Here is a 57,671-nt window from a genome sequence, read left to right as displayed (position 1 = left end):
AGGTTCCAAATCCAAGTGGTGGTTTTGGGACCTCTGGCAAGGGAGCGGTCAAAGTGTCCTGGTTCCGACCACTTCTTAAATGAAGTTGGCACCGGATCGTTATCAACCTCAACCCTTACCTTTTGCTCTCGCTCAGGAGTAATTGTCATTAGAAATTCTCCCTTTTCTGTGAAAGAAATGAGAACCTTACTCTGCTCAAAGCTTCTGTATAAGTAGTTAGTTATTAGTTGGTAGTCGCTAACCAAAAATAATTAACTGCTTGAGCAATTTACAACTTTGAGTTTTGTCTATTGGTAAGCTGTTCCACATTTAAATTGCATAATTTCAAAAATAAAACCCTCTAAAAGCTCAGATACATAAGAACTTGAGATTGTCTTTCTGATAAGCTATGCAATTTAGGTGACTTTCAGTTTCATGATTTAACAGCAGAGAAAAAAGCCAGCGATTGACTAACCAGTGACGCTAGATTAGCGAAACAAAGGTAACTCAAGAGAAATAATTAGCTGAAAAACTCTTTCTTTGGAAAGAATAGGAAATAAAAATGAAGAACCCATGAAGAAAAATACTTTCTTAACGAAAGGTTACATTTGTGTAGTTAGGCTAATCGCCATTCATTTTTCCAGACTTATTAGCTTGTAGTCAGAGCTTCAGCCCTGGTTTTATGCAACTTAAATGCTCATTCGCTTATCTGTTGTTGATTATTGGTTCCAGCCCAGCACTGCTGAAACTTGGCTAGCTAGAGTTATTAAATCGAAAGGTTTAGCGATCGCAGTTCTTACCCCCAATTTGGTAAATTGTTTCTTAGACAATACTGTAGTCGTTAACAAAATTACAGGTATATCCTGGGTGACGGGGTTGTTCTGTAGTTGGTGCAAAATTGTCGATAAGTCTCTATCGGAGGCAAAAGTATCGAGATCCACAAGGATAACATCAACTTTTTGCGTCTTTGTTTTAGCGATCGCTTCTTGGCTCGATACCGCCGTCAGTACTTCCCAGCCTTCTACTGTCTCCAAGCAAAGCTGAGTCACTTCCCGAATAGCATTTTTATTCTCAATCAGTAAGATGCGTCGGGTTTTCACTATTAATATTTACCTTCTGGCTTGCGATTGCCAGCTTCTTCTCATAGGGTAGGCAAAAAATATGAAAAACTAATGAAGAATGATAAAGAAAAAGAAAAATAGTTACACATTCATGAGACAAAAGATCCCCGACAACTTTTACGAAGTCGGGGATCTTGGGGTTGCAATTCTCACAAATCAAATAGGATGGCTATATTAACGCCTGCGCCACTTGTTCAGACAGAGTAAAGGGGTCGTAAGGCTTAGTAATTACTGCCACCACTTTTAGTTGAGTAAACTGACGCTGTTCAGCAGCCTGTGCTTTTGCTGTTAATAAAATCACGGGAATATTCTGGGTTTGGGGATTTGCTTGCAGATTCTCCAACGTCGTCAAGCCATCCATATCTGGCATCATGACATCTAAGAGAATCACATCTGGATGTTCACAAGCAGCTTTGAGCAAACCTTCTCTACCAGAACCAGCTGTCAGTACTTCCCATTCATTAGTTATCTCTAAACATATCTGAGTGGTTTCTCGGATATCTTCTTCATCATCAATAATCAAGATGCGCTTGTTCATTTGTTATCCCATTTTGGATTTTAAATTTTAGATTTTGGTGAAGCAGCGCGGTTTTCTCCCTTGACGCTAGCCTCTTGCTTTGGGAGAAGGGGAGACCATACCGTGCAACGAGCGTCTGGGGGTTTCCCTATGAGGCGTAACGCACTGTGGCCTTCAATCATGGTGCGTTACGGCTGATGCCTAACACACTCTACATAAGCTTTATATTTGTTTATATGCCTATCTACTTAATGACTAATAGGTAATGTGAAATAAAATGTACTACCTTCCCCTAAAGTACTTTCTGCCCAAATCTGGCCTCCGTGCTGTTGTATAATACTGCGGCAGATTGCTAATCCCAAGCCAGTTCCCCCTTGATGACGCGAGTTAGAGGCATCGACTTGCTGAAAACGGTCAAAAATCGTTTCTAATTTATCCTCAGGAATTCCTCGCCCCTGGTCTTTTACCTGGAATAGGATGTTGGAGTGGCAAGGGTCAGAGGAAGAACTAATCCCTTTTGTGTCTGTATTGATTTCTTTCCTAGTCTCTACTTGGGCGCTCAACGAAACTGTAAAACCTGGAGACGAAAATTTAATCGCGTTGCTGAGTAAGTTAGTGAGTGTCTGGATGATGCGGTCTGAATCTGCCCATAGCTGCACTGAAAGGGTCGTTAATTCTAGCTTAATCTCTGCTTTTTCAGCCATTGCCCGCATTTCGTCCACTGCTTGACTCATCAAGTCAGCTGTATTGCAAGTCTGTTTATACATCGTTGCTTTGCCGGAATTGATGCGTTCAATATCAAGGATGTCGTTAATCAGACGCACCAAACGGTTAGTGTTATCAAAGGCAATTTCCAGCATCCGCTGACTTTTTTCTGGTTGTTCGTTCAAAGAACCACGCGCTAGTAAACCTAAGGCGCTGCGAATTGAGGTCAGAGGTGTCCGTAGTTCGTGACTTACCACTGAGACAAACTCATCCTTCATTTGCTCGACTATCTGTCGCTCGGTAATATCCTTAAATATGACTACTGCTCCGACAATATCGCCTTGTTCTCTAATTGGTGTACTTACATACTCAATTGGAAATTTCGACCCATCATAACAATAAAATATGTCATCAGAAATATGTTGTACTGCCCCAGTTTCCAGAGTGGTGCGAATGGGATTTTCTTCCCAGCAATAGGGAGTGCCGTCGGGTTTGGAATGGTTTACAATCTCATGCATAAACTGATTTTTTAGTTCTTTCACCCCAGATAAAAGCATTCTGGCTGCTGCTGGATTGACGAAGGTGATTTTACCTTGAGAATTTAAACCGTAAATTCCCTCACCTGCGGAGTTCAAAATTAACTCGCTCTGTCGGCTGAGGCGTTCTAGAGAGGCTTGTGTTTGCTGGCGAGCGCGTAGTGCCCGTTCGCGTTTGCTCATTTCTCGCAGCAATCTTTGATTAGCACGCTGTAGCTCCGCTGTTCGCTCCTGTACTCGCTCCTCTAATTCGGCATTCAAAGCCGAGATTTTTTTCTCTGCCTGCTTGCGTTCTTCAATATCCTGCTGCAAGTTAGCATTGAGCGCGTGAACTTGCTGATATAGTTCATATTGATGAATTGCCATCGCAAAGTGACTGCCCAAAGCTTGGGCGAGTTCAATTTCTGCGGTTTTCCATTCTTGGGCTTGACTTCGCTTGAACTCTCGCCATACTTCAAAGGATTGAACTGGACGCTGATTTCGCGAATCATTACGGTTAACTCGTCGCGCCCAGAGAGTTTCTGTGTCTACTTCACGGCGAAAAATACTTAAGTAACCTAATATCTGCTGCCGATATTGCAAGCAAATAACCAATAAGCTGCGAATCCCAGCATCAAAAAACGCCTGGGTCAAATCTGACTGTAGTGCGGCTTCATATAAATCAGTAATTGCCCACACTAGTTTTCCCTTTTCGACAGTCACCTCCTTATTTAACCACTCTTGCCATCCAGGATGCTCCTCGAAAAGGATGGGAGGATTGGGCATTGGGTGTTTGTCATTGGTTATTTCTTCCCTGTCCCCCTCATCTACCTCATCCCCCCCACTCCCTGCGCCCCAATCCCCACAGCTAAACACCTGAGCCGCCTCACCTGGGTTTTGGGGAGCGATATAAATTCTGCCACCAGCGGACTGTAAAGCAGATACAGTCAACTCTAGCGCCTGTTGTAACTGCATTTCGGTCATGGAATGCAGTAGTTTGGCCACACGGTTAATTGTGGCTTCTTGGTCAGCTTGGGCGCGGGTTTGTTCGAGGAGGGTATTTTGAGCGATCGCAATTGATAATTGATCTGCAACCAGTTGCACTACCTGTAATTCCCGTTCGCTCACCTCTCGCGGTGAACTGTGATGAGATACCAACAACCCCCATAATTGGTCACGATGCAAAATTGGCACCACTAGAGAAGACTGCACTCCCATTGAGGTGAGGTATTCTACGTGACATGGGTCTACGACTCGAAACCGGATATCATTTTCATCAAGTGGCTCGGTCGTTTCCGAAGAATCTAAGGGACTCAGCCCAATTTGCTGGCCTGCAACATCCACAATTGAGCGCTGACGAGCTTTCAAAAACAACTCACGAGCTGCAAATGGAATATCCTCAGCGGGAAAGTGTTGCCCTAGTAGAGATGGTAAGCGATCGCGGTTAACCGACTCAGCCACAACCTCACCGCTAGCATCTACATCAAAACGATACACTTTTACACGATCAGTCTCCAAAAATATACGTACTTCAGCAACGGTTCCTGAGAGGATTGCTGGCAACTCTAGGGATTGACGAATGCGGTTCATCATCCGATGTAGCAGCGCTTCCAAAGAATCGATAGGCTTTTGTTTTTTGTCTTTTGTCATTTGTCCAAAGTCCAATTGTGAATAACCAATGACCAATGACTAATTACCAATGACCAATGACCAATGACTAATGACTAATAAATTTATTCACCCACATCGTCTAGAACATAATGGCAAAGGACTTTATCTAATTCTCTAAATGCAGGCTGCTGTAGTTCCCCAGAAAGAAGTTCTACTAAATGGCGAAGATGCAATGCCTCACTTTGGTCAAGAGTAATTTGGGATAGCAATATCTGCTCTATGTGTTTAGCCAAGCGTGAACCTTCCGCAAAGCCAAAAATGCCTAAAGCTCCCCCTAGCTTATGTGCTGCATGATATGCTTTTTTCCGTAATTCTTCAGAGAGATTGTTGGCTTGTAATTCGAGTGAGGCTTGTTGGAGAATTTCTAAGCGATCGCTACTGTGTACTTTCAGCCTCTCCCACAAAACTGCTAATGCTTCCTTAATCTGTGGCTTCCTTTTGCTTTGGCTTTGTTTTGTCTGTCTTGAGGCTACAGAAGGTTTTTCTTCAGATGCAAATACTTTCAGACGATAACCCAAACCATAGACTGTTTCAATAAAATCAGTTGGTGCGCCAGCTTGCGTTAGTTTCTGCCGCAAACCTTTGATGTGAGCTGTCACCGTATCCTCTTTAGGTGCTTCTTCTACAGACCAGAGGTGGTCTAAAATTTCACTGCGGCTGAAGACAATATGCTCATTACGCAGAAAAAGCTCCAGTAAGCGATACTCCTTAGGCGTTAAATTCAAACCATGACAACCATAAGTCACTTCACAGCTACCAGGGTCAATACGCAGTTTTTCCCATTTCATCACTGACAATATGGGTGAATTTCGTCGCCGCAATAAAACACGAATTCGAGCTAATAATTCCGAGAGTTCAAAAGGTTTAACAACATAGTCATCTGCTCCTGCATCTAATCCCATCACTTTGTGAGTGCTAGAATTTTGGGCTGTCAGTAGCAGTACAGGTGTTTGATAGTTATGGGAACGTAACCTCTGACAAAGTTTTATGCCGTCCAATTTGGGCAGGATGATATCTAGCAAAATTAAGTCATAGCTAAAAGCTTCTACTAACTCCCAACCAAGCAGACCATCAGCAGCAATATCAACTACATAGTGTTGATTACCAAGAACATTTTCAAGTGTTTTGGCAATACACTCGTCATCTTCAACTAGTAAAATTCTCATTCCATATCACCCTACTGTACCTAAACGCTAGGACTTCATCAGAGGGAAAACAAATAATTAGGGAACTCCCAGAAATAAATCATTACATAGGATAGGCAAGATGCCTAGACTAGCAAAAAAAAATTGGCGAATTTTTTCTTTAGCAGTCCCTTAGCAACAATCAAAGTAGAAAAGTTTTACCTCAGAAAAAATCTGTCAATTGTTCACCACATATACTACTAGCACAGCACAGTGCAAACAGAGCAAGCATTGAAAATCAATGAAATTCTTGCAATATAGGAATTACGAATTACGAATTCTGCCTTGGAGTACTAGCATCTGTGGTGAACAGAAAGCTTTGTATCGAACAAGTCTAATTCAAAATCATTATTGACTGTTCTTTGACGCAAAAGTTATACAGCTTCAACCAAATTTACATTTATTGACTTATTTTGATAATTAAAATGTGACTTAAATATTTATTTTTGTATACCTGTATGTAGTCCTAGTAAAACATGGCGTAAATAAACAGACCATCTGGAATTGGTAAAAGGCTTATGGTATGGATATTCTTTCTTTTGACTTTTGATTTTTGACTTTTGCCTTGTTGTACTAGGGGTAGGTCTTTTCCTTCTGACCCTTCTGATGAATATTGTGAACTTTTATGAAAATATGAACCTCCTTCATTGGTTCTTCATGTTTTTATTTTATGTTCTTTTTCATCGACCTTGAAGTAGTTTTTGTCTCAACGGCTTTGGTTTGAGTGCAAAAGATTATTCTGTCGTCTCCGGTTTTAGAAACTGTGGCGATAGAGAATTCCTATTTAATTATGCAAGGATCTATGTAACATGACGCCAAAGTCAGACAGCATAATTGCAACTTCGACTGTTAGCGTAGACGAGGCAGTTAGAGCAGCGGCTCCCACAGATGCTAACTGTCATGGGGTGCGGGTTACGCCTGCAAATCACAATCTTCAAACAATACCAACAAACATCTTAGAAAGACGCGAAAAGACTAGTTTATGGGAAAAGTTTTGTTCATGGGTAACCAGTACTGAAAATCGGCTGTATATTGGCTGGTTTGGCATACTGTTGATTCCTTGTGCCCTAACAACCACCATTGTTTTCATCATTGCTTTTATTGCTGCTCCGCCAGTAAACATGAACGGAATGGGTTCACCAATTTCCGGTGCTTTATTCGACGGCAATAATATCATCTCAGCCGCTGTAGTACCGACATCGGCTGCGATTGGTTTGCACTTTTACCCAATTTGGGAAGCTGCTTCTTTAGATGAGTGGCTTTACAACGGCGGTCCTTATCAAATGATTGTGCTGCACTTTGTGATTAGTATCATTTGTTACCAAGATCGGGAATGGGAATTGAGCTATCGCTTAGGAATGCGTCCCTGGATTTCTCTGGCGTTCACTGCTCCCGTTGCTGCTTCCGTCTCTGTATTCTTAATTTACCCAATTGGGCAAGGCAGTTTTTCTGCGGGAATGCCTTTAGGGATTTCTGGTACTTTTAACTTCATGTTGCAGTTTCAAGCAGATCACAATATTCTGATGAGTCCCTTACATCAGTTAGGGGTGATTGGGGTATTAGGTGGTGCAATGCTGAGTGCGATGCATGGTTCTTTGGTGACATCGACCTTGATTCGTACCAACGAAAGCGACTCAGAATCGATTAATGCCGGATACAAACTCGGTCAAAAACATCCAACCTACAACTTTAGGTCTGCTCAATTCTATCTTGGGCGGTTGGGATGGCGGGGGGCAAATTTTCCTAATTCTCGCAAATTGCATTTCTTCCTAGCGGCTTTTCCAGTAGCAGGAATTTGGTCTGCCGCTTTAGGGGTTGATGTCGCTGCGTTTAACTTTGAAAAACTCACATTTGATCAGCCAGAAATCAAAAGCCAAGGACGAGTTATTCACACTTGGGCAGACACAATTGATTGGGCTGATTTGGGGATAAAAGTAGCAGGTGAAAGCGATCGCCGAGTTTATAACTTCTCTGAAGATTTAAGTACAGGGGAACCAGTACTGTTGAGTTTATCATTACCGAAGCCGTAGCCCGATATTCAACGCCAAATGAGCGCCAGACAGCTTCTTGTCAACTTCTATCTTGGCAGGGAGTGAGAAATCCTTCGAAGAAGTTGGCACAATTGGTATTAAGGGACTGACAAATAAAAAAATATCCCACTGTTCACAGTCAACAGTCAACAGTCAGCAACTTCAAGCGGGACAATTTATTTCTTGGAGTTCCCTAAGAAAATGTACAACAATTTAGAAATTCCTCTCAGAAATATCAAGGCTACGCGCTGCATTCAAGAAGAAGCCATATCCTTGATGAGTGAGGAAGATGCAGTCGAAACTATGACCTTGTTTTGACTACATCATGAGAGCGTTGTCATAGGAAAATGTCAGGATGAAGTATGAAGTTTAAAAAACAAGTTCTTACTTCATTTTTTCCTAAATGCGGACTCGGGAAGAAGCAGGGGAGCAGGGGGAAAATTGTAGTAGATTTTTCCCATTTGCCCCTGAAGCCTCTTCCAATGACGCCACTTGCTTAAAGTCGTCAGAGCCGACGCCAGTAGCTCATGGGGGAAACCCCCAAAACCGCGCTGACTTACCAACGCAGTGGCTACCCCATACCCCATGCCCAATGCCCCATGCCCAAATTAGATTTTCTGAAACAGACAATTATTGCTCCCATAGTTGGGAATATTGCGATCGCCTTTTTTTCTGTGCTTGTAATGTTGTTGAAAACCTTTTTTCCCAACTCAATATCGGGCACATACTTACAACTGTTTTTCTAAAAGTTAAGAGTCAGAATTCAGAATACTCTACCCATGTACCCTTACAGGAAAGCAAGCTATGCGCAGCGTCCCGCTCTTAAGGGATAGAGTTTTAATCAGGAAGAATGTTTGAATTTCTTTTCGCCCACGAACGCGAGTGCGTCTCGTAGAGAGGGGACGTTAGCGTAGCGGGACGTTCGCGGTAGCGTCTCGTAGAGAAGTACGGTTTTAACCTATACTCAGACGCGACGCTGACGCTCGAATACTCGCTAACGCTGCGCTATCAGCCACTCGTACAGAATACCCAACTGAATTCTGACTTCCTGAGTTCTTCTTGATAAATTTAAAACTCCTAACTCCTAAATTCAAATTGAAAGGTGGCCATTGTTCATCCTAACTAAGCAAAGGACAAAATTATGAAACGAATATTTGCTTTAATTTTGGTAATTTTTCTCTGGCTTAATGTTGTCCCCACAGCTTTAGCAGAGAACACTAGATTAGTACCTTGTGCCGAATCATCTGCATTTGTAGAACGAGTGCAAAATGCACCTGATAGTTATTACACGACAAAGCCATTAAAAGCTTATTCTCGGTTACTTTGTGGCGAGGATGGTTTACCTCATTTAGTTCTTGACCGCCTCAGCCTTGCCCTTGATGTGCTGATTCCCATAACCATATTTCTCTACATTGCTGGTTGGATTGGCTGGACTGGTCGTTCCTATTTGCGGACAATTCAAAAACTTGGTTCCCCAGAAGAAAAAGAACTATTTATCGATCTGCCACTATTCGTCAAATGTATGATATTGGCTTTTGCTTGGCCGGCATCAGCAGTTCAAGCATTTCTCAGTGGTGAATTAGTTGCTAAGGATGAAGAAATTCCGATTTCAATTCGCTAAAAGCTATTGACAGTTGATGGTTTGTGATTAACTATTAACTGTCAATCAACCCCGAGAAAAATGACCGAATAAGGCAAAAGTAATAGGAGAAAAACATGGAGTCACGCTATTTTTTGAAACTTTTCACAATGGTTCCTGTAGTTGCTACCTTAGCATTGATTATTTTAGCAGTGATTTTCATTGAATTGAATTACGTTTTTCCAGGATTACAATATGGGACTTTTTTCCATCCTCTACCGTGAAGTATGCCTGATATCTCAGTGTTCAAGATACTTACAAAACAAGGGTTGTTTTCTGTAACTTAATTACTGGACAAAGCTACCCGTAGCTTACTAATTGTCCACATCTTTGATTAACTCATCAACAAATTCTCTAAGCCGTTCTTGCCAGTTAGGGACGGCTTTAAGTTTTTCTTTTTGTCCTAAGCGACCTTTAAAACATATTGGTTTATCATCCAATTCATCCTTAAGATACCAATGGAAGCTTGAATATTGCTCGTAAAGTAATCCCAAACTTTATAAATGGGATAGTGGGATTGCCGTTTATCCCTGTAGTTTTAGGACTTTGGACTAAGATTACAAACGTAGTTATCTAGATTTGTCTACTCTTGGGTAGCTTTGTCCAGATTCCTTCGAGCGGTTATAAGATTGTAAAGAAAGATGTGACTAATGGATAGCTTTGGGAGAAGGGGAGACGATCTGGCGCATAGCGCAGCCTCTTCTCCTTTGGAGATGCTAACGCGAAGGAGTCCGCGTACCCCCCTACAATACAAGCAAGCTAGCAAGAGCGTCTGTCTGCGACACGCTGCGCGAACGTAGAGAGCGTCTGGGGTTTCCCCAAGTGGAGCATCTGGCGTCGTCTTTGCTTCAATCCCACGCTTTTAAACGTGGGTTACTCCTGTCTCCTGCCTCCTGAATATTAATGCGAGGAGAAAAGAGTTTCCCAGTCGATTACAGGTGGTCTTTCTCCCTGGTTGACGATTTCAAAAATTTTCCTAGAACTACTTAGGTGAAAAAGGCATTCCACACAAGCGCTTGCTACGTCAATCCGGCTGGCATCGCCTGAAAGTGTATCTCCTGTACCAAGTACCACACCGTATTTGCCTCCTGTTTTTGCCTTCAGGAGAGTGTTGAGGTCGTATGAAGTGTAAGGGCCGTCAATGAGGCGTCCTGGGCGGATAATAGTGTAGGGTAATCCTGAATTAATGATGGACTCCTCTCCCTTCTGTTTGGCATCCAACACGCCGAAAGCATTAAGAATACTAAAAGGAAACTGATTTTTACGAACAATTCCACAGGAAGAGACGAAAACGAACCGCTGCAAATTCCGGGGTGCTGCTGCTACCAGGTTACTGACACCTTGGGCGTCGATTTTTTCTGGACTATTCTTTGCTTTTGCTTGACTAGATTGGGGATTAAGGAAAGTGATTCCCCATTCAATCAAGTTCGGGGTTTGGTCAAATTCCCATCGCGCAGAGGGGAAGGCAGTGGTTCCGGTACAATTTATGATGTGGGTGACACCTGAGGTTACAGCTGGCAGTGTAGCTGGCTGGCGGATGTCACCAACGGCAATTTCGACTCTCTGGTTAAACATCTCTTCGGCTTTTGCGGCATTGCGTGTCAGGACACGAACTTTCCAGCCCTTCTCTAGCAGCTTACCTACCACTAGTTGCCCGACTCCACCAGTCGCACCAGCAACTAGTACCAAATTTTCAACTGACGTTTGAAAAGAAGTCATAAAGTGCCTTTGAGATAGTCTATTGCTAATTTACTCAAAAAAAGGCGATCGCCAAAATAGAACGAGATTAAAGATTTTGTTCGAGCATGTTGACTCTGTAGCTTTCAGACCAAGAAGTGGGAATTTTAGGAAAAGGCCAAACTCCCGAAAACTGAATTATAGTGCTAATCAACAATTGAAGATAGCTAAGTATCTTGCTGAACAAGAAGCTGAAAAAGTTGCTGGACTACTGGGATATTTCGTAAGTCATGAGCTTGAACACCACGAAATGCGATCGCATTTCTCAGATGCTAAGCCCATCTGCAAGAGCATGTTCAATTGCTACACAAGCAACGTCAACGCGATCTGGAGATTGTGAACCGTAATAAAATCATTCTGGCAGATGTAGTTACGGAAGATATCGGTACGCGATTAGATCACGATCGCAATAATGAAGTTGGTAAAACTATTCACGCAATTTGCGATCGCCACGTCTATCGGTAAAAGTCAGTGCCAATGTTTTTCAGCCCCTAAGTGCGTAGGCGTAGCCCGTCGTAGACATCGCAGTTAGAGGGGAATTGCCCCTGAATTGTTCGGTTCTACCACTGTCACCAGTATACAAATAGCTATAACCTCTTAGATAGTAGTGATAATGTCTAACCCAGACGCTGTTAGTCGCTCTTGAATTAAGGGGTGAAAGCCTGTGTACCAATGGATATTGCCAAGCCTGAGCGAAATCTTGGCTGAAAATCAATCAAGTGTGGCAGAATGTTCACCTGCTAAAGCAGAGCAGCAGTGGCGTATCAGCCTCGCAGCGACAGAACATTTGCTATTAAATACTTTAGCAGACCCTTCAGTTGACACAACCCAAGGATTAGTTTTAGCCGCACCAGCACCCTTGTTTAGTCAACCAAAATTGACTCAAAGTTTACAAACAGTAACTTTTACAGCAAAACCATTTAACCCCTTGGCGCTGATGCCATTTCAGATGCCAAGTACGATACCTGCGGCAGACTACGCCAACGCATCTATAAATGAAGACGTTGCTCCCCATGATTCGGTACTTCCTTTACTATCTGCCGATCCTCTAGGTGCAGAACAGTTTTGCTTAGTTTTTACAGATAAATTTAGATTAGTGCTGGTTTTAGCAACCCACAAAAACGGTAAAAAAACTTTTTCATTTTCTTTTGAGCCAGAGATAGTGCAGCAGGCTTGGCGATCGCTAGGGGCACGGGTAATGCTGGCTAATCCAGAATTTTTCGCCCGCTTGGACGCATTAGTAGAACAGTATTCTCCGGTAGCACCAGACTATCGGATGATGATTCACTTTAGTCAGTTATTGCTTCAGGAATTCACAGAACCAGAAGAGACTAGAGACTCTTTACTAGAGACTGGGGAAGAAGTAGGGGAGCAGGGAAGCAGAGGAGCAGGGGAGCAGGGGAGAAAAGTTTTCCCCAATCCTCAATGCCCAATGCCCAATGCCCAATGCCCAAATCCTGATTCCCCAAATCCTGATGTAGAATTGCTCCAAGCCTTCGCTCACGAAGTCCGCACACCTTTAACAACTATTCGCACCATGACTCGTCTGCTGTTAAAGCGGCGAGACTTAGATGCTAGCGCGATCAATCGCTTAAAAATTATCGATCATGAGTGCACCGAGCAAATTGACCGCATGGAATTGCTGTTTAAGGCCGCAGAACTGGAAACTACTGCCTCAGCAAAATCGTCAAAAACTCAACTCACGCCGATGTCTTTAGATCAAGTGTTGCAGCAGAGCATTCCCCGTTGGGAACAAGCAGCGCATCGGCGGAACTTAACTTTAAATGTTGTTTTACCCCAGCAACTACCAACAGTGGTAAGCAATCCCACCATGCTGGATCAAGTTCTTACTGGTTTGATGGAAAATTTTACTCGCAGCTTACCCGCTGGCAGCCATATTCAAGTACAAGTTATCCCAGCTGGAGATCAACTGAAGTTACAATTATCGCCGCAATTCCGGTGCAAAGATTCAAATAAAGCCGCCATACCTGCAACGCCACCAATTCGCAAGGCTCTAGGTCAACTGCTGATGTTTCAACCAGAAACAGGTACGATTAGTTTGAATATCGCTGCAACCAAGCATTTGTTTCAAGCGATCGGTGGCAAACTAATTGTGCGCCAACGTCCACACTATGGGGAAGTGATGACGATTTTCCTACCTTTAGAAGTTAGCAATAAACAGAAACCGACAGTCAAGAATTAGAGATATGAGTGAAAAAGTAATGTAGAGACGCGATTTATCGCGTCTTGAAAGACCAATCATCTAGATCAATAACCCTTAACCCAAGGTATTGATATCAATAATCTATTTCACCAGATGTCTATATTTAGATGCGCTTTCCCTGACTGGTTTTCACCTTAAGTTTACATCAATGCACAGATGTGATTACCCTATTCTTTAAGTTTAAACAAAGTACTTTTCCACGCATCTAACAAATATTTCCACACCCATCGCCAAAGCAGTTTCGTCAAAATCAAACCGGGGATGATGATGGGGATATGCTAAGTCTTTCGCAGGGTTAGCAGAACCCAGAAAGAAATAACAACCAGGAACCTCTTCTAAGAAGAATGACATATCTTCAGCGGCCATAGTTTGGCATTCTGGCACAATACCCAAAGGAGTTTCTACCACTTGTTCTGCGACAGATCGGACTAGTTCTGCTATTTTAATATCATTAATTACTGGTGGATAAAGTGACCAATATTCTAAGTCATAATTTGCACCATGACTCTGACAAATTCCAGCAATAATCTGCTCGACACGCTGGTTAAAAAAGCTTTTCAAACTAGGATTAAAATATCTGACAGTAGCACTCATTCTCGCTGTATCAGCAATTACATTACGCTTGGTTCCAGCGTGAAGTTCTCCCACTGTCACTACTGCTGAATCAATGGGATTAACATTCCGAGCGACAATAGTTTGCAAAGCATTTACAATTTGGGCAGCAACAACAACGGAGTCAACAGTTTGATGGGGTAGTGCGCCGTGTCCACCTTTACCCAAAATTGTGCAGTTAAAGCACTCCACAGCTGCCATCAACGCCCCAGCACGCACACCCACTGTTCCTAAAGGCAAATTATTCCACAAGTGCAAACCAATAATCGCTTCAACATCTGGATTTCTCAGAACTCCAGCTTCAATCATCGGCTTTGCGCCTCCTGGTGATTCTTCCGCTGGCTGAAAGATAATTTTTACGATACCAGAGAAGTCTTGGCGATGCTGCTGGAGATAATAAGCTGTACCTAAAGCGATCGCTGTATGTCCATCATGTCCACAAGCGTGCATCACTCCATCATGTTGCGATTTGTACGGCACTTCGTTGAGTTCTTGGATTGGCAAAGCATCCATATCCGCGCGAATCGCTAAAACTTTTGGATTTTGGATTGTTTCTGAATCTTCCCCTTTACCTTTGATGGTGGCAACAATGCCAGTGTGGGCAATGCCAGTTTTATGCTCAATTCCCCATTCTTGCAGCTTTTGTGATACAAACTCAGCAGTCAGTTTTTCTTGAAAACCCAACTCTGGTTGTTGATGCAAACGCCGCCGCCACTCTACTAATTGCGGTTGCAATGAGCGGATTGAAAGTCGGATGCGAGATAGATCAACAGAAGAGGGATTGGGAAAGGTGGAAACCATTATGAAGACAAACTAGTTTAAGTACAGCTAATACCATTTTTTGAATTGGTATAACTTAGATTATTTTCCTAGTTTAACGTGACTTGGATGAGTCTTCAGTAAGGAGGTACTCAGCACTGAGTGCGGTCAAAGAGCCTCTAGTTAATAGCTGTTAATTTTCTCTCTAGGTCAAATAAAAATCCGTGGATATACTCTTCAGTCCATTCCGCACCATAGAAGCGTTTAAACATCCCTCGCGCTGGGTCTTTTTCAGCCCGATATCGCAGGTATCGCAGTTGGGCTTGCTCAATGGCTACTAAATTTTGGGAATCTGTTATGGGTTCTGCCTGCTCCACAAAATCGAGATAAGCTTTCAAATAATCTTTGAAAGCGGCAAACACCTGAGTTTCTACTACAGCCGTTTCTTGGGGACGAGTCCAGAGAAAAGCAGGAGAGAAAAAAGGCTGTGCTTCTTCGGGAAAATCCCCTCCCCAAGACAGATGTTGTTGGTGGGCGTGGAAAATGGGCAGAATTGGTTCAGTATATTTTGCTTGATATGCTGGATCATCGCGAAATAGGGGCTGCATATCCAAAGCAATTAGATGTCCTCCTGGCAATGTCACCAAATCTGCCCCAAAAAATGGTAAATCGTAGTTGAGGCGAGGGAAAATCACAAAATTTAACACTTGCAGCGAATTGCCACCCTGTACGTGAGCTGCACGAATTTGCCGCAATTTTGAAGTTTGAAAGGCATAACTGGTGGTGACAACCTCTTCCTGGTTCTTTCCCTTGCCCACAACAGCACTCTTGGACTCAAATCCAGTGGGGATAGGATAGGGCTGTAAATCTAAACGCGATCGCATATAGGCGATCGCATAATCAAGAAATGGCTGATAGAGTGTCACGTCGCTTTGCTCCGAATTCAAAATTAAAAATTAAAGAACTTCTGCCTTCTGCCTCCTGCCTTCTGCCTCCTGCCTTCTGCCTCCTCTTTCCCAATCCCCAATGATAGTTATCTTTTGCTGCCGCTAACTGCTAGAGGAACAGCATCTTCAAATAAGAATTCATGGAGAAAGCGCTCTGCCCATTCATGACCAAAGTAACTGCTAAACAAACCAGATGCGGGATCGCGGTCTGCACTATATTGGTCATAGTCTTTTTGGGCTTTGACAATCCGCTGGATATCTTCAGGGTCTTGGAGCGGTTCGGCATCTGCTAACATTTGCCAATACAAGTTTAAATAATCTTGAAAAGCTTCAAAGACTCGCGTTGCCACTGTTTCCGGGTCGGTTTTGGCAAACAATAGGTATTTAGAAAAATACTGGTTGGCATCGTAAAACTTCATTTCTAAGTTTTGCGCCAAATCCGGGTATTTATCATGCAGAGATTTCAGCGGAACTATATATTTTTTTTGATAATCTTCATCCTGAAACAAAGGCTGAAAATCAAGCACAATCAGATTTTTGACTTTACCAAAAGATAAAAAATCAATCCCTAACAGAGGTAAATCGTAGTGATGACTCGGATAAACCACGCTGTTAAAAATTTGGGCACTCTCCCCAGCATCAATGTAGGTATAGCGAATTTTCCGCAACTCTTGAGATTGGTAACACCAACTGCGAATGGTTGCTGGGTTTCTGCCGCGATCGCTAACTTTGAATTCCAAACCAGGGGGAATGACCCTACTTTGTAAATCAAACCGCTGAAATAGCTCTTTTTCTAAAAATTCCAGGAAAGGCTTATACATGGAGCATGATTATATTAACCCTTGCATGAAAATAAGTGATGGCAATCATGTACGTCTCATTTATGAGAAACAAAGCAACATTCCTTAATGGGGCATTGGGAATTGGGAATTAGGAATTAGGCATTGGGCATTAGTTATTCTCCGTCATCTCCCAATTCCCCACTCCCGACTAACGCCTAGCATGATTCAGACTGATCATTTGCTCCAAGAGTTCTTGGGAAACACAGCGACGCTCGGAACAATAAGTCATCAAGTTGATTCCGTTCATCATTCGTACTGTACTGACTCTGACACGAAAATCATCCGTAACAAACCAACAACGTTCTTGACCTTGATTGTTGTCATAGTCAGTATCAATCGTCAGCACTCCATCATCAGCAAATTGATATCGGCTCACAACCGGAATGCTCTCAACATAGCCTTGGTTGCGGATCAGTTTTCCAGAACGCCTCGTTTCGTCGGGAACATCAACCAAAATCGCAGCATTATCGGTATTTGGTAGCCTGGTATCTAGGTTAGCCTGCCATGCAAAGCTAGCACCGCCTGTTGCTTTACTAGGATCTATCCCTTGGGCTTTACAAACTTCTTGGACTTTCGGATCGTCCTTTTCCATGACTTTAATAATCAAATTTGACTCCCCCGACTCATCCGCCGCCGAGTCAAAATGATGAACGGAGCGTTCCGTAAACCATGTACCCTCACTTTTACGGAAGAAGTCGATCATTGTCAAAGGCGGTATTATATGCATCTGTTTTGAAACCTCGTTTGATCAAATTTTGGCGTTATTAATCCTGAGTGATGAGATGAAGTCCCGATTTAGCTAAAGTGTAGAATAACTCCAAAAGTGATATTTTAATCAGCTGATGACAAATAGTGAAATTCAACTTATTACTAGCGAACGTCCCAGTCCAACTCCAGAAATTTTAACAGCCCTCAAAAAAGGAATCCCTGTGGATTCGGTAGATTTGTACCAATTCAATCTAAAAGAAGTCGATTTCCGACAAGCTAACTTGAGTAAAGCCAAGCTATTAGGAGCCGACCTCAGTGAGGTGGTATTAAGTAATCTTGATTTGAGTGGGGCAGATTTGCGAGGCGCTAATCTGCAAGGAGCCGATTTGAGTGGGGCTAATTTGCAGGGAGCCTATTTAAACCGTGCTGACCTCCAACAAGCAAATCTCAGTGGTGCAAATTTGGAGGGAGCCAAACTCCAAGTAGCACGTTATGATTCACAAACGAAATGGCCCGAAGAATATAACTACAAAACTTCTGGAGCGGTAGGGCCGGGTGCTAATCTCAATGGTGCTTTTCTGAATACAGCTTCTTTACGAAATGCAGATTTACAAGGTGCTAATCTGCGTGGAGCCTACCTGAGTGGCGCTGACTTGACAGGAGCCAATTTACAAGGTGCGGCTTTGAGTGGTGCCGATCTGACAAAAGCTTATTTGACAGGGGCTTGCTTACGAAATGCTCGATTGACTGGAGCCGATTTACGGGATACAGACCTGCGAGCAACCGATCTCAGTGATGCAGAGATGGAGAATCTTCTAAGTATTGCTGGGGCAGATTTTACTCTTGCTCAAGGACTCACAGAAGCAACTAAAGCTATGCTTTCCAGCCGTCCACATTCAGAGCTTGATGTTTGGAACGCCTATACCCGCACAACAACTCGTGAAAGTTTGAGTGCTTGACCGTGCCAATTTTAGATTTTAGATCCAAGCTGCACTCTTTGTGAGCGAAATAAATCCAAAATCCAATTTGCGCTTCTAGCGAACTAAAGGTGCGACCCAAAATCCAAAATTGTTTGACCAGTTGTTCTGTAGTGAGCTTACAACGGCTGCCAGTTCTTTTTCAGGAGCGCTAAAAATGTTGCGTATCCTTCGGAAAAACCGGGTGGATCGGGTAGAACATATTGTGGAAATTCTTTATACGATCGCCAAGGTTCCGAAGCATTATGCCGCAAATGTAAGGCACATTCTGAGGAACCTGGTAGTCGCCAAGTCATTTGACCAGCTTGTATATCAGTCACAAATGCCTCCTCATCTAGAAAAAGTTGATCTTTTATTCCAGATTTTGGCAGATTAACCGGATATTTTAGTCAAATTTAAGGTAAAATAAAATATCTACTATTACTCAAATAAGTTTTATAAAAAAGAATTCAGAACTCAGAAGTGAGAATTCAGCATAAATTCTGTGCGACTACTAGATGAATATTGCTTTAAAACCTAGCTCCTCATGGGCGAAACAAAAGTTAAAAATTTGTTTGTTATTAAAACTTCATCCATTTATGGGTAGACTATTCTGAATTCTGACTCCTTTTTATTATTCCGAACAAACCCACGCCGCTATTGTGGCAACAGGTCTTCTAAAGCAGCTCCGACAACTCGGTGATCCTCATCCTGTCTGAGTTGGTTCAGGGCTGCTTTGGCTTCTGGCTCATCAAATCGTTTGAGAGCATAGCTAACTCGCACGCGCATCCGCCAAGATTCATCATTCACCAACGTTAGTATTTGGGATAATGCCGCAGCATGTTGACTAGAATTAGCCAGTAAGCCAAGTGCATCAACAGAAGATTCCTGAACTGTGAAATCTTCATCTTTTAAACCTTGAACGCATATATCAAATAGTTCTTCAGGGCAATCCATTTCAGCGATCGCAGCCAAAATGCTCCGCCTAACTAGCCAGTGGTCATCCTGGTAATATGCCAAAACTAGATGAGAAACTGCAACTCTGCCAAATAGCGATAAAGAATTTGCCGCCTCCGCCCGCACATTGGGAGTATCATCAAATTTCATAATTTGCATCAAAGCCGCAAAAGATTCCGCTGATTGTTGATTACCCAAACCCCTGGCTACAAAAGAACGCACCAAAAATTCTGAATCATGAAGTTTGCTTGTTAACAGAGGAACTGCAACTTCTGATTCATAATCATTGAGGGCAGCGATCGCCTTCAAACGATAGTGAAAATCTGGGTTCTTTAGTTCAGCTTGGATTTTATGGATTTCCATAAGTGCATTTGGTACAGCTATTCTTTATTTTAGGGCATTGGGCATTGGGCATTGGAAAACAAGAGGCAGAAGGCAGAAGGCAGAAGTTCTTTAATTTTGAATTTTGAATTTTGAATTGATTTGTCCCCTTTATCCCCAGCACAATGCCCAATGCCCAATGCCCCATACTTCTCTACGAGAGGCTGCGCTAACGGCTTCTCTAAGACACGCTACGCGTTAGCGGAGCTTTCGCTTTAGCGATACATACGCTCAGTACAAGTGCCCCATGCCCAATACCCTATCCCCTAAATCAATGACTCAATTAAGCGAAACCGTTAAAGAATTAATAGCCAAAGCTAGAATTGTCAGCTTTGCTGAGTGGGAACAGTCCCATCCAAAAGCAGCGATTGAAATATTTCAAGCTGCGGATGATGCTTTTTGCTACCTGAGCGATGAAGATTTATTGCAGATTAAAACCTTGTCACCCGATAATTCTGAGTTGATTCCTGTTGCTCAATTGTTACGCGATCGCGTAGCCGAAATCATTGATGAATCTAGGGAACAAGTTTTGGCAACTTATCCCGAAATTATCCAGCCTGGAGGCGGTCTTTATCCACCTGAACGCGCCCAAGCTTGCTGGCGAGATTTCTGGCATTTTCTCCGCTGTATTACCTATGGCATCGCAGGTGGCCACACTGAGTATACCAGTTCGACAGGACTGCACTATATGAACTTACTTTATCAGGAATTACAAGTTCCAATCGAAGCGATGATCTTAGGCTTAAAAAGTATAAAGGTTGCTAGTTTAAACCAGTGTCAAGCCAATCAGCAAGAAACTCTTGCTCCCTATTTTGATCATTTAATCAGCCGACTGGCTACTTTCCAAATTCAGTAGTCCTAAGTAAAAAGTTCTGAATCTAAGTGTCTAGTTTAGCTGAGGACTTGCTTGAGCGAATGGTGCTATGGGCAAAAAGGTGGCTAGACTATAGCGCATCTCGTTTGGATGCAATATACGACGAGACACGGTAGGGGCACAGATGTATTTGACGCAAGAAAGCTTAAGTAAGTGACAATGCATTGGCATTGCAGGTCGATACAATCGCATTGTAAGCCGATGCAATGGCATTGTAAGACGACGCAATCGTATTGTAAGGCGATGCATTGGCATTGCAAGCTAGATTGGCAAAGAGAGGTTAACAGCGTCCTTATATCAAGCCCATCAATAAATTGATGGGCTTATTCTGCAACCTTTTTTTGACAGTTATTATCACTCCTTGACTCAACACGATTAATACTCTTGCTCAAGCGAATATCCCCTTACCATCGCTTGTACCCCAATCACCAATCAGATACTAAAAAAAAGCTGAAATTTCTCTAAAGTATGATTTCACTTAACAAATTTTAATAAATATGGCTTCGGCATCGTATCAGAATGTATATCAGAATGTATATCAGAATGTATAAGGGTATAACGATGCAAAAACTTAAATCGACTAATAAGGATTTAAAGTCTCTATGGTTTTTCCTTTGTCAAATGATGTAAAGTTTTTTAACATCTGCTGAATATCCTTCTCATAAAATTTAGTTGTTAACTGGGAGATAGTTTGAATGGCTTTTGGACCGGCATCACGATTAGGGGTCGCTCTGTTTGAAGATACCGATCCCATTGATCTGTGGCCAAGTCGCTCTAATGAGGAAGTTGAAACCGTAATTAGAAATGTCTACAAGCAAGTTCTAGGCAATGCTTATGTAATGGAAAGTGAGCGGCTTTCCGTTGCTGAATCCCAACTCAAACGGGGTGAAATTAGCGTTCGCGGGTTTGTGCGTCAAGTCGGGAAGTCGGAACTTTACCGTTCGCGGTTTTTTGATAGCGCCCCTCGTTATCGGGCGATTGAATTAAATTTTAGACATTTCCTTGGTCGTGCGCCATTGGATCTAGAAGAAACGCTTACACACAGCACTATTCTAGATACAAAGGGCTTTGAGGGTGAGATTGATTCTTATCTAGACAGCGACGAATATCAAGAAACTTTTGGGGAAAGCATTGTTCCTTATATTCGTGGCTACAAAACTGAAGCTATCCAGAATTTGGTTCAGTTTACCCACTTATTCCAACTGTTACGTGGTTCCTCTAGCAGCAGCCTGAAAGGTGACTTAGCTGGCAAACAACCAAAATTAAACAGTCTACTAATTCAAAGCACGCCTACCCCTCTGGTTTCACCAGCCAGCAAAGGCGCTGCATTCCGCAACCCAACATCTACTCCTCGCACTCGTCAAGGTGTGGGATCTGGTGATGATGGTAAGGTCTACCGGATTGAAGTCACTGGCTACAAGGCAAATGTGGTAAATAACATTTCCAAATTTCGCCGCAGTAACCAAGTCTTTTTCGTGCCATACAATAAGCTTTCACAAGAGTATCAGCGGATTCACCAACAGGGCGGTGCGATCGCCAGTATTACCCCTGTCAACTAAAGAATAGAAATTGGGGATTAGAGATTAGGGATTGAGAAATAATTCCGCTGTATTCAGTCTCTAGTCTTTAATCCCAGTGTTGATCGTTCTAGGATTTACGCAAAACTAACTACACGCGCTTAGAGGCAATATGTGGGAAGCCGCTTCTGTACGAGACCCTTTGCATAGCTTTCTTCGATCTAGGAGTATGCGTCTAAATAAATTGCCCTTACCTGAAAATCATTCTTTGCGGCTGTTATTTGCGTAAATCCTGATTGATCAAAAGTTAGCCAAAGCGATCGCTAATCTGGAGTTTGACCAATTCCGCCGTCAGTTGTGATATAAGAACACATTTAACACACTTTCACAAACTAAAGTTTTACAAAAGCTAGTCAGTAGCAAAAATAACTGACAACTGATGGGAAATTCTACCTCTATAAAGGAGTAGGATGCTCGGAAATTTAATTTAATTAGCATTTTTCAGGAGATACTTCAATGTCACTTTGGGCTATTGATTCACCTACTGTTGAGCTGCGTCCGAACACCAGCGAAAGTGAATTACAAACACTAATTCGAGCAGTTTATAAACAGGTTTTGGGTAATGCTCACTTGTTGGAAAGTGAGCGACTAGCCACTGCTGAATCACAATTGCGCGATCGCAAAATCAGCATCCGCGAATTTGTCAACGCCGTTGCGAAATCAGAGATTTATCAATCCCTGTTTTTCAACTCTTCTTCCCAGTATCGGTTCATTGAACTGAACTTCAAACATCTACTAGGGCGTCCTCCTGCCGATCAAGCAGAAATTTCCGAACACGTCCGCATCTACAACGAACAGGGCTATGATGCTGAGATCGACTCCTATATCGATAGCAACGAATATCAGCAGAATTTTGGCGAGAATATTGTTCCTTATGTTCGCAGCACAAGCTCCCAAATAGGAATTAAAAATGTTACCTTTAACCGCACCTTTAGCTTAGTGAGAGGATTCGCTAGCAGTGATAGCGAGCGCAAAGCCAAACTGATTGGCGATATCGGTTCTAATTTACCGACATCCATCAAGGCTCCTGCGGCTGGTTCTAGTGTCAGCAGCACCGATAAACGCTTCTTGATTAAAGCTGTTAAAGGTGCAGGCAATAATCTCCGTACTCGTCTGGGCAACCTGGAATATGTAGTTAACTACAACCAACTGTCTGGACAAGTGCAAAACATTCATCGGACAGGCGGCAAAATTATCAGTATCACTGAAGTTGCTTAGATTTGTCTAAGTAGGAGGCTGGGGACTGGGGACTGGGGACTGAGGACTAGGGAATGGGGACTAGGGGGACAAAAAAAGCTTTTAACTCCTAACTCCTAACTCAGCACTCAGCACTCAGCACTCAGCACTCCCAAATGCAGTTGTGGTCAAGGAGGCTAACATATAGACTAGGAGAATAACTTTCTTTTTTGCCAAGATATCTCTTGGATTTTAAGCTACTTTTTTAAAATCACTTTTCTAATGGAAATTACTGAGTTTTTTGAACTTTCAATTGGACGATGGCGATCGCAGCGAAGCGCCCATCATTTAGCATTCGCCCATTTTGAAGAAGTATTGTCTAACATTGACATTGAGGCTCTATCCACCAACGATCCAGCAGTGGTAGCAATCTGTCAATTGTATAACACTGAACCCGCCAGTATTACTCACCCCTTTCGGATGACTTGGGAAGGTGAGTCAGACTGGGACGATAAACCAATCTCTGGCAGTACTGTGCTAGTACCAATTCCCGATGTCGAAAATCGTTCTAGAGGAAAACTCCTGCGGGACAAAGGGTACGCTGAAACAATTCCAGCAGTGGCTAAATATCATCTGAGTGACGATGGTATTTTTACCCTGCTAACAGAGTATGAACTCGCTGCTGCTGAGGAGCGAATTTGGTTTGCTAATCCAAATCTCCGATTTCGGGTAGCGATGATTAAAACCAGTGATGGTAAAGGTGTGACAACAGCTTCTTTTTCTTCAGAGATTCGCTCTTTGTCAAATTCAACCAATTAGCAAATATCAGGTTAAAACATAAAAGGATACAAGCTCCTAAATTTATTTATGGGGATTGTAATGTCTGAATTTTGAATTTTGAATTTGGAGCGAAGCGACGTGACGATAGCGCCCAGCGAATCTAGCACTAACGCTAGTGATTTGCTCACCTTAGCCTGTTGGATGGCAGGAGATTTTAGCAACTACAAGCAATCTTTTGCAAATCCGCAACTTTACGCCCACATTCACATTTATTTTCGTCCTTTACCGATTGAATTTTTTTCTGCCATCGGTTTCTATTCTGAACAAGCTTATGACCACGATTTATGGACACCCTATCGTCAAGGAGTACATCGACTAATCGATTGGGGCGATCGGATTTATATCGAAAATTACAGCTTGAAAGATCAGATGCTTTATGCAGGTGCAGCTCGTGAATTAGATATCCTCAAAACCATTACCCCAGAAAGCATCGAACGGCGTTATCACTGTTCAATGGTTTTCCAACGAGAAGGTGAAATGTTTCGAGGTAGTGTGGAACCAGGCAATCAATGTCTGATTAAACGCAATGGATGCCAGACATATCTTGTCAGCGAAGTAGAAGTAACCGAGCGTACTTGGATAAGTCTAGATAAAGGTATGGATATTGAAACCCACAAGCAAATATGGGGATCTACTGCTGGCCCATTACAATTTGAAAAACGGCAAAGTTTTGCTGATGAATTACCTGCGGTGAGCGCATTATGTTGATTCAGCTTGAATCTATTAAAACCAAAATGTTGCCTCCACTGGCTGAAAAAAAGATGCGCTGCTGGATTCGCAGCCGCCACTTGATTTGTTCGGGTAACTTTTTTATATTCGAGACATTAGAATACACAACGATTGAGAGATTCTCTGAATGCGTTGCTTCTTTAGGAGGAACAGTAATATCCGTTGACCCGGTTAATAAAATCTGGATGGGCGATCATCGCCAAGTTATTTTATATCAGGCAAAAGCTAGTTTACATACACCTCATCATACTTTGAAACAATACTGGATAAAATACGGTGGTTTCTACACTAGATTTGATGAGCGTGCTTGAGAGTTACTATCCTGTGGAAATTTTTCTGACAGGCGTCTACACTTCAATTCAAAATTAAGTTTTGAATTTTAAATACTCCCCAAGGGGGTTGACGGCTAATTGTTAATGTCTAATTGCTAATTTCCGATCGTGATTAGCTGTTAGTTATTAATAGTTAGCCGTCTAAGTTTGTTAGAAAATGTAACTAAAAAATTCACCAAAAGTTGATAAATTAATATCAATAACCAGTAATTATTAAATCTTAAGTAGGGTATGTTATGGCTTTGCTGTTTAGTATTGCCATCCTACTACAGAAATTTTATTTTTACTTGACAAATTAGTCACTCTTACCCACACTAACCCAACTATGCAGACCTTCTTAGACGAAGAAACCAGACGACGCCAATATCAAGCATTTCCCCAAACAGAACCCATCGAACTGTGGACTACTGCTTCAGTTGATGACATTGAAATTGTAATTCGGGCAGTTTATCGGCAAGTGTTGGGTAATGCCTACATCATGGAAAGTGAGCGGCTCATAGTTCCAGAATCCCAACTCAAGCAAGGCATAATCGATGTGCGTGAGTTTGTGCGTCAAGTTGCCAAATCAGAGTTATATCGCTCCAGATTTTTTGATAACGTTTACCGCTATCGGGCAATTGAACTGAACTTTAAGCACCTGCTGGGTCGCGCTCCCGATGACTACTCCGAGACGATATATCACAGCAACATTCTAGATGAAGAGGGTTTTGAAGCGGATATTGATTCTTATCTTGATAGCGACGAGTATTTAAATGCCTTTGGTGAGAATATAGTGCCATATTATCGAGGTTATAAAACTCAAAAGGGCAAAAAGATATTGGAATTTACCAATATGTTACAACTGGTGCGGAGCAACTCTAGCAGTGATAAGAACTTAGCAACGAATAATGAAGCTCAACTGGTGCGATCGCTAATTACCAACGCTCCTTATGGTAGACAGAAACTCACGGATATTAGTGCATTGCTGGCTGAAATATTCAAGCCCAAGCCAGAAACTGCTGCTCCAGTTAATACTTTTATTGCAGCTCCCACAGCAGCCGAGCAAAGCTTGCGGCAAAAGATTCAAGAGCAAGAAAGCCAGATTGCAACTTTGCAACAACAATTAGCAGACTTACGACCATTTGCCAGTATTGGGACAACAAAATTTAGTAGTAGTTGGCAGTCTTCCAGTTCCGTGACCAGCACAGACAAATATACATCTTTGCAACAGCAAGCTGACGCTCAAGAAAAACAGATTGCAGCTTTGCAAGAGCAAATTGCTGATTCCCGGCGGTCTGCGACAATTGGGGAAGCCCGGTTGAATAAGTGGCGTAGTCGCGTTTTTAATGGCTAATTTCTCTGCTGTTTAGTTTTATCGGCTGGGTTAGGCAAGTTTAACTCACCCAGCCCTCTCAATGCGAACAAATGAACTACTTTAGTAAAATTTAAAACTATTTCCCCGGATTGAATATAGAGAAAATTATTTTGAAAATCCTTAATTTGACTTGAGACCTATATTAATAATCTGACACTCTTGATGATAAGCAGACTCAACTTCAAACCCTACCTATAGGGCTTGTATCTTATTATGTAAGGATTTTATGACATTGTAGGTCTAGCGGAGAGAGATGCATAAGCAGGTTCGCATCGGTTAAACCCCTAATTCGATATAGCAGAGCATAAAGATATTAACTCTAACTATCTAGATATATTAGATACCTAAATATAAAGATACTTATAAATCGAGATATCTTGAATTGCGAATATCAAGATGTTTTGGTGGCTTTAAGCACCGAAGACTAGCAAGGTAGTTTTGGTCAAGAGATGCGATCAATCATCGCCTTAAGAGACAAAAATATTTTTTATACTATATCTGTAACTGGTAAATTAAGGAATCTTGGTGTCAAGCATTCAAAAAATGAAGTCTTGAATTTTTCATACTTCCTGCCTCCTACCTGTTACACAAAATTCTCACATTTTCGTCTTGCTTATCGAAAGAAATGACATCTAGCAAAAGAGGTATGTTTCAACTATTTAAACAAAATACATAACCAGATTGTCGCACCGACCTCTGGATATTCGTCTTAAGTAAAGATTATTTACTCAAAAATAACTGGATGTCCTCCGATCAGCGCCTAGAACAGAAACGCCAGGGATTACAACAGCAGTATGATCTAGTAGCCGAGAAGTTAAACAGGCTACGTTTTGATTATGCGATCGTGACAGATGTTCTCATTCGCTTTGAACGAGAAAAGCAGATTGAACAGACCGAGGGAGAACTGAAGGAATTAGAACAGCAGCTTTATTATCTGGAACAATCTGTGTCTAGTGAACGGCTATATCAAGCTTTGTTGAAATTAGGCTATCGCAAACAGACACGAGAATTCCGTAAGTTTATTGAGGTTCACTCCACAGCAGCTTTTCTAATCCACGGTTCACCAGACTATGGTCAACGCTGGCTGTTAAATCGCTTAGTAGTACAACATGTTCCCAGCATCATCACAGGGAAAATTGTGCGAATTGACCTCAGTCGCATTTCCCGCAGGAGTGACATTAATGCTTTGTGGCGTGAATTGGGTGGTCGAGTCGATCTAGACAGACAAAGCACAATTCCCGAAATTGCCGACCGAGTTTATCGATTGTGGCAAACTCAGAATGTCCTACTAATTTTCTACGATGTCAATTGCCTACAGGAAGCTTTTCTAAATGAACTTATCCAAAATTTTTGGCTACCATTGGCGACAAAAGCCAAGGAAGCTACCCTGCAAACTAGTCAATTCAAATTATTAATGTTCCTGGTTGACTATGACGGCTGTTCAGGTAGTTGGAATGTTCCTTTTGCAGAAAGTCAAAACTCTTGGAAGCTAACTGAAATTACCGAATTTTCTGAGGCTGAACTGACTGAGTGGCTAGATTACGAGGAGGATGCACTGCCAACTAAACTGATAGACCAAATAGATAAAACAATACAGATAATACTGAAAAACAGTGATAATGGAATTCCAGAACTCACATTTTGCGAAATTTGTCGCCTTTCTGACTGTAATTGGGATGAACAGGAGGAAAAATGGTTAAGACTGTAGCTAGGCAATTTCTGGAATATACAGGTCAAGTTCAGCCCCAGTTAGGAGAAAGAGGGGCGAATGGACAGCTTTTATATCCTTATTTACCTAATCCAGAACTTGTAGAAGCAGTGAACTTGGCGATTTACTTAGAACGACCATTACTGTTGAAAGGTGAACCAGGGTGTGGAAAAACACTATTAGCGAATGCTGTAGCCTACGAACTAGGTCTAAATTTAGAAGCTTGGTACGTCAAATCCACTAGTCGGGCACAGGATGGTTTGTATACCTATGATACCGTTGGGCGTTTGCGAGATGCTCAACTTGCGGCTTCTAGTCGCCTGAGTGCCGAACAAAACCAGCAAATTTATAACCCAGTTAACTATTTGCGCTGGGGCCCTTTGGGAAAAGCATTTCGAGGGGAAAAGTTGAGTGTCGTGCTAATTGATGAAATTGATAAAGCTGACATTGATTTTCCCAATGACCTACTGCTGGAACTGGATCAAAAACGATTTATTGTTGAGGAAACAGGTGATGAGATTAAAGCAAAAGTAGCGCCAATAGTTTTGATCACCAGCAATGATGAGAAGGATTTACCAGATGCTTTCTTAAGGCGATGCTTGTTTCACTATGTCGAATTTCCTGACAACGAACGACTCAAAGAAATCATTTGCAAGATTTTTCCAGATATCTCTCCAGAATTAGTTGATAAAGCTGTGGAGCGTTTTCTGGAACTGCGAAAAATTATTGCGGAAAGCAGAGGGGAGATGGGTAAAAATGTTAGTACCAGTGAACTGATCGACTGGTTTAAAGTGCTCAAAAGAAATCCTCAAGATGAAATTTTGGGGCAACTAGATGGGAAGCTACCGTTTTTGGGCGTATTACTAAAAAACTGGGTGGATCATCAACGCTATTTAGCATATCTCAAAAACCGAGGGTAAACATTTTAGTATGAGCGAAGACTCAAACTTGCAACTACCCCTACTAAACTTATTTGACCGACTGCAAAAAGCAGGACTGCCACTGGGTATTGATGAGTATAAACTAGCGCTACGTGCCCTCCAGTCTGGTTATGGCATTCAAGACCATGAAGCCCTAGCTCGGCTATGCCGCACCTTGTGGGTTAAATCAGAAGAAGACAAGCTACTGTTTAACTATCACTTTGAACAGGTCATGGATGAGGAGAGTCAATCCTTTGCTGAACCCGAACCGATCCAAACTCTGCCCAAAGTAGAACCGCAGAAAAAGAAACAACTCATCAAATTACCTCGACTTTCACCAACTCGTCGCATAGTTTGGGGCGGTACTCTGTTACTAATTGCCGGAGTAAGTTTTTGGCTAGTTAGACCCCAACCTAAGAAATGTCCTTACTTCACTAGTGTGTCACCCATAAAACTAGTCAGAGTAAATCAAGAGTACAGTTATGAAGTAAAAGCTTGTAAGGCAAATGAAAACGATCGCCTAGAGATTACAGCCTTAAAAAAACCACCCTGGCTAAAGTTAGAAAAAGGTGTAGATGGGACAGTTACGCTGAAAGGTAAACCAGTGAGTGAGACCTATGGAAGCGCCCACCTATGGGATATGTCTGGTAAGCCACTGGGAGAATTGAACTATAATTATGATGATTTTTCTCTGCAAGACTTTTACCTTGATGGTTCATATTTTGTCTTCTCAGAACGTAACAAGATTGTTCACCTGCGGAGCTTGTCTGCGAAGCAGATAAAGAAAGATTTGCAGCATTCATGGCAGGTTAATCAGCTACGTTTTAGTCCTGATGGTAAAATCCTTGCGACAGTCACAGGAAATGGCTTTGTGTACTTATGGGACTTATCAGGTCAGCAACTTGCTAAATTCCAGTATTCAGGGAAGGTTAATGACCTAAGTTTTAGTCCTGATGGTAAAATTCTTGCGATCGCATCGGGAGATGGCTTGGTTCGTTTGTGGAACTTGCCGAATCGGCGACTAATAAAAATCAAGCATTCAAGGAGAGCTTTCAAAGTTACTTTTAGCCCTGATAGTCAATACATAGTTACCAGTTCCGAGGATAAAATTCCCCGCCTATGGGATATTTCGGGTAAAAAGATTAAAGATTTGAGTCCAGATTCTCTCAACTTTACTGCTTTCAGCGCCGATGGACAGAGCGTGGTTACTATATCTCTTCGAGACCCAAAAAAGAATGTATTATACGTCCGTTGGTTTGATTTGTCGGGAAAACAGCTAGCAGAATTACCATTATCAGAAAATTTTCCATATTATTTTGATTCTCCAGATTATTCTGATCAATACATAGAATTAAGTTCTGATAGACATTGGATGGTTCTTCTAGGTGAAGAAAAGCTGATTCTGTTAGACCTTCAAAATCGTAAAAAGTTTCAGGAATTACCATACAGAGTAACAAAAGTTAAGTTCAGACCCGATGGACAAATGATCGCCATAGTCTTCTCAGACAATGAGCGTACTGTTAATCTATGGTCTCCATCACAAGATACTTTTGGCAAGCAAATGCGGCTGTTGAGACATCAAGACAATATTCAAGATGTCAGTTTCAGTCCAGACGGACGCTTTGTTGTTACAGGTTCTAGCGATCGCACCGCCCGCATTTGGGATATATCTGGTAAAAAACTCAAAACATTACTCCATAACGGAACAGTCAACAGTATCCAGTTTAGTCCTGACGGCCAGCACCTAATTACCACCTCCAAAGACGATATTCATGAAGTAAAGCTACAAGTCACCGATGCATCTGGCACGATAAAAGACACCCAGCCATTCAAAATTAATGTTTTAGCAGGGGATAGTCCTGATACACAACGACTGACGTACCTGGCGATCGCTGGTGTTGTTGCCTTTACAGTATGGTCAGGAGGATACTTCATTGCTAGATTCTGGCTAGAACGTCTTGCCAAATCGAGGGTAAAGGAAATAACCCCATCGCCTGAATCTACCTTCATACCTACCCCATCGTCTGAATCTACCTCCGCACCTACCCCATCGACTAAGGAACAAAAGGCACAGCCGGAAGATGTGGTACAGGTTGTGCGGGCAGTACGGCAAGCTATTAGGATTGAAACAGGTGAGTATTTTCCGGTCACTCGTCGGCAGATGAAGCAGAGTTGGCGCTACCTGCGGCGCTTTGTGCGAGACGGCCCTGCCACAGAACTCGACATAGAAGCCACTGTTAAGCAGTTTGCTCGTCAGGGAATATTACTCCAGACTGTTTTGATGCCCCGTCGAGTTAATCGGGCACAGTTGCTGCTGTTGATAGATCGGGACGGCTCAATGATCCCATTCCATGAACTATCTCGTCGCCTCGCAGAAACAGCTGTCCAAGGTGGACGTTTAGCAAAAGCGGATGTTTACTATTTTCACAACTGTTCCGATAAATATATCTACCAAGACCCTAGCTGTTGTGAGGCTAAACTATTAGCTGATATCCTTGCTAACTACTCATATAGTGCAGGTGTGCTAATTTTTAGTGATGCAGGCGCAGCCCGTGGCGGTTGGAATCAAGAACGTATTGATCTGACTCAACAATTTTTGCAGCAACTTAAACAGAGAGTGCGCTATATTGCATGGCTTAATCCCATGCCCAAATCCCGTTGGGACAGCACAACTGCTGGTGAAATTGCCTCTTTAGTGCCGATGTTTGAGTTAAGCCGTCAGGGATTGCAAGGGGCGATTAGTGTTCTGCGTGGTAAATTAACTCCCTATCGCTTATGAGACAAACAGTCGCCATTCGCCGAATAGAATCCTTTGAAAAACGCTTTCGCAAGCCTCATCTCTACTTGGCTTACCATGCGGCTTTTCCGCTGGCTCTTACCCCAGATTTACTGTATCGTTTATGGGCTAACTTTCAGCAAGATATTCACGGTGAATTGCTCAATATTCCTTGGGAGGCGGTCGCAGACCTTTTGCTCTCTAGCTTATGTGAAGAGGTTGGGCATGAACTTTACGAAATGGATAGTGCGATAAGAAATGAACTTTTGGCACGTTTAAAAGCTGACGAAAAGTTCTACAACACAAATTCCAAACAAGACCGAATTCTGCAACTGTCTGACTTTTTACTAGAATACGTTGACCGTCAACTTCAGAGTGAGGATCTAGATGTTCGAGACTTTGCCGAGGCTCAACATTGGACAGCACTAGCATACGCTAAACCAAGCAAAGCAGTCGAGCAGATTGCACGGGCGTTTAGTCAACTCCAAGCAACAGCCTCAGAATTCAATTCCACAGACAAGACAGAAATTCTCCGCCTCGCTTCTTTGGTGGAAACCTTTGCTGAACCTTTAGCTGAGGCGCAATTGGAACCATTATTAGTTTACACCCGTGCAATGGCAAGCTTTTCTCGTGGCGATATCAAGGGTGCTACTGCTCAACTTAGTAAAATTGCTGAAGCAGGCAAGCTGGAAATTGCTGGACAAGAGTTGCCCATTCCTGAACAAATTAAAGAAAATCTCGGTAAGCCAAGTTTACCTATCGGGAAAGATTTTAGTAGTCAAAACTTAAAAGGTCAGTCTTTCAAAGGTCAGGATTTAACCGAAGCAAACTTTAGCTATGCTGATTTGCAAGGGGCAAACTTTACTAATGCCCGACTTGTGGGAGCAAACTTCAGCTATGTCAAAACAGGATTGCAAGGTCGCTGGGCATTTGCGTTGATGTTTTGTTGTTTTCTGCTATTAATACTATCGACAACTGCTGCATCGCTGATCGGTACTGGGTGGGTAGCAATCATAGATAGTGAATCTCAAAAAAAGACTACAGTTCTCATCACCACAGGGATACTAATATTAGTAATATTTGCAATAATTTGCATTTCTAATATTGGCAAAAGCTGGCAATCTATATTACAGCGAGGTTTAATACTAACAGTGTTGTTATCTCCAATAGCACTGCTGATTGCTATCCTACTATCCTTTGCCCTCAAGACTGTCACATTACCCTCAAGTAATAGTGAGTGGACAAGCTTTGTATGTTATATGTTCAGTAGTATTGGGTTCAGCCTTTGCAGTTTTTGGACTATTTACAAGGGTGTGGGTAGAGCTTGGGTTGCCTCTGCTCTGGCTTTAGTAGGATCGGCTTGCCTGACTATAATGATTAGTATTGGTATTTTTAGTTTAGCTACGAGTTCGTTAAAAAGGATACAAAGTGAGGTGTTTTTAGTAGGGGTAGGGGTTACTGTTTGTTTAGCTTTTGCTTTTGCCTATTTCTATCAAAATCACTTGTTAAAAAGTCAGTTAGAAACTAGAGAAACTGGTAATAGGCTGCATATTTTAGGCATTAACTTCAGATGGATAAGATTCCCTTGGGTAATAGCCATTATTGTAGCGATCGCTTTGGGAGTTAGCCAATTTTTTGGGAAAGTCGATATAACTATTGGTCTAAGTTTATCTGGAATTGCTCTAATTTGGGCCTTATCTCTGGTATATGAAACTGCTCGTACTAGAGCAACACTAGTGAGGATGTTTGGTTTAGCTTTATTGTTTTCTGGAATTGTTGCAATTTGTTGTATAGGTATTGTATTTATAGTAACTTCAAATACTTATACTGCAAGTGAACAGGCTGAGATACTAGCACTTGTTCTGCCAACAGCTTTAATTGTGGCGATGTTTTTGATATTAGCCGGAGCAGCTAACCTTTCTGGTGCGATCACTGGAATTATCTTTGTAACAGTTGTAGTTGCTGTATTTTTCACCTTAGTTTTGCTTAACGATAACGGAAATTCGCTATACAATAGTTTATTTCAGTTAATAGCTTTTGTTGATTTGCTAGTCCTGGGAGGTATAACGGCGGTTTTAGCTACGGCAGTAATTATGGCTATTGGCATTGTTGTTACTTGGGTAGAGTCAGGTAATCGGGTATTAGCTTTAATTTGGGGCGTAGTCTTGGCATTAATTACACTAGTGCTAACAGTAGGAACTATAGCCTTTTCAAAGGCTTCATCTCTGGTAATTGCAGGCACTATTGTTACAGGTTTAGCAACTATCCAACTGGGTGCTTACATCGCTTGGCAGGCTCTTGCAGAAAATGTCAAGTTTATCTCGGTTCGCAATTTTGCTCTTGCCTTTGCAGGCGCAGGTGGTACGAATTTTTTCAATGCTGATTTGACTGATGCTAACTTTTCTCAAGCCACTCTCAAATGTGCCAACTTCCAGCAAGCCAAACTCAAAGGTACGCGCTGGTTCCAGGTAAATCAACTTGAGCTTGCCTCTGGGAGTGACAGTTATTTACGATATCCTTCAGTACAAAGGTTATTAATCAGTGGTAATGGACAAAACCAAAACTTTGATGGTTTAGATTTGCGAGGAATTAATCTGCGGGGAGCAAACCTGGCTGATGCAAGTTTTTTGAATACAGACTTGAGTGAAGCAGACTTGCAAGGAGCTAACCTTTCACGGGCAAAGCTGATTAATACTCGGCTCAATGGAGCTAATTTAGCGATCGCTCAACTTACTGGTGTTTTTATTTACAACTGTGAACTGACACCAAAAACAAAATTAGCAGGGGTAGAGTGCGATTACATCTACACAAAACTACCTACCAACGATAACCCCGATCCAGGTCGTAAACCGGAAGTAAACGGTAGGATATTTAAACCAGGTGAGTTGGCTGAGGTATTGATGATTTTGTATTCTACACAATCAATTGGTCACGAAGGCGATCGCAGCATAAACTAGAAACACTTTAGGCAAAATGGGATCTGTGCCATCAAAAATTATCTAACTTGCGTCACGCTTCAGCAGATGAGACTGATGTAAATAAGATGTTTCAATTAGAACAGTAAATTTATGATGAAAAAGCGAACCTGGCATATTTAGAGAATGAAATGAAAAAAATTGAATCTGCATTGCAACCATAGGATTTATTAAAACTTCATTCAATTATGTAGGAAAACTAATATCGTGTCCGGCTAAAGACTTATCATTTAGACCGCAGTTATTGCAGGGAGCAGGCGGAAAGAGGCTTTTGGGATTTTTGTACAGATGCGGTAAATAAGTGATTAACCGGACTTGATATAAGACCTCGTTGGTGAATTCAAAATCTAAAAAGCTAGAAAGCTGCAAACTCATACCAATTCTGTATGAAGATTCGCTAAACCATATTTAAGTACAAGAAAGAAAAACGAACCACATTCGCGCAGCGTCTCGTAAGAGTTGGACGCATTCGCGCAGCGTCTCGTCAGAGAAGAACACAAAGAAAGAAAGAAAGAAAGAAGAAGTTAAGAGGGTTTGGCGCAGCCTCACAAAGAAATGGTATCACTAAAGATTTCCTGATATTTTCCGAGTAAGCTTGAAACAACAAATAATCAGAAAGTGTCTGAATTATTGTTCTAATAAACTTGCAACTTATGAAAAAAGCTACTGCTTATCGATACCGTACTTATGGACTAGTTGGCTTAATATCCTTAACCACTGTATTAAGTACAGCTACATCTGCCTTAACACAATTGGCAGGCGATTCCCCAATTAAGCAAACTCCTGTCCCTACTTCTAACTTAATCTGGCCAACTAAAGGGTTTATTTCTCAAGGCTTCCACAAATATCAACACGAAGGAATTGATATTGCAGGGGCATCTGGAACTCCTGTTGTGGCTGCGGCATCCGGTACAGTTGTTAAAGCAGGTTGGGATAATTGGGGATTAGGAAATGCCATAACTATTAAACATCTCGACGGCAGCATTACTGTCTATGGCCACAATCGCCGTTTGTTGGTGAGCAAGGGTCAACAGGTCATTCAAGGTCAAATGATTGCTGAGATGGGATCTACAGGCAATAGTACAGCACCTCATCTGCACTTTGAAGTTCATCCAAATGGTCGAATAGCAGTTGACCCCCTTCGTTTATTGACATCCGTAACTGCAAGTGTTGGCTCTGGTTCTAAAGTTCAGCAAGTGGATAACCAGAACCGCCCAGTCTCGCCACCCCCAGTAGCAAATCAAGTTTCACCTTCACAGCCAATTCCAATAGGTTTTGCACCTGTAAGCGCTGATACTAAATGCAATGGAGTTACCATCATTGAAGGTGAGACAGCAAGCATTCGTGTAAAAGTCTGTGAAGAAAATGGTCAGTTATTTTATATTGGGCAATTGAAGCAAGACCCAAGCAAGCCTATAAAGATAGTAGCTTTGAATATTGGTAAAGACAGATATCGAGCAGATAATGGTAGTTTTTATTATTTAGTCACTCCACAAAGAGTTGAAGTTTGGCGAAATGGCAGTCAGATTCGTTCTGACAGTTTTTATAGTTTAACGAAATCGCCTTGATATTCCTTCTACCTTACTTTGGTGAAGATGGTTATTTTAAATATTACTCTTTAGCTATACCAGATTGTTAAAAACTTAGCTACTACGCAAACTTTATTTCGCTTACACTCAAGTTTTGAACAGCTTGATATCCCCTGCCTACCAAAGGTTGAGGCAGGGGGTATTACAGCGATTAGATAAAACTTTCAGTTTAAATACACTTGTTAAAAGTTAAGTGTTAACTGAAGCAAGTGATTGAGAGCCATTTGGTACAGAGCCATTATTTAGGATAGGCTGACGAGTTTTCAGGTCAAATTTGAAGCCATGTGGCAAAATATGAAGCTTTGCTCCACAAATCGCTAAAGACTCATCCTTCAAAATTTCGTCCATATTGTTATATGTAGCTTCTGATTCATCAACAATCGTAACCGCACCTTCACCAATTACTTCAATTTGGTTATCTATCACTACCATAGCGGTATTTTCGTCAATACCAAATCCTAAGACAGCAGGCTGTAATATCAAAGCTGATATTAAACGTCCCAAGCGTCCGCGTTGGGAAAAATGCTGGTCAATTACTACCCCTGGTAAAAATCCCAAACCTGGACCCATTTCGACAGTTTCAATCCGAGGATGTGTTTCTGAGTCGCCTTCCACAATCATTACGTCTGGCATCACAGCAGCTCCGGCGCTTGTACCTGCGATAACTACACCTTCAGAAAAGCGCTGGTGAATCGCCACATCGATTTCGGTGTCCTTGAGGATGTTGGTAATACGAGCTTGATCTCCCCCTGTAAAAAATACTCCAGTTGCTTTACTAATAGCTTCCAATGCGGTAGATGAAGATGCATCTTCACGGGTTTCTGTATCAATAATGCGAACAGTTTCAGCTCCCAGCCGCTCAAACACTCTGATATAATTTTCTCCCACTTCTCTTGGTAGTTCTGTTGCTGCTGTCAGAATTACAATATACGCCTTTGTACCTCCAGCACGTCGTACAAAGTCCCGCAAAATTACAGAATCTCCCTCTTTATCTTCGGCTCCCCCAATAATTACCAACTGCCTTTTGATATTACTTTCCACCATGATGCCCCCTGGATTTGAGTTAATAAATCTCACTAAAACATGACAATTCAATGTATCAAATCATCCCTTTGATAGATTACTTGATAAAAGTAGGATGAACATTTGCTATAAACGCAAACGCGAGTGCGTCTCGTCTCGTAGAGAAGCGGCTGGTCGTTAGACATCGCAATTAGACCAAAAGACTTTTCCGATACTAAATAAAATCTACAACGTCAACTGCCTCTAGAAGTATTTTCTAGAGGCATTATTGGCTATACTGCTAATTGTTGATTGGAGATTTCTTGTGCGATGTGAGTAATTGGGATTGACTCTAGCCAGATGCAATTTAGATATCTGATTACAAGTCCTAATCAACCCGACTTCTGTGAAGCAAGTTAGTTAAGAAAAAACGTGCTTGTTCTAGTGGGAGATGCCTGGGTTTGCCTTGGTAAACAATTTGATACTCATTCATGTCTGCCCCATCTCCATGTCCAGAGATCAGCTTTTGGTGAAAAGCTTCGTCAGCAAGTTCTCGAATTTCATCTCTTAGAGCAGCTTGTGTGCTATTCATACTTTGCTGTCTTTTTATACTGTCTTTTTAATGACCCATATTTATTTATACAATTTTTGGATGAGTGTTGCACCTTTCAAAGGTTATATCTTTGATTATTCATGAGGATGAATTGACTGTTCTTGATTACTGGCAGAAGATTAGAGATTTAATTATGCCTTAAGATAGTTAAAAATGCTTAGTAATAGAGTTAGCGTGAGTTCTGATTAGCTCAGTGGCAAAGCCATAACTCTCCAAAAAAATTAACCTGAGTCAATCTACAATCAATAAGTCTGAGTAACTACAACTCAGCATTAAAATTTCAGGGTGTTTAGCCGAAGGTTCGTAATCAATGGTTTTACAAAAAAGCAGTGAATTAGTCCGCATTAATGCTAGAAGAACGGATGTATTCGATATTTTCAACTTCAAGCATTACCTTGGCCCCAACCCTTATTTGAATGTAGGGGCGCTAGTATTTGATTTTGCTCTAATTGACTCTAGAGAGCCTTTGCCCATTGAAGATTATATTGCCAGCATTGGCGATCGCTATCCAAATATTCGCGATCAAACCTACGAATCTTATGCTCATCTCTTTGCCCAAGTTGTGTCCGAAGCCGGAAAATTGGACATGGATTTACACCTTAACCGCTGGAGTGTTAAGCCATATCCAAATCTCACGCGGATTAGTATCCAATCACTACATGAACGCACAACTAGAGAGGTAGTCTACTTTGTTTGGGATTGGTTTGAAGCCATTACCCAAGACGAAGACTTTACCTTTGATGAGCAACTGATAAGGCTGCAAGATAAATTTCGCGCATCTGTCTACGGTGGCCCCACGGTTTACGCCCTATTGCGAACAGCTTATGAGAAAGGTATTCCCGCCTTTTATTTGTGGGAAGAAGGATTGATGCAATACGGCTTGGGAAAAAAACATGTCCGGGGGGTAGCAACAACATTTAACTGTGATAGCCATCTAGATTCGGAGTTTACTACCCGCAAAGATGATTGTAAGGCATTTTTGAAAACCTTGGGTTTCCCAGTGCCTGAAGGTAGTATTGTCTTTTCCGAAAAAGAAGCCTTGGCAGCAGCAAGAGAAATTGGCTACCCAGTTGCAGTTAAGCCAGTGGTAGGTCACAAAGGAATTGGCGTTACGGCTGATGTGCAAGACTCAAAAGAACTGATATCTGCTTATAATCGTTCACTGGCAGCGATTCCCGAAAATCAGCAAACCCGAATAATTGTTGAGAAAAGCATCACAGGATCGGATTTTCGTTTGTTGTGTGTCAATGGTCGATTCGTCGCCGCCACAGAACGCCGTCCAGCATCAGTTGTGGGTGATGGGTATTTAACGCTTGCAGAGTTAATTCGCCAAGAAAACCGCAAACCTGCACGTTTAGACACGCCAACCTCGCCGATGAGTAAAATTCAGATCGATGAAGCGATGGAACTCTACCTAGACGAACAGCGCTTATCATTAGACAGCGTGATTGAGAAAGGACGCACTGTCTACCTGCGTAAAGTCGCCAATCTTTCAGCCGGAGGTATGAGCATCGATGCAACTCCGACAGTTCATGATGACAATATTATCTTGGCGCAAGATATTGCCCAACATTTCCAACTGACTTGCCTGGGAATTGATGTTATCACCAAAAGTCTCGCAGAATCTTGGAAGTCCAGTAACTTTGCCATCCTGGAAATCAATGCTGCACCAGGCGTTTTAATGCATCTTAAACCTTCTGTTGGTGAAAGTGTTGATGTGCCTTCTCATATTTTAGAAACCTTTTTTGAGTCGGGTACAGATGCCAGGATACCAATTATTACCTTTAACAAAATCTCAGTTGAAGAACTGCAAGCGACGATTGACCATATCCTTTTGCAAAATCCCAACTTGACAATAGGTGCTGTTTGTCGTGATGCCGTTTTTGTGAATCGCTCGAAAAAAGTATTAAGCAAAGATTACAACAGTAATGTCCAAACTTTGCTGCGTCATCCCAAAGTTGATTTACTAATTGCCGAGTATCCTGAAGACATCCTCGAAGAACAGGGCATATTTTACCAGAATAGTAATATCGTAGTTTTGGATAATCCTACCGAAACTGAGATGATTTTGGTGCGGGATGTTTTCGATGGTTCGACTGTGGTGATTAGAAAAGGCAACGATATTTCTATTCGTCGCAAAGGGTTGATTGAAGATTATACCTTGGGTGAAGATGAACCATTCACGCGGGTTTATTTGAAGGAAACTGGAGCGATTTTGTGAGTTAAGTAAATAGGCGCTTTGGGATTGGGGAGCAGGGGAGCAAGTCTTTCCCTCCGCCCCTCTTCCTCTTGTGCCCGTGCCCAATGCCCAATTTCCATTTTAAGCTTCCAATGCTGGAGAGATTAAAGCTGTTTACGGACGCGCTCGCTTCCGTTATGGATGGAAGAAACACGTCAATTCCTTCTGCCTCCTGCCTCCTGCCTTGTTTCTTAGGAGAGTGCCTGGAGTCAGCTAAACTAAAGAAGAAATTGCCTAATAAGTTTTAATAATGCTGTTATGAGTACTGATTCACCTGTTAATTCTCCCGAAAAACTTGAATCTACATTCGGGAAGCGTCTGAGAAACTTTTTAATTGTAATGGTAGCGATCGCACTTAGCGTTTCCCTCGTCTTAGGATTGCGAACTGAAACAACCTCGGCAACTCTAGCCAAGTTAAGTGAGACTTCCACACCGTTAGAAGTAGCAATCAGCAACGGCAAACCATCTCTAGTAGAGTTTTATGCTGATTGGTGTACTGTCTGCCAAAAAATGGCACCAGATATCACTCAATTAGAAACAGAGTATGCTGACAAGATGAATTTTGTCATGCTGAATGTAGATAACACCAAGTGGCTGCCAGAAATGCTGAGATATCGGGTAGATGGGATTCCCCATTTTGTATTTTTGAGTCAGCAAGGGGAAACCATAGCTCAAGCGATCGGCGATCAACCCCGGACGATTATGGCTAGTAACTTAGAAGCTTTGGTTACTGGTTCCTCTCTCCCTTACGCTCAAGCTAGCGGCAAAGTTTCCAAATTTTCAGCCCCAGTAGCACCAACGGCGAATCAAGATGACCCCCGCAGTCATGGCAGCCAAGTAGTAAATTAAACGTTATTCATGTAAGAGATTGCCGCTTGAGACGCTTGTGAGCATACATTAATTCGTCAGACCTAGCGATTAGTTGTTCTAGTGACATATTGCTCTCTGGTGAGTAACGCTCTATACCGATACTCATCGAAAGTTTATAGCTACGGTTTTGTTGTTGATTAAAGTTGGCGATATTTGTTTGTAGACGCGCTTGGATACTATCAGCGTCCTTGAAGTAGCTGGAGATGAAAACAATAAACTCATCCCCACCCAAACGGGCAATAATATCTGAGTTCCGAAAACTTTGCTTAAGTAATCGACCAGCATCAATAATCAAGGCATCTCCTATGTCATGACCAAGGGTATCATTAATCTGTTTTAGTCCATCTAAATCAATGAACATAACCCAGCAAAACACTTTCATGCGGTGAGCAATTTTCAACTGCTGTGCAGCCATTAGGAAGAAACCACGTCGGTTATACAAACCTGTGAGTTCATCAGTCAGCAATAACTGTCTTCCTTCGATCTCTGCTTGTTTGCGGTTGCGAACTTCCTGAATGAGTTCCATTTGAGCGATCGCCTGACGACTTAGGCGGCGCAGTGCATCTAACTGCTGGTAACTTAGGTGATGAGGAATGGTATCCATCACACACAAAGTCCCAATTGGAAGACCATCGGGCGTAATTAGAGGGACACCAGCATAAAAACGAATTTTGAGATTATCTTTGACTAAGGGGTTGTTATTAAAGCGATCGTCTTTAATGGCGTTGGGAACCACTAATATATCCTCTGGTTGAAGAATGGCATGGGAGCAAAAAGACCCATCTCTGGGTATTTCGCTACTTTTTAGTCCAACCTTAGATTTAAACCATTGGCGATCGCTATCAACTAAACTAATTAAAGCAATTGGAGTCTTACAAATGTAGGCAGCAATAGCAGTTAGGTCATCAAATGCTTGTTCGGGTAGGGTATCTAGAATATTGTAGTCTGCCAGCGCTTTGAGCCTTTCTGCTTCATTGTCAGGTAGAAGAACAGCTTGGGTTTTCACAGATGAGTGTCTAAGCCTTAGCCAGGAAAGTCTGGGATGCTGGAAATTTCGGAATAACCGCAGCATTACCTTTCTAGCAACAAGGCTGCGTGACATAAATATCTCTGCAACGAAAATCAACATTCGGTTGAATATACAGAAATATTTTATTACATAATGTTCTTCATGCCTTTGGTTTGCTCTATTGTTCATGTCATCCCAGCTTTCCCTGTCAAATTCCCTAAGTATCTACATACTTACAAGGTCTTTTGCCCAAAGCCGACTTGAAAAATATCAATATTAGCTAAAAGTTCTCAAAACTTATTATATTGTTAGAGTTCTTCATCATGGATTAATGTTTTTGAGACTACTAATTTGTTTATACATAAGTTCCGAGGGTTAGAAACTGTTTCGGAGAACTTCTTCTCACAATTTGCTTGAGCGATGTCTACGACGGGCTACGCCTACGCTTAACTTTGCAGCACAGTCTTGCTTATCTCTGCACGTCTACGCAGAGATGATACGATGTCCGGTTAAAGAGCGATCGTTAAAACCGTAGAGGTTTAGATGGAAGGGGTTTTTGAGATTATTGCATAGATTCGGGAATTATAACTAATATCAGGTTAGATTAAACACTTATAATATTCTGTAGGTTGGATTGAGGAACGAAACCCAACATTTAATCCTTGTTCATGTTGCGTTCAACCCAACCTTGTATCTTAGAAGAAGTGGTAGACCGTCCCCCCTTAGCAAGGGCAGCTACCGTGTATACACAAGTCTGAAATAGCTGAGAAATCACGGTTTTACCCCACCCTAACCCTCCCCTTGGAAAGGGGAAGGAACTAGATTCCTGTTTCCCCTTTTCTAAGGGGGGTAATTTGACTTGTGTATACACGGTAGCTTTCTAAGGGGGGTAATTTGACTTGTGTATACACGGTAAACCAAGGGCAGGGGGGTTAAAACGATCTCAAATTCTCACAAATGATTTAGGACTGCTATATGAGCAACAAATACCTCGAAGTCATGTTGAAGTACTTGAAAGTCGTGTTGAGGTACTTGAAAATCGTGTTGAAATACTTGAAAATCGTGTTGAGGTACTTCAAACTTTGTCGCACCGCGATCAAGTACACAGGTGCGTAGGCGTAGCCCGCCGTAGGCATCGCTTTCATAAATCTCCACAAACAAAGCGATGTCTACGACGGGCTACGCCTACGCTTGACTTTTAAGACAGTCGCTACATTGATAGATTTTATTACAAGTAATCACCCGAACTTGATATAATTAGCTGGACACGATCTGAGATGCTAAATCTCTAACGCAGTGGAATAATTTTCTCTACCTGGACTAATTTCCAGCATTACATTAAGCTCAAACTACTCTTTATACGACTCCAAAATTCCACTGCGAATCATTAGTTGTGGCCAAAACAACACAAAAAATGCCATCCACGTTCCTATAGGGATGGAAACGAGAACTGTTAGCCAGATAGTTTTAAATAGTAACCAGCTACCACCAATCAGTGTTACACCTGTGAGAACTATAGACCAGGGTTGGCACCACCAAGGTTTGTAGTTCCAAGGATTTATGGGCTTTTGTTCAGACATTAGTTTTATTTAGTCAAACTCCAAATATTCTTTTAACAATTATGAATTGTTTTGACAGATTAAGTTTTATCGTACTCTATTTTGCCATAGTCAAGTTTGATAATTCGGTCTGCTAAATGAAAATAGCGATCGTCATGGCTAATCACCAGCACTGTTTTACCTCGCGATCGCAGTTCTGGGAGAAGTTGAGTGTAGAATATTTCTTTGAAGACTGGATCTTGATCGGCTGCCCACTCATCAAATAGATAAATTGGTCTATCTTCCAAATAGGCTGTGAGTAAAGCTAGCCGTTTCCGTTGTCCTTGAGAAAGAGCAGTGGTAGAAATTTGTCCATTTTCAACTTTTACTTTATGGTCTAATTGCAGTTGTTGTAAATATTTTCTGGCTTGAGCATCCAAGTGAGAATTTTTTAATCCTAAAAGTTCTTCAAATAAATAAAAGTCGGAAAACACCACGGAAAAATGCTGGCGATACCATTCTCGATTCTCTTCGCTAATTAACTCATCATCAAACCAGATTTCGCCATTTTCTGGGATATAAAGCCCAGTAATTAGTTTCGCTAATGTAGATTTACCGCTACCATTACCGCCGACAATGAAGACTAATTCTTGAGGAGAGAGTGTTAATTCAATGGGGCCAAAAATAAAGCTATTGTCTTCTTGTTCTGTGTAGTAAGTGTGGGTAACACTTTTAAATTTTAAGCTGTGCCAGTCAGATTTCAGAGCAGGTGGAACAGTGGATATTTCCGTTCGACTAGCTAGAGATAAACCCAGTGATTCGATTTTTTGTAAGGCAATGCTAGCTTTGCTTAATAAAGGAAGTTTACTGATGATGTTATCCATTGGTAACACCAAGTAAGTGAAAGTCAAAATGTAGCCAGAAAGAGTTTCGGGATTGATGCGAAGCAGATTAGGCAGCACGAATAATACAAAACCGAGAGCAAAAAAGAATATGAGTTGACCCCAGCTTGAAGTTATGGCAAAAAGGCTTAGACCGTTAACGTTGTGATGACGGAACTCGTTAGCAGTTGATTGTAGTTTCTCTTCTAAAAAGTCTTCACGCCGCTTGTAGTTTAGTTTAAGTTCCTTGACTCCTTCGGTAATAGTGCGAAAATGTTTAAATAGATGATCTTCATCTTCACGAGCTAGAGCCAGCAATTGCCCGCCTCGGTTGAGTAGCCACTTACAACTAGCGATCGCAACTACTGAAATACCACAAACCATCAGCAATACTAACCAAGAAAGCCAGGTTATATACGTTATACAACCCAGGACGATCGCTAAATTAATAAAAATGAAAGGCATCTGATAAACAGCATTAGCCACCGCCTGAATATCTTCTGTTAAAGTAGCCAATAATCGAGGATTCCCTAAGCGTTCCAGATGACTCAACTCGGAAGCGAGAATTTGGCGACTCAAACGCATTCGTAATTGCAAGACTGCATTCTGAGAAAGACGAATCAGCATCACTTGAGAAATGATACTGGTAATTAGTGCAACTATTGCCAGCCCCGCAAAACCCCAAATTATCGATGTGAGGCGGGAAGCACCACCGCTACTTGCAGCATGGCTAATTAAGGCAATCAAGCCAGCACTACTACCACCACTCAAAAATCCGGTAGCGATCGCGATCGCCACCATTCCCCATGAAGAACGCAAAAGAAAGTAAATCAAATTCATGACAAATGCCTATACCCAGTTGGATACAACAAAAAATGAAAATCTCTCTTTTTATGTCCCATGCACGATTTCCATAATAGTTGTTTGCCAACCAATTAAATTTGCATTGCTATAGCAGTCCTATTTGATTCGTGAAAAATATAAATAAGAAAACGAACCGCAAAGTACGTTAAGGGCGCAAAGGGAAGAAAGAAGAAAGAGATATATAATTTTCACAAATGATTTAGGACTGCTATAGGGTAGATTTTATATTTTACCAGTTAAACACCCCTTCAAATATGACGATGAATCAGGCACAAGGTCAGTAAATCGCAAAGTTTTTCTCAAGGCCTACGCCTACGCCAATTCAATTCACCGTACATATTAGTTCTAAATAATACCTAAATTTTTAATAAAACTTATATTCTTGAAAAGAGTTTCAAAAAATGAAATTATAAGGAATCTACGCCCATCCTAATAATTACCATTGACTTCACCAAAACAACTAGCACTAACCAATTCAGAAACCCTCGCAAACAAAAACGAAATATTTATGAAAGTTATAGTAACAGGTTCGTTAGGAAACATCAGCAAGCCACTGGCAAAGGAGTTAGTGCAAAAAGGTCATGCGGTTACGGTTATCAGCAGCAAGCCGGAAAAGCAAAAAGACATTGAAGCTCTGGGCGCCACCGCTGCCATCGGCTCACTGGAAGATGTTGATTTCCTGGTGTCCACCTTTACTGGTGCCGATGCCGTGTATGCTATGGTGCCGCCAAACTATACCGTGCCCGATCCAAGAGAGTATTACCGGATAACTGGCAGCAACTATGCACAAGCTATTCAACGGTCGGGCGTAAAGCGTGTGGTTCATCTTAGCAGTATGGGCGCGCATTTAGATAAGGGCACCGGATTCATCCTCGGTTCTCACGATGTAGAAGGCATTTTGAATGAGCTGTCAGACGTAGCCATTACGCATCTGCGCCCTGGTTACTTCTACTACAATCTTTACAACTTTGTAGATATGATAAAAGGGCTGGGCTTTATTGGCGCAAACTATGGTAGCGACGACAAGCTTGTAATGGTTGCCCCAAGAGATATTGCCGCCGCCGCAGCAGAAGAGATAGAAACACCTGCTACCAGCAAGCAAGTGCGGTATGTGGTAAGTGACGAGCATACGGCCAACGAAACCGCTCACATCTTAGGCGCCGCCATTGGCAAGCCGGATTTAAAATGGGTAACCTTTACTGATGAGCAAACACAAAGCGGTTTGGAAGAGAGTGGAATGCCAGCACATATTGCGGCCAACTTTGTTGAAATGGGCACCAGCATTCATAGCGGCGCATCGCGGCAGGATTATCAACTGCATAAGCCAATTGCTATGGGCAAAGTAAAGTTGGAAGATTTTGCAAAGGAATTTGCTACTGCTTTTTAAAAAGGTTGATTGTCTTTGTCCAAAGTCCAATCAAAAGGGGCAGCCTCTTTAATTTTTTCATTACAGGCTCACCATATGGGTAGTTTTGCCGAATCGTAAATAATTCGTCACCAAACATCTCTCGCCGTGGTAGCCCCTGTTTTCAAACATGGGGGTAAGGCGTAGGCGAATTCATGACGCTCGCAGACTCGCTACCGCTACGCTAACGCCGTCAAAAAATATTCCTCACAAGTGATACGGTAGATAGTATGGAACAAGTGCTGACATTGGTTTGTAAGCTTAAGCCCACCCCTGAACAGGTCGTCAAAATAGAGGCGAGACTGAAAGCGTTTGCGGATGCTTGCAACCATGCCAATCAGCAAGTTAAACCCCAAATTACAAGCAAGACAAGCATTAAAAATATGGTCTATCAAGACTTGCGCTCGAAGTTTTTGTTGTCTGCTAATTTGGCAGTTAGAGCTTGTGCCAGAGTAGGAGCTAACCGTAAAACTTCAATTCAACAAATAAATCCCCGTCAGGCTTACGGTTTCGGCAACTGATAAGCCGCGTTCAACGGCTTTCTTTACTGAAGCTAAGATTGGGCAATTTATAATCGCTAGGACTTTGCTTTGTGCAAAAATACATTTCTAATTCCTTCTGCCTCCTGCCTTTCTTTGGTAAGCTAGTTGGAATTACAGCTAATTATGTGAATAAACTGTCAAATTACCTGCTCAGTTTTCCAGGGTGAAATTTGCGATGACTGTGAATTTAAAGTCTTTAGAAAACCAAATTAATGTAGCGGGCAATTCTAAAACCGCTTCTACTGCTCAAGGAACCCGCTACGTTCCTTCGCACCATCGACGCATTTTGTGTATTTTTCCCAAGTACAGCCGCTCCTTTGGTACTTTTCATCACGCTTACCCACTTATGGGTAAAGTTCGAGCTTTTATGCCACCCCAAGGTATTTTAATTGTGGCTGCCTACTTACCTAAACAATGGGAAGTGCGCTTTATTGATGAGAATGTCAAATCAGCAACGAGGGCTGATTACCAATGGGCTGATGTGGTGATTGTGAGTGGAATGCATATCCAAAAACCACAGATTAATCAAATTAATGAACTTGCCCATCGAGCGGGGAAAATTACCGTTGTGGGTGGCCCCTCGGTATCTGGGTGTCCAGAATATTATCCTGAATTTGATATTTTACACTTGGGCGAATTGGGAGATGCTAGCGATCACATGATCGAATATTTAGACCAAAACTCTCAACGTCCCCAAGCGCAAATTCGCTTTGAAACCAAGGAACGTTTACCCCTAACAGAGTTCCCCACCCCAGCTTATCATTTGCTGAATATCAATGATTATTTCTTGGCAAATGTGCAGTTTTCTAGTGGTTGCCCTTATCACTGCGAGTTTTGTGATATTCCCGAACTCTATGGCAACAGTCCCCGGATGAAAACACCAGAGCAAGTAGTCGCTGAGTTAGATGCAATGCGACAATCTGGCAATTTGGGGGCAGTTTATTTTGTCGATGATAACTTTGTTGGCGATCGCCGCGCCGCCATGAAGTTGCTTCCTCATCTGATTGACTGGCAAAAGCGCAATGGCTACCCCATCCAATTTGCCTGTGAAGCAACGCTCAACCTAGCTCAAAGTCCAAGGCTGCTGGAAATGATGCGCGAAGCTTATTTTTGCACAATATTTTGCGGCATCGAAACACCAGAACCAAATGCTCTTCACGCTATTTCCAAAGACCAAAATCTGAGTATGCCAATCTTAAAAGCGATTCAGGTTTTAAATAGCTATGGCATGGAAGTAGTTTCAGGAATCATTATAGGGTTAGATACAGATACACCAGAAACAGCAGACCGAATTATCGAATTTATACGAGCATCGCAAATTCCTATGTTGACAATTAACCTGCTTCATGCATTACCTAGAACTCCATTATGGCGGAGGTTAGAAGCAGAAGGACGACTTCTCTTTGATGAAAGCCGCGAATCAAATGTTGAATTTTTGATGCCCTATGAACAAGTGGTTGAAATGTGGCGGCGCTGCATTACAACTGCTTATGAGCCAGAATTTTTATATCAGCGATTTGCCTACAACATGGAACACACCTATCCAAATCGTATTGAAGTACCTAATAGCCCGTCTCGGACTTCTGGGGCTAATATTCGCAAAGGTTTAACTTATTTAACTAATATTTTGCTGCGGATAGGCTTATTTAGTAACTATCGTCAAACTTTCTGGAAAATGGCCAAGCCAGCACTGAAAGCAGGTAATATTGAAAACTTGGTTCACGTTGGACTTGTCGGACACCATTTAATTAAGTTTGCCCAAGATTGCGCCAAAAATGAAGAATCGGCTTCGTTTTATTCCCAGAAAATTGTTACGAAAGTTCGTAGCTAACGTCACAAGTAAAATAAGTTTTGAGAGGCTTAAAGTCCAGCCCTTTCAATATATTTATATATTTCGAGACCAGATAAAATTTAAGTTCATCTATGACCACAAAGCCTTGGGATGCTCAACTTGCTTACTGGCTAATTAAACCTCTAAAAGACAGTTGGGTAAACCCCAATCATCTCACCACAGTACGACTTTTGACAGGGTTGGCGGCGGCTGTCGCCCTCGCAGTTGGTAATACCATTTGGGTTAACATTGGGGCATGGCTATTTGCTTTATCTAACTTTCTCGATCATACAGACGGTGAATTAGCTCGTTTGAGCGGGAAAAGCAGCAAATGGGGACATCAATATGACCTTGCTAGTGACGCTATCATCCACATTCTTTTGTTTGTGTGTATTGGATATGGTCTTAGGGAGGGAAAATTTGGTTGGTGGGCGTTGCTGATGGGGATAGTCTCTGGCGTGTCTGTTGCTTGCATCTTTCATTTGCGAAACCAAATGGAACAGCGTTTAGGTAAAGACGCCAGCCGTCAACCAAATTTCGCCGGGTTTGACATTGAAGATGTGCTGTATTTGTTTCCCATAGTTACCTTACTGGATGGACTAGAGCCGTTATTAATGGCAGCAACAATTGGTGCGCCAACCTTTACAGTATGGGTAATTTGGCAATTTTGGACACTCCCGCAGCCGGAATCAAACTAATATAACGGGGCATGGGGTAGAAAGCTATATAAAACAGGCTTTTTAGCTTTATTGAATGGTATGTTTATTTTGGCAATCCTGTATTAGTATCAAATTATCAATGGAGCTTCAAACTGCAATTGATAAAGCTATAGCAGCCGTTGATTACCAGAAACTTCAAGCTGAGTTTCAAGCACAGAATGAATTTTTGGTAGTGGAGAACTTTCTCTCTGACTTCATCATCGAGCAGTTCTTGACGCTGTTGCCATCTTTGCAACCTGCTATCAACCGCAACTATATTCCCAATCATAAAAAGGGCGGTAGTATCAGCCGCTATAGCTTAGACAGCCTTGCTCCGATTTTCGGAGAGTTTTATCAACTCAATGCTTTTTTCGAGTTCCTTAACAAAATTACGGCAGAAAAACTCCTTCCCTGTCCTAATTCAGATCCCCATACTTACGCGCTGTACTATTACACTGAGCCTGGAGACCATATCCAGTATCATTACGATACCTCTTATTATCACGGCAAACGCTATACAGTATTGCTTGGTTTGGTTGACAACTCATCCAGTAAGCTGGAATATCAACTCTACAAAGATATTCCTGAACGGGAAACCCAAACGCGATCGCTCTCCTTAACTCCTGGTACTCTAGTTTTATTCAATGGTGACAAGCTTTACCACAGAGTTACTCCTTTGGGTAACAACGAACAGCGCATTGTCTTGACTTTGGAATACGTCACCGACACCCGCATGGGTATGCTAAAACGTTTTGTCTCGAATATGAAAGATGCGATCGCCTATTTTGGTTTTCGCCAAGTGTTTCGCTCTTAGCACCACCAGATTGCATCCCTCCTGCCTCCTCCATGTTAAGAATTAATTAACAAATATTGTCTTGAGCAAAAAACAGTCATTATAAAATACTGGGAAAACTTCCAGATTTACTGGTGTCTAAGCTACTGTTGGTGATTTGACGATGAAGGCAATTATCTTAGCTGCTGGCGTTGGACGACGCTTAGGTAAAGACGGGCAAATCCAACCCAAATGCTTACTGAAATTTAACGGTAAATCTCTATTAAAGCGCCATTTGAACTATCTCCGTCATTATCAGATTGACGAAGTAGTGATTGCTGTTGGTTATCAAGCACAAAGAATTCAGGATGAAATCAAAACTTTAGGAGCCGAAAATTGGGTCAGTACGAATTATAATCCTGACTACACCAAAGGCAGTATAATCAGCCTTTGGACTGTACGTCAGCATTTAGTTACTGGCGATGACATATTATTAATGGATGCAGATGTATTGTGCGATCGCCGCATCATCGAACGACTGGTAAAGACAAATATCCCCAACAGCTTTTTACTAGATCGGGATTTTGAACCGGGAGATGAACCTGTGAAGCTTTGTGTTAGAGATAATTATCTAGTGGAGTTTCGTAAACAAGTAGCTCCTGATTTAGCTTATGATTTTGTCGGTGAGTCGGTGGGATTCTTTCGTTTTGAAAGTGCTGTTGCTCACCGTCTTGCTACTCGCACAGAACAGTATGTTGCAGACAGACGCGATCATGAACCTTATGAAGAAGTAATTCGGGATCTGCTCTTAGAAACTCCAGAAACATTTGGCTACGAAGACATCACTGGATTACCTTGGCTCGAAATCGATTTTCCCCAAGATATTCAACGTGCCCAAAACGAGATTTTACCTCAAATAGAAGTCGCAGAAAATGTCTGAAAATATCTTTATTTATAGCAGTTTTGGTTTGGATACATTACAGTTTGACCTCTTTCCTAAAAGGAGAAAGCCTTTGAGACTTAGCTCCCTTCCAGCAATAAAAGCTTTTCTGCTTCCCTCTCCTCTTAGGAGCTATGGTGTACACACAAGTCCTTCTCACCCCCTCTAACTCCCCCTTGTTAAGGGGGAGAACCGGATATTTCCCCCCTTGGTAAGGGGGGATTAAGGGGGGTAAATCCAGGGTTTGGGCTTCATTACCAAGATGTGTGTACGCTGTAGCCTAAAAGGAGAGGGTTAGGGTGAGGTCTGTATTCCATGCAATTGAAAACCGCTAGCCATATTATATAGGTTGAGAAAAGCAGAATAAATGCATCAAATATTTGCACCCATTGATACCGCTGCAAAATTAAATAAGTGTGCCCAATTGCGGGTATTACTTGAATCGCCTCAACTCGACTTCATCATGGAAGCTCACAATGGGATTAGCGCCCGGATTGTGGAAGAGGCTGGATTTAAAGGAATTTGGGCGAGTGGACTAGCCCTTTCGGCTCAATATGGCGTTCGAGATAATAATGAAGCCAGTTGGACTCAAGTTGTAGAAATGCTAGAGTTTATGTCTGATGTCACCAGCATTCCAATTTTATTAGATGGGGATACCGGTTATGGCAACTTTAATAATATGCGCCGCCTGGTCAAAAAGTTAGAACAGCGAGGTATTGCTGGAGTCTGTATTGAAGATAAGCTTTTTCCCAAAACCAATAGCTTTATCAACGGTAGTCGCCAAGCTTTGGCTGATATTGATGAATTCTGCGGCAAAATTAAAGCAGGCAAGGATAGTCAGACAGACCCAGATTTTTGCATCGTCGCCCGACTCGAAGCTTTGATCGCTGGGTGGGATCTCTCTGAAGCAATGCGCCGAGCTGAAGCTTACCACGCCGCCGGAGCAAACGCCATTCTGGTTCACAGTAAATCATCACGTCCTGATCAAGTGCTAGCCTTTGCTAAAGAATGGGCGGGTCGTTCTCCGTTAGTGATTATACCGACTAAATATTACAGCACGCCTACTGATGTTTTTCGCAAAGCTGAAGTTAATTTGGTCATCTGGGCAAACCATCTGATTCGATCTGCTGTTGCTAGTATGCAAGCGATCGCGCGTGAAGTGAAAGCCAGCGAAACTTTAATCAACATTGAAGATGATATTGCTCCCGTAAAAGAAATTTTCCGGCTACAGGGTGCGGATGAACTCCAAGAAGCTGAAAAACGCTACTTTAACAACGGACGACAAAATACCCAAGCGATTGTTTTGGCCGCTAGCAGAGGCCAAGAGTTAGCAGGGTTGACGCAAGATAAACCAAAAGTAATGTTACCCCTTGGAGGTAAACCCCTACTCAGGTTGTTGGTGGACAAATTCAAGAAACTTGCCATCAATGATATTACCGTTGTCGCCGGTTACAAAGCAGAAACTATCAATGTTCCGGGGACTAAAGTCATCCGCAACCCAGATTATGAAACAACGGGAGAATTAGCATCCTTAGCCGTAGCTCAAGCTAGTTTTGGCCAAGAGATGCTGGTGCTTTATGGCGATTTACTATTTAGAAGCTACATCCTACGAGATTTATTAGAATGTCCCGGAGAAATTGTCGCTGTAGTTGATTCTGTGGCCAACAGCAAGTCTGTTAGCGGTTCACCTGACTACGCTTATTGCTCAATTCCAGACGATCTTTCTCTGTTTGGACAGGATGTCAACCTGTTGAACATTTCTAAAACCACACAAACACAATTAGGAAAATCTAGCGGCCGCTGGATTGGGATGTTGCGGTTGCGGAGTCAAGGTAGACAATGGGTTAGTGAAGCACTCAATGAGTTGCAAAAACGACCAGAATTTAACAGTCTGGGTTTGCCAGAATTATGCAATTATTTAATCGAGCAAGGCAAACCGATCAAGGTACTTTATATTCGCGGTAACTGGTTAGATGTTAATTCTTTGGACGATCTTGACCTTGCTTTTCAATTAAAACAATAGGGGTGGGGCATTGGGCATTGGGCATGGGGAATTGTGAGATTGAAGTTTTGGGTTCTGAGGCTGAAGTTTTGAGTTCAGAGGTCGAAGTTTTGAGTTCAGAAGTCGAAGGTTTGAGTTCAGAGGTCGAAGTTTTGAGTTCAGAGGTCGAAGTTTTGAGTTCAGAGGTCGAAGTTTTGAGTTCAGAGGTCGAAGTTCCGAGTTCAGAAGTCGAAGTTCCGAGTTCAGAAGTCGAAGTAATAATCTTTCCTATCAACTCTCCAGTCCCCAATCCCCCTTCCTCACTCCCTACTCCCTACTCCCTACTCCCCATCTCTTAATATGATCCAGGCAGAAGAATTTGTAGAAGCTGCGCGTAATCTTGGCTTTGGGTGGTACACTGGCGTACCCTGTTCTTTTCTCACGCCTTTTATTAACTACGTCATCAATGACGTTCAACTTAGATATATCTCCGCAGCTAATGAGGGAGATGCTGTAGCGATCGCAGCCGGAGCAGCAATTGCTGGTAAACCAGCTGTAGTAATGATGCAAAACTCTGGTTTGGGAAATGCTGTTAACCCGCTAACCTCCCTCACTTACATCTTTCGGATTCCGCTGCTGCTGATTTGTACACTGCGAGGCGATCGCCTGTTGCAAGATGAACCGCAACATCAATTAATGGGGCAAATTACAGAGAAATTGCTGCAAACAATGACTATACCTTGGGAATTTTTTCCCACACACGCAGCAGAAATAGAACCAGTTCTGCAAAGAGCCACAGCCTATATGCAACAAGAACGCTGTCCTTATGCTTTAATTATGCGTAAAGGAGCGATCGCCCCCCATGCACTCACCCGTTCTTCTATCCCCGAACGAGAAAATAGTAATAGCGGTCATATTCAGCAAAGCTTTTTTCGGGATCACAAAGAACAACGCATTTCTCGCAGCGAAGCATTGGCTCGGATTGTGGAACTTACCGATCCAGAAAACACTGTAGTAATTGCCACCACCGGATACACAGGACGCGAACTCTTCGCTAGTAAAGACAGCGCCAATCATCTTTACATGGTCGGCTCGATGGGTTGCGCTTCCTCAATGGGATTGGGATTATCCTTAGCACGTCCAGACCTGAAGGTAGTAGTAATTGATGGGGATGGAGCAGCATTGATGCGAATGGGTAATTTTGCTACCATCGGCACTTATGGCGGTGCTAATTTAACCCATATTCTTTTAGATAATGAAGTTCACGATTCCACAGGCGCACAAGCCACCGTCTCTGCGGGTATATCCTTTGCCAAAATTGCCGAAGCGTGCGGTTACGGCGTTACATTAGCCGGAGATGACCCAGCGATTTTAGATACCTTATTTACCGCAGATGCTAACACTAGACCTAAATTTGCTCATCTGAAAATCCGTCCCGGAACTTTAGAAAAGCTACCCAGACCCAACCTCACCCCGGAAGAAGTTTTACAACGCTTTATGAAACACATTGGTTCTGACCTTATAATTCCTAATTTGTAATTAATAAATTCAAAGTCCAAACTCTTAATTTATTAATGACAAATGACAAATGACAAAATGATTTTACTAAATCCCGGCCCTGTCAATTTGAGCGATCGCGTCAGAAATGCCCTGTTGCGTCCCGATTTGTGTCACCGTGAAGTAGAATTTTCCCAACTTCAAAGCAGAATCCGCGAACAGCTACTTCAAGTTTATGGTCTTAGAAGCGATCGCTGGGCAGCAGTTCTCCTCACTGGTTCTGGAACCGCAGCGATGGAAGCGATGATTAGCAGTTTAGTACCCACAGACGGTAAATTACTAGTCATTGAAAACGGTGTATATGGCGAACGACTATCTAAAATCGCTAAAATCCACGGCATTGATTACATTACACTTTCCCATCCTTGGAATGCCGAAATCGATATCAAGGCTTTAGTCAAACTCCTGGATGAAAACGCCGACATCACCCACCTTGCTGTCGTCCATCACGAAACTACTACCGGCCGCCTAAATAATTTAGCAGAACTTGCGCCAATTTGCCAAGAACGCGGTATCAAACTATTAGTAGATGCAGTCAGCAGCTTTGGTGCTGAGGAACTAAATTTTGCAGATTGGGGAATCACTGCTTGCGCTGCGACAGCGAATAAATGTCTGCATGGTGTTCCTGGAGTGTCCTTTGTTATCCTGCAACGGGATGCACTGCCGTCAGTAGACACCATCCCCCGCACCTTATATTTAGATTTAGCAACCTATTGCCAGCAGCAAGACCGAGGCGGCACACCTTTTACGCAATCAGTACAGACATTTTATGCCTTAACAGAAGCTTTGCAAGAAATGGCAGAAGCAGGAGGTTGGCGTAGCAGACACAGCCATTACAACCAACTTGCCAGCTTAGTCAGAGACGGGTTAGCCTCAATCGGAATTAAACCCCTACTTCCTCTTGGCAGTTCATCCGTTGTCTTGAATGCCTACTATTTGCCAGACGGTTTCAGCTATGAAGAATTTCACGACCAGCTGAAAGCACAAGACTATATCATTTATTCTGGACAGGGAAATTTAGCCAAATCTATTTTCCGAGTCTCGACAATGGGAGCTATTACCCACGCTGATATGGAACGCTTTGTTGTTGTTGTTAAGAAAATTATTCGGTAAACTGACTTTTCACTTCAGAAACCTCCCGAAATTACTACTTTACCCCTCCCTAACCCTCCCCTTGGAAAGGGGAGGGAACTAGATTTTCTTGGTTTCCCCCCTTGGAAAGGGGGGATTAAGGGGGGTAATTCGACTTGTGTGTACAACCAGAGAGGTTATTTTCCCTACTCCCCATTCTTTAAATACTGTGCGATCGCATTTACCAGTGGGAATCATAACAAACAGATTCATTACGGTAAATATCCAATGGCTTACCAAAACATTACAGGCTCCCTTTCCCCAGCAGATATCCAAGAAATTAAAGCAGCCTTTGCGACTATCCAAGCAAAGATGCCTTTTCTCGTGACTCTGAGTGTGGAAGAACGACGCAAGTTATTTAAGATGGGCGATAAAAGCCTAGCCTTTGTCAATACCAGCCTGACTGCGGCCCAGTCTAACCGAGAAATTCTCCCAGCCAGCTTTGATGTAGATGAATTTGTCCGGGATTATCAACTTGCAGCAACGCTTACCGAACTTTTGATTGGATTGCGACAACTGACAGAACAAGTAGATGATACCTTAATGGCAGTCGGCAGCGAAGCAATGGGCAGCAGTTTGACAGTTTATGATTACGTGAAGACTGCTGCTAAGAAAACTCCAGGGTTAAAAAGTCTTGCCGAACAGTTAGGCGATCGTTTTAAGGCTATTAAAAATAAACCTGCTAAAACGAACTCTGGTTCATAGGCTGAAAATCTTGCCAAAGATACCGGAACAGTCAAAGGGGAAAAGTTAAAGGGAGATTTAATTGCTTTTCTTTTCCCTTTTTTATTTTGTCAACTGGTGAATGAGTCTTTGATACTCGCGCAAGAGTCTTTGATACTCGTGGACGAGTCTTTTATACTGGCGCGAGAGTCTTTGATACTCGTGGACGAGTCTTTGATACTGGCGCGAGAGTCTTTGATACTCGTGGACGAGTCTTTTATACTCGTGAGCGAGTCTTTTATACTGGCGCGAGAGTCTTTGATACTCGTGGACGAGTCTTTTATACTTGTGAATGTAGATTGCCTACCACTTGTTGATACCAAATTGCATTCTCAATCAGGAATTACGAATTGCAAGGTTGTTATTATACTCATAACCGCGTGTAATCTGCCACCTTGCTCCAAACATGGTCACAACTCCCCGCCACCGCAGCAAGCCTTCTCGTTTTATCCTTTATGCTTTAGCCTTTATCCTTTCTTTCCTTTTTTGTCTACCTTGGGTAAGCGCCAAAGAAAAACCTAAACCCAAACCCCAAGATTGGCAGATTAACGGTATATTAGCCGCCCTTGATGATGGACTTGACCAAGTTAAGGGATATGCTCTCAAGCAATTAGTTGAATATAATCTCAAAGATTTAAAATCTCTGGTGAAGAAACCAGAGGATATTGCCGAGAAAGCTGCCAATATCCTCAAGGATGAAAAGGTTCCCGCCAACGTTCGTTCAGGTGCGGCATCGGCATT

The 57,671-nt window shown here is 42.2% G+C and carries 51 protein-coding genes and 1 pseudogene (1 of these 52 running past the window's edge); 33 read left to right on the top strand and 19 right to left on the bottom strand.

Features of this window, described 5'->3' with window-relative positions; genetic code table 11:
• The 5 genes from psaA to HWQ40_RS21970 form a co-directional block, all read right to left on the bottom strand.
• Positions 1 to 149, bottom strand: partial view of a photosystem I core protein PsaA gene (psaA, locus tag HWQ40_RS21990; RefSeq protein WP_292781784.1) — the 5' portion only. Its footprint begins 2,218 nt before the window's first position; only the first 149 of its 2,367 coding nucleotides appear in the window; the start codon lies at positions 147 to 149; its stop codon lies off the left edge, out of view.
• Positions 150 to 698: 549 nt separating this feature from the next.
• Positions 699 to 1,079 carry a response regulator gene (locus tag HWQ40_RS21985; RefSeq protein WP_292781782.1) on the bottom strand — a complete coding sequence of 127 codons (381 nt, stop codon included), beginning with the start codon at positions 1,077 to 1,079 and terminating at the stop codon, positions 699 to 701.
• A gap of 190 nt (positions 1,080 to 1,269) precedes the next feature.
• Complete coding sequence (locus tag HWQ40_RS21980; RefSeq protein ID WP_292781778.1) at positions 1,270 to 1,638, bottom strand: response regulator; 369 nt, start codon at positions 1,636 to 1,638, stop codon at positions 1,270 to 1,272.
• Positions 1,639 to 1,865: 227 nt separating this feature from the next.
• Positions 1,866 to 4,487, bottom strand: coding sequence for an ATP-binding protein (locus HWQ40_RS21975; RefSeq protein ID WP_292781775.1), 2,622 nt, complete (start codon positions 4,485 to 4,487; stop codon positions 1,866 to 1,868).
• An 83-nt stretch (positions 4,488 to 4,570) separates the two neighbouring features.
• Entirely contained in the window at positions 4,571 to 5,674 is a 1,104-nt protein-coding gene (locus tag HWQ40_RS21970) for a response regulator (RefSeq protein WP_292781772.1), read from the bottom strand.
• An 827-nt stretch (positions 5,675 to 6,501) separates the two neighbouring features.
• Here HWQ40_RS21970 and HWQ40_RS21965 point away from each other — a divergent pair.
• From HWQ40_RS21965 to HWQ40_RS21950, 4 genes are all read left to right on the top strand, one after another.
• Complete coding sequence (locus HWQ40_RS21965; RefSeq protein ID WP_292781769.1) at positions 6,502 to 7,722, top strand: photosystem II q(b) protein; 1,221 nt, start codon at positions 6,502 to 6,504, stop codon at positions 7,720 to 7,722.
• A 527-nt stretch (positions 7,723 to 8,249) separates the two neighbouring features.
• Positions 8,250 to 8,468 carry a hypothetical protein gene (locus HWQ40_RS21960; protein ID WP_292781766.1) on the top strand — a complete coding sequence of 73 codons (219 nt, stop codon included), beginning with the start codon at positions 8,250 to 8,252 and terminating at the stop codon, positions 8,466 to 8,468.
• Positions 8,469 to 8,863: 395 nt separating this feature from the next.
• Complete coding sequence (locus HWQ40_RS21955) at positions 8,864 to 9,343, top strand: Photosystem I reaction center subunit III (RefSeq protein ID WP_292781765.1); 480 nt, start codon at positions 8,864 to 8,866, stop codon at positions 9,341 to 9,343.
• 95 nt (positions 9,344 to 9,438) lie between these two features.
• Positions 9,439 to 9,585, top strand: a complete 147-nt coding sequence (locus HWQ40_RS21950; protein ID WP_292781764.1) for a photosystem I reaction center subunit IX — start codon at positions 9,439 to 9,441, stop codon at positions 9,583 to 9,585.
• Between the two features lie 90 nt (positions 9,586 to 9,675).
• Here HWQ40_RS21950 and HWQ40_RS21945 read toward each other — a convergent pair whose 3' ends face one another.
• Positions 9,676 to 9,801, bottom strand: a complete 126-nt coding sequence (locus tag HWQ40_RS21945; RefSeq protein ID WP_292781761.1) for a hypothetical protein — start codon at positions 9,799 to 9,801, stop codon at positions 9,676 to 9,678.
• 460 nt (positions 9,802 to 10,261) lie between these two features.
• On the bottom strand, positions 10,262 to 11,080 hold the full coding sequence (locus HWQ40_RS21940) for an SDR family oxidoreductase (RefSeq protein ID WP_292781758.1): 819 nt from the start codon (positions 11,078 to 11,080) through the stop codon (positions 10,262 to 10,264).
• A 318-nt stretch (positions 11,081 to 11,398) separates the two neighbouring features.
• Between HWQ40_RS21940 and HWQ40_RS21935 the strand changes: the two genes are divergently transcribed.
• Both HWQ40_RS21935 and HWQ40_RS21930 read left to right on the top strand, forming a co-directional pair.
• Positions 11,399 to 11,563, top strand: a complete 165-nt coding sequence (locus HWQ40_RS21935) for a hypothetical protein (protein WP_292781755.1) — start codon at positions 11,399 to 11,401, stop codon at positions 11,561 to 11,563.
• Positions 11,564 to 11,762: 199 nt separating this feature from the next.
• A complete protein-coding gene (locus HWQ40_RS21930; protein ID WP_292781751.1) occupies positions 11,763 to 13,301 on the top strand; it encodes a HAMP domain-containing sensor histidine kinase in 1,539 nt (512 codons plus the stop codon).
• A gap of 201 nt (positions 13,302 to 13,502) precedes the next feature.
• On the opposite strand, the gene HWQ40_RS21925 is transcribed toward HWQ40_RS21930, so the two are convergent.
• The 4 genes from HWQ40_RS21925 to HWQ40_RS21910 form a co-directional block, all read right to left on the bottom strand.
• Positions 13,503 to 14,735: a M20 family metallopeptidase gene (locus HWQ40_RS21925; RefSeq protein WP_292781748.1), complete on the bottom strand. Its 1,233-nt coding sequence runs from the start codon at positions 14,733 to 14,735 to the stop codon at positions 13,503 to 13,505.
• A gap of 137 nt (positions 14,736 to 14,872) precedes the next feature.
• Positions 14,873 to 15,619, bottom strand: coding sequence for a phycoerythrobilin:ferredoxin oxidoreductase (locus HWQ40_RS21920; RefSeq protein WP_292781745.1), 747 nt, complete (start codon positions 15,617 to 15,619; stop codon positions 14,873 to 14,875).
• A gap of 107 nt (positions 15,620 to 15,726) precedes the next feature.
• The gene (locus HWQ40_RS21915) at positions 15,727 to 16,461 is read right to left on the bottom strand and encodes a 15,16-dihydrobiliverdin:ferredoxin oxidoreductase (RefSeq protein WP_292781742.1); all 735 of its coding nucleotides are present in this window, start codon (positions 16,459 to 16,461) and stop codon (positions 15,727 to 15,729) included.
• Between the two features lie 169 nt (positions 16,462 to 16,630).
• Positions 16,631 to 17,209, bottom strand: coding sequence for a phycobiliprotein lyase (locus tag HWQ40_RS21910; RefSeq protein ID WP_292781739.1), 579 nt, complete (start codon positions 17,207 to 17,209; stop codon positions 16,631 to 16,633).
• Positions 17,210 to 17,324: 115 nt separating this feature from the next.
• Between HWQ40_RS21910 and HWQ40_RS21905 the strand changes: the two genes are divergently transcribed.
• Positions 17,325 to 18,149, top strand: a complete 825-nt coding sequence (locus HWQ40_RS21905; RefSeq protein WP_292781737.1) for a pentapeptide repeat-containing protein — start codon at positions 17,325 to 17,327, stop codon at positions 18,147 to 18,149.
• A gap of 137 nt (positions 18,150 to 18,286) precedes the next feature.
• On the opposite strand, the gene HWQ40_RS21900 is transcribed toward HWQ40_RS21905, so the two are convergent.
• Both HWQ40_RS21900 and HWQ40_RS21895 read right to left on the bottom strand, forming a co-directional pair.
• The gene (locus HWQ40_RS21900) at positions 18,287 to 18,487 is read right to left on the bottom strand and encodes a hypothetical protein (protein WP_289798828.1); all 201 of its coding nucleotides are present in this window, start codon (positions 18,485 to 18,487) and stop codon (positions 18,287 to 18,289) included.
• A 316-nt stretch (positions 18,488 to 18,803) separates the two neighbouring features.
• A complete protein-coding gene (locus HWQ40_RS21895) occupies positions 18,804 to 19,466 on the bottom strand; it encodes a HEAT repeat domain-containing protein (protein ID WP_292781734.1) in 663 nt (220 codons plus the stop codon).
• Positions 19,467 to 19,731: 265 nt separating this feature from the next.
• On the opposite strand from HWQ40_RS21895, the gene HWQ40_RS21890 reads away from it, so the two are divergent.
• The 12 genes from HWQ40_RS21890 (at position 19,732) to HWQ40_RS21835 (ending at position 36,313) form a co-directional block, all read left to right on the top strand.
• Positions 19,732 to 20,340, top strand: a complete 609-nt coding sequence (locus HWQ40_RS21890) for a phycobilisome protein (RefSeq protein ID WP_292781730.1) — start codon at positions 19,732 to 19,734, stop codon at positions 20,338 to 20,340.
• A 713-nt stretch (positions 20,341 to 21,053) separates the two neighbouring features.
• Positions 21,054 to 21,917: a phycobilisome linker polypeptide gene (locus HWQ40_RS21885; protein WP_292781727.1), complete on the top strand. Its 864-nt coding sequence runs from the start codon at positions 21,054 to 21,056 to the stop codon at positions 21,915 to 21,917.
• Between the two features lie 474 nt (positions 21,918 to 22,391).
• On the top strand, positions 22,392 to 23,153 hold the full coding sequence (locus HWQ40_RS21880; protein WP_292781724.1) for a phycobilisome rod-core linker polypeptide: 762 nt from the start codon (positions 22,392 to 22,394) through the stop codon (positions 23,151 to 23,153).
• 240 nt (positions 23,154 to 23,393) lie between these two features.
• A complete protein-coding gene (locus HWQ40_RS21875; protein ID WP_292781722.1) occupies positions 23,394 to 23,930 on the top strand; it encodes a phycobiliprotein lyase in 537 nt (178 codons plus the stop codon).
• Between the two features lie 99 nt (positions 23,931 to 24,029).
• Positions 24,030 to 24,659 carry a chromophore lyase CpcT/CpeT gene (locus HWQ40_RS21870; RefSeq protein WP_292781720.1) on the top strand — a complete coding sequence of 210 codons (630 nt, stop codon included), beginning with the start codon at positions 24,030 to 24,032 and terminating at the stop codon, positions 24,657 to 24,659.
• Positions 24,653 to 24,991, top strand: coding sequence for a CpeR family transcriptional regulator (locus HWQ40_RS21865; RefSeq protein ID WP_292781718.1), 339 nt, complete (start codon positions 24,653 to 24,655; stop codon positions 24,989 to 24,991). Before HWQ40_RS21870 ends, HWQ40_RS21865 begins: the two co-directional genes overlap by 7 nt.
• Before the next feature lie 346 nt (positions 24,992 to 25,337).
• The gene (locus HWQ40_RS21860) at positions 25,338 to 26,345 is read left to right on the top strand and encodes a phycobilisome rod-core linker polypeptide (RefSeq protein WP_292781715.1); all 1,008 of its coding nucleotides are present in this window, start codon (positions 25,338 to 25,340) and stop codon (positions 26,343 to 26,345) included.
• Between the two features lie 763 nt (positions 26,346 to 27,108).
• Positions 27,109 to 28,074 carry a hypothetical protein gene (locus tag HWQ40_RS21855; protein WP_292781714.1) on the top strand — a complete coding sequence of 322 codons (966 nt, stop codon included), beginning with the start codon at positions 27,109 to 27,111 and terminating at the stop codon, positions 28,072 to 28,074.
• Complete coding sequence (locus HWQ40_RS21850; RefSeq protein ID WP_292781711.1) at positions 28,059 to 28,994, top strand: MoxR family ATPase; 936 nt, start codon at positions 28,059 to 28,061, stop codon at positions 28,992 to 28,994. Before HWQ40_RS21855 ends, HWQ40_RS21850 begins: the two co-directional genes overlap by 16 nt.
• 10 nt (positions 28,995 to 29,004) lie before the next feature.
• The gene (locus HWQ40_RS21845; protein WP_292781708.1) at positions 29,005 to 31,773 is read left to right on the top strand and encodes a hypothetical protein; all 2,769 of its coding nucleotides are present in this window, start codon (positions 29,005 to 29,007) and stop codon (positions 31,771 to 31,773) included.
• Positions 31,770 to 34,727, top strand: a complete 2,958-nt coding sequence (locus HWQ40_RS21840) for a pentapeptide repeat-containing protein (RefSeq protein ID WP_292781705.1) — start codon at positions 31,770 to 31,772, stop codon at positions 34,725 to 34,727. Before HWQ40_RS21845 ends, HWQ40_RS21840 begins: the two co-directional genes overlap by 4 nt.
• Before the next feature lie 671 nt (positions 34,728 to 35,398).
• The gene (locus tag HWQ40_RS21835; protein WP_292781703.1) at positions 35,399 to 36,313 is read left to right on the top strand and encodes a M23 family metallopeptidase; all 915 of its coding nucleotides are present in this window, start codon (positions 35,399 to 35,401) and stop codon (positions 36,311 to 36,313) included.
• A 210-nt stretch (positions 36,314 to 36,523) separates the two neighbouring features.
• Here HWQ40_RS21835 and HWQ40_RS21830 read toward each other — a convergent pair whose 3' ends face one another.
• Together HWQ40_RS21830 and HWQ40_RS21825 are read right to left on the bottom strand one after the other, a co-directional pair.
• Complete coding sequence (locus HWQ40_RS21830; protein WP_292781701.1) at positions 36,524 to 37,378, bottom strand: cyanophycinase; 855 nt, start codon at positions 37,376 to 37,378, stop codon at positions 36,524 to 36,526.
• A gap of 346 nt (positions 37,379 to 37,724) precedes the next feature.
• On the bottom strand, positions 37,725 to 37,928 hold the full coding sequence (locus tag HWQ40_RS21825; RefSeq protein WP_292781699.1) for a hypothetical protein: 204 nt from the start codon (positions 37,926 to 37,928) through the stop codon (positions 37,725 to 37,727).
• Positions 37,929 to 38,259: 331 nt separating this feature from the next.
• On the opposite strand from HWQ40_RS21825, the gene HWQ40_RS21820 reads away from it, so the two are divergent.
• The gene (locus HWQ40_RS21820; RefSeq protein ID WP_292781696.1) at positions 38,260 to 40,170 is read left to right on the top strand and encodes an acetate--CoA ligase family protein; all 1,911 of its coding nucleotides are present in this window, start codon (positions 38,260 to 38,262) and stop codon (positions 40,168 to 40,170) included.
• A gap of 276 nt (positions 40,171 to 40,446) precedes the next feature.
• Entirely contained in the window at positions 40,447 to 41,037 is a 591-nt protein-coding gene (locus tag HWQ40_RS21815; protein WP_292781693.1) for a thioredoxin family protein, read from the top strand.
• A 7-nt stretch (positions 41,038 to 41,044) separates the two neighbouring features.
• On the opposite strand, the gene HWQ40_RS21810 is transcribed toward HWQ40_RS21815, so the two are convergent.
• The 4 genes from HWQ40_RS21810 to HWQ40_RS21795 all read right to left on the bottom strand — a co-directional run bounded on the left by HWQ40_RS21810 (position 41,045) and on the right by HWQ40_RS21795 (position 45,326).
• A complete protein-coding gene (locus HWQ40_RS21810) occupies positions 41,045 to 42,160 on the bottom strand; it encodes a sensor domain-containing diguanylate cyclase (protein ID WP_292781692.1) in 1,116 nt (371 codons plus the stop codon).
• Positions 42,161 to 43,018: 858 nt separating this feature from the next.
• Positions 43,019 to 43,222, bottom strand: a complete 204-nt coding sequence (locus HWQ40_RS21805) for a hypothetical protein (RefSeq protein ID WP_292781691.1) — start codon at positions 43,220 to 43,222, stop codon at positions 43,019 to 43,021.
• A gap of 194 nt (positions 43,223 to 43,416) precedes the next feature.
• Positions 43,417 to 43,647: a DUF6737 family protein gene (locus HWQ40_RS21800; RefSeq protein ID WP_099099524.1), complete on the bottom strand. Its 231-nt coding sequence runs from the start codon at positions 43,645 to 43,647 to the stop codon at positions 43,417 to 43,419.
• A gap of 59 nt (positions 43,648 to 43,706) precedes the next feature.
• Positions 43,707 to 45,326, bottom strand: coding sequence for a cyclic peptide export ABC transporter (locus tag HWQ40_RS21795; RefSeq protein ID WP_292781689.1), 1,620 nt, complete (start codon positions 45,324 to 45,326; stop codon positions 43,707 to 43,709).
• Positions 45,327 to 45,792: 466 nt separating this feature from the next.
• Between HWQ40_RS21795 and HWQ40_RS21790 the strand changes: the two genes are divergently transcribed.
• The 12 genes and pseudogenes from HWQ40_RS21790 to HWQ40_RS21735 form a co-directional block, all read left to right on the top strand.
• A complete protein-coding gene (locus HWQ40_RS21790; RefSeq protein WP_292781688.1) occupies positions 45,793 to 46,737 on the top strand; it encodes an NAD(P)H-binding protein in 945 nt (314 codons plus the stop codon).
• A gap of 248 nt (positions 46,738 to 46,985) precedes the next feature.
• Positions 46,986 to 47,276, top strand: a complete 291-nt coding sequence (locus HWQ40_RS21785) for a hypothetical protein (RefSeq protein WP_292781687.1) — start codon at positions 46,986 to 46,988, stop codon at positions 47,274 to 47,276.
• A gap of 196 nt (positions 47,277 to 47,472) precedes the next feature.
• On the top strand, positions 47,473 to 49,128 hold the full coding sequence (locus HWQ40_RS21780) for a B12-binding domain-containing radical SAM protein (RefSeq protein WP_292781685.1): 1,656 nt from the start codon (positions 47,473 to 47,475) through the stop codon (positions 49,126 to 49,128).
• 92 nt (positions 49,129 to 49,220) lie between these two features.
• Positions 49,221 to 49,826: a CDP-alcohol phosphatidyltransferase family protein gene (locus HWQ40_RS21775; RefSeq protein ID WP_292781683.1), complete on the top strand. Its 606-nt coding sequence runs from the start codon at positions 49,221 to 49,223 to the stop codon at positions 49,824 to 49,826.
• A gap of 100 nt (positions 49,827 to 49,926) precedes the next feature.
• The gene (locus HWQ40_RS21770; protein WP_292781681.1) at positions 49,927 to 50,640 is read left to right on the top strand and encodes a 2OG-Fe(II) oxygenase; all 714 of its coding nucleotides are present in this window, start codon (positions 49,927 to 49,929) and stop codon (positions 50,638 to 50,640) included.
• A gap of 142 nt (positions 50,641 to 50,782) precedes the next feature.
• Complete coding sequence (locus HWQ40_RS21765) at positions 50,783 to 51,538, top strand: phosphocholine cytidylyltransferase family protein (protein WP_292781678.1); 756 nt, start codon at positions 50,783 to 50,785, stop codon at positions 51,536 to 51,538.
• A gap of 367 nt (positions 51,539 to 51,905) precedes the next feature.
• Complete coding sequence (gene aepX, locus HWQ40_RS21760; protein ID WP_292781675.1) at positions 51,906 to 53,561, top strand: phosphoenolpyruvate mutase; 1,656 nt, start codon at positions 51,906 to 51,908, stop codon at positions 53,559 to 53,561.
• A 23-nt stretch (positions 53,562 to 53,584) separates the two neighbouring features.
• Entirely contained in the window at positions 53,585 to 53,878 is a 294-nt protein-coding gene (locus HWQ40_RS21755) for a bZIP transcription factor (RefSeq protein WP_292781672.1), read from the top strand.
• A gap of 1 nt (position 53,879) precedes the next feature.
• On the top strand, positions 53,880 to 55,058 hold the full coding sequence (gene aepY / locus HWQ40_RS21750; RefSeq protein WP_292781669.1) for a phosphonopyruvate decarboxylase: 1,179 nt from the start codon (positions 53,880 to 53,882) through the stop codon (positions 55,056 to 55,058).
• Positions 55,059 to 55,100: 42 nt separating this feature from the next.
• Positions 55,101 to 56,189: a 2-aminoethylphosphonate aminotransferase gene (locus tag HWQ40_RS21745; protein ID WP_292781666.1), complete on the top strand. Its 1,089-nt coding sequence runs from the start codon at positions 55,101 to 55,103 to the stop codon at positions 56,187 to 56,189.
• 246 nt (positions 56,190 to 56,435) lie between these two features.
• Positions 56,436 to 56,912 (top strand): hypothetical protein, encoded by a 477-nt coding sequence (locus HWQ40_RS21740; protein ID WP_292781808.1) that lies wholly within the window; start codon positions 56,436 to 56,438, stop codon positions 56,910 to 56,912.
• A gap of 424 nt (positions 56,913 to 57,336) precedes the next feature.
• A pseudogene (locus HWQ40_RS21735) lies at positions 57,337 to 57,671 on the top strand (PBS lyase); the annotation flags it as partial.

Source organism: Nostoc sp. NMS9 (assembly GCF_017114995.1).
Classification (GTDB): Bacteria; Cyanobacteriota; Cyanobacteriia; order Cyanobacteriales; family Nostocaceae; genus Nostoc.
The sequence above is the reverse complement of the archived record's forward strand: the minus strand, read 5'-3'. Positions and strand labels throughout refer to the sequence as shown.

What these genes read in the sequence shown, in the direction of transcription:
- HWQ40_RS21980 (WP_292781778.1), bottom strand. Translation starts at nt 1,638, where the DNA reads ATGAACAAGCGCATCTTGATTATTGATGATGAAGAAGATATCCGAGAA.
- HWQ40_RS21975 (WP_292781775.1), bottom strand. Translation starts at nt 4,487, where the DNA reads ATGACAAAAGACAAAAAACAAAAGCCTATCGATTCTTTGGAAGCGCTG.
- HWQ40_RS21970 (WP_292781772.1), bottom strand. Translation starts at nt 5,674, where the DNA reads ATGAGAATTTTACTAGTTGAAGATGACGAGTGTATTGCCAAAACACTT.
- HWQ40_RS21965 (WP_292781769.1), top strand. Translation starts at nt 6,502, where the DNA reads ATGACGCCAAAGTCAGACAGCATAATTGCAACTTCGACTGTTAGCGTA.
- HWQ40_RS21960 (WP_292781766.1), top strand. Translation starts at nt 8,250, where the DNA reads ATGGGGGAAACCCCCAAAACCGCGCTGACTTACCAACGCAGTGGCTAC.
- HWQ40_RS21955 (WP_292781765.1), top strand. Translation starts at nt 8,864, where the DNA reads ATGAAACGAATATTTGCTTTAATTTTGGTAATTTTTCTCTGGCTTAAT.
- HWQ40_RS21950 (WP_292781764.1), top strand. Translation starts at nt 9,439, where the DNA reads ATGGAGTCACGCTATTTTTTGAAACTTTTCACAATGGTTCCTGTAGTT.
- HWQ40_RS21940 (WP_292781758.1), bottom strand. Translation starts at nt 11,080, where the DNA reads ATGACTTCTTTTCAAACGTCAGTTGAAAATTTGGTACTAGTTGCTGGT.
- HWQ40_RS21925 (WP_292781748.1), bottom strand. Translation starts at nt 14,735, where the DNA reads ATGGTTTCCACCTTTCCCAATCCCTCTTCTGTTGATCTATCTCGCATC.
- HWQ40_RS21915 (WP_292781742.1), bottom strand. Translation starts at nt 16,461, where the DNA reads ATGTATAAGCCTTTCCTGGAATTTTTAGAAAAAGAGCTATTTCAGCGG.
- HWQ40_RS21910 (WP_292781739.1), bottom strand. Translation starts at nt 17,209, where the DNA reads ATGCATATAATACCGCCTTTGACAATGATCGACTTCTTCCGTAAAAGT.
- HWQ40_RS21905 (WP_292781737.1), top strand. Translation starts at nt 17,325, where the DNA reads ATGACAAATAGTGAAATTCAACTTATTACTAGCGAACGTCCCAGTCCA.
- HWQ40_RS21895 (WP_292781734.1), bottom strand. Translation starts at nt 19,466, where the DNA reads ATGGAAATCCATAAAATCCAAGCTGAACTAAAGAACCCAGATTTTCAC.
- HWQ40_RS21890 (WP_292781730.1), top strand. Translation starts at nt 19,732, where the DNA reads ATGCCCAATACCCTATCCCCTAAATCAATGACTCAATTAAGCGAAACC.
- HWQ40_RS21885 (WP_292781727.1), top strand. Translation starts at nt 21,054, where the DNA reads ATGGCTTTTGGACCGGCATCACGATTAGGGGTCGCTCTGTTTGAAGAT.
- HWQ40_RS21880 (WP_292781724.1), top strand. Translation starts at nt 22,392, where the DNA reads ATGTCACTTTGGGCTATTGATTCACCTACTGTTGAGCTGCGTCCGAAC.
- HWQ40_RS21875 (WP_292781722.1), top strand. Translation starts at nt 23,394, where the DNA reads ATGGAAATTACTGAGTTTTTTGAACTTTCAATTGGACGATGGCGATCG.
- HWQ40_RS21865 (WP_292781718.1), top strand. Translation starts at nt 24,653, where the DNA reads ATGTTGATTCAGCTTGAATCTATTAAAACCAAAATGTTGCCTCCACTG.
- HWQ40_RS21860 (WP_292781715.1), top strand. Translation starts at nt 25,338, where the DNA reads ATGCAGACCTTCTTAGACGAAGAAACCAGACGACGCCAATATCAAGCA.
- HWQ40_RS21855 (WP_292781714.1), top strand. Translation starts at nt 27,109, where the DNA reads ATGTCCTCCGATCAGCGCCTAGAACAGAAACGCCAGGGATTACAACAG.
- HWQ40_RS21850 (WP_292781711.1), top strand. Translation starts at nt 28,059, where the DNA reads ATGGTTAAGACTGTAGCTAGGCAATTTCTGGAATATACAGGTCAAGTT.
- HWQ40_RS21845 (WP_292781708.1), top strand. Translation starts at nt 29,005, where the DNA reads ATGAGCGAAGACTCAAACTTGCAACTACCCCTACTAAACTTATTTGAC.
- HWQ40_RS21840 (WP_292781705.1), top strand. Translation starts at nt 31,770, where the DNA reads ATGAGACAAACAGTCGCCATTCGCCGAATAGAATCCTTTGAAAAACGC.
- HWQ40_RS21835 (WP_292781703.1), top strand. Translation starts at nt 35,399, where the DNA reads ATGAAAAAAGCTACTGCTTATCGATACCGTACTTATGGACTAGTTGGC.
- HWQ40_RS21830 (WP_292781701.1), bottom strand. Translation starts at nt 37,378, where the DNA reads ATGGTGGAAAGTAATATCAAAAGGCAGTTGGTAATTATTGGGGGAGCC.
- HWQ40_RS21825 (WP_292781699.1), bottom strand. Translation starts at nt 37,928, where the DNA reads ATGAATAGCACACAAGCTGCTCTAAGAGATGAAATTCGAGAACTTGCT.
- HWQ40_RS21820 (WP_292781696.1), top strand. Translation starts at nt 38,260, where the DNA reads ATGGTTTTACAAAAAAGCAGTGAATTAGTCCGCATTAATGCTAGAAGA.
- HWQ40_RS21815 (WP_292781693.1), top strand. Translation starts at nt 40,447, where the DNA reads ATGAGTACTGATTCACCTGTTAATTCTCCCGAAAAACTTGAATCTACA.
- HWQ40_RS21810 (WP_292781692.1), bottom strand. Translation starts at nt 42,160, where the DNA reads ATGTCACGCAGCCTTGTTGCTAGAAAGGTAATGCTGCGGTTATTCCGA.
- HWQ40_RS21800 (WP_099099524.1), bottom strand. Translation starts at nt 43,647, where the DNA reads ATGTCTGAACAAAAGCCCATAAATCCTTGGAACTACAAACCTTGGTGG.
- HWQ40_RS21795 (WP_292781689.1), bottom strand. Translation starts at nt 45,326, where the DNA reads ATGAATTTGATTTACTTTCTTTTGCGTTCTTCATGGGGAATGGTGGCG.
- HWQ40_RS21785 (WP_292781687.1), top strand. Translation starts at nt 46,986, where the DNA reads ATGGAACAAGTGCTGACATTGGTTTGTAAGCTTAAGCCCACCCCTGAA.
- HWQ40_RS21780 (WP_292781685.1), top strand. Translation starts at nt 47,473, where the DNA reads ATGACTGTGAATTTAAAGTCTTTAGAAAACCAAATTAATGTAGCGGGC.
- HWQ40_RS21775 (WP_292781683.1), top strand. Translation starts at nt 49,221, where the DNA reads ATGACCACAAAGCCTTGGGATGCTCAACTTGCTTACTGGCTAATTAAA.
- HWQ40_RS21770 (WP_292781681.1), top strand. Translation starts at nt 49,927, where the DNA reads ATGGAGCTTCAAACTGCAATTGATAAAGCTATAGCAGCCGTTGATTAC.
- HWQ40_RS21765 (WP_292781678.1), top strand. Translation starts at nt 50,783, where the DNA reads ATGAAGGCAATTATCTTAGCTGCTGGCGTTGGACGACGCTTAGGTAAA.
- aepX (WP_292781675.1), top strand. Translation starts at nt 51,906, where the DNA reads ATGCATCAAATATTTGCACCCATTGATACCGCTGCAAAATTAAATAAG.
- HWQ40_RS21755 (WP_292781672.1), top strand. Translation starts at nt 53,585, where the DNA reads ATGGGGAATTGTGAGATTGAAGTTTTGGGTTCTGAGGCTGAAGTTTTG.
- aepY (WP_292781669.1), top strand. Translation starts at nt 53,880, where the DNA reads ATGATCCAGGCAGAAGAATTTGTAGAAGCTGCGCGTAATCTTGGCTTT.
- HWQ40_RS21745 (WP_292781666.1), top strand. Translation starts at nt 55,101, where the DNA reads ATGACAAATGACAAAATGATTTTACTAAATCCCGGCCCTGTCAATTTG.
- HWQ40_RS21740 (WP_292781808.1), top strand. Translation starts at nt 56,436, where the DNA reads ATGGCTTACCAAAACATTACAGGCTCCCTTTCCCCAGCAGATATCCAA.